General features: G+C 68.7%; 48 protein-coding genes, 1 tRNA gene and 1 riboswitch (1 of these 50 only partly in view). Of the genes, 31 read left to right on the forward strand and 18 right to left on the reverse strand.

Translation table 11 applies throughout. From position 1 onward, the window contains the following. Together G7A98_RS14685 and G7A98_RS14690 are read right to left on the reverse strand one after the other, a co-directional pair. Positions 1-77 (reverse strand) — tRNA-Met (locus tag G7A98_RS14685). A gap of 91 nt (positions 78-168) precedes the next feature. Next, a complete protein-coding gene (locus G7A98_RS14690; RefSeq protein ID WP_163650430.1) occupies positions 169-1,125 on the reverse strand; it encodes a choline ABC transporter substrate-binding protein in 957 nt (318 codons plus the stop codon). A gap of 214 nt (positions 1,126-1,339) precedes the next feature. Between G7A98_RS14690 and betI the strand changes: the two genes are divergently transcribed. The 4 genes from betI to G7A98_RS14710 all read left to right on the forward strand — a co-directional run bounded on the left by betI (position 1,340) and on the right by G7A98_RS14710 (position 7,827). Further along, on the forward strand, positions 1,340-1,939 hold the full coding sequence (gene betI, locus G7A98_RS14695; RefSeq protein WP_205596286.1) for a transcriptional regulator BetI: 600 nt from the start codon (positions 1,340-1,342) through the stop codon (positions 1,937-1,939). A gap of 48 nt (positions 1,940-1,987) precedes the next feature. Further along, on the forward strand, positions 1,988-3,457 hold the full coding sequence (gene betB, locus G7A98_RS14700; protein ID WP_163650431.1) for a betaine-aldehyde dehydrogenase: 1,470 nt from the start codon (positions 1,988-1,990) through the stop codon (positions 3,455-3,457). A 75-nt stretch (positions 3,458-3,532) separates the two neighbouring features. After that, the gene (gene betA, locus G7A98_RS14705) at positions 3,533-5,224 is read left to right on the forward strand and encodes a choline dehydrogenase (protein WP_163650432.1); all 1,692 of its coding nucleotides are present in this window, start codon (positions 3,533-3,535) and stop codon (positions 5,222-5,224) included. A 152-nt stretch (positions 5,225-5,376) separates the two neighbouring features. Next, a complete protein-coding gene (locus G7A98_RS14710; RefSeq protein ID WP_163650433.1) occupies positions 5,377-7,827 on the forward strand; it encodes an acyl-CoA dehydrogenase in 2,451 nt (816 codons plus the stop codon). A gap of 143 nt (positions 7,828-7,970) precedes the next feature. Here the strand turns inward: G7A98_RS14710 and G7A98_RS14715 are convergent, their stop codons facing one another. Further along, entirely contained in the window at positions 7,971-8,948 is a 978-nt protein-coding gene (locus tag G7A98_RS14715) for an NADPH:quinone reductase (RefSeq protein ID WP_163650434.1), read from the reverse strand. Positions 8,949-9,095: 147 nt separating this feature from the next. On the opposite strand from G7A98_RS14715, the gene kduD reads away from it, so the two are divergent. Beyond that, positions 9,096-9,854 carry a 2-dehydro-3-deoxy-D-gluconate 5-dehydrogenase KduD gene (gene kduD, locus G7A98_RS14720; protein ID WP_163650435.1) on the forward strand — a complete coding sequence of 253 codons (759 nt, stop codon included), beginning with the start codon at positions 9,096-9,098 and terminating at the stop codon, positions 9,852-9,854. An 18-nt stretch (positions 9,855-9,872) separates the two neighbouring features. Here the strand turns inward: kduD and G7A98_RS14725 are convergent, their stop codons facing one another. Then, positions 9,873-10,445 carry a hypothetical protein gene (locus tag G7A98_RS14725; RefSeq protein ID WP_163650436.1) on the reverse strand — a complete coding sequence of 191 codons (573 nt, stop codon included), beginning with the start codon at positions 10,443-10,445 and terminating at the stop codon, positions 9,873-9,875. Between the two features lie 91 nt (positions 10,446-10,536). Between G7A98_RS14725 and G7A98_RS14730 the strand changes: the two genes are divergently transcribed. The 5 genes from G7A98_RS14730 to G7A98_RS14750 all read left to right on the forward strand — a co-directional run bounded on the left by G7A98_RS14730 (position 10,537) and on the right by G7A98_RS14750 (position 16,881). Further along, positions 10,537-11,292 (forward strand): glycerophosphodiester phosphodiesterase family protein, encoded by a 756-nt coding sequence (locus G7A98_RS14730; protein ID WP_163650437.1) that lies wholly within the window; start codon positions 10,537-10,539, stop codon positions 11,290-11,292. Positions 11,293-11,374: 82 nt separating this feature from the next. Beyond that, positions 11,375-12,196 (forward strand): MotA/TolQ/ExbB proton channel family protein, encoded by an 822-nt coding sequence (locus G7A98_RS14735; RefSeq protein WP_163650438.1) that lies wholly within the window; start codon positions 11,375-11,377, stop codon positions 12,194-12,196. Beyond that, positions 12,189-12,830 (forward strand): OmpA family protein, encoded by a 642-nt coding sequence (locus G7A98_RS14740; protein ID WP_163650439.1) that lies wholly within the window; start codon positions 12,189-12,191, stop codon positions 12,828-12,830. Before G7A98_RS14735 ends, G7A98_RS14740 begins: the two co-directional genes overlap by 8 nt. A 200-nt stretch (positions 12,831-13,030) precedes the next feature. Further along, positions 13,031-13,224: riboswitch (cobalamin riboswitch) on the forward strand. A 142-nt stretch (positions 13,225-13,366) separates the two neighbouring features. Continuing rightward, on the forward strand, positions 13,367-15,172 hold the full coding sequence (locus tag G7A98_RS14745) for a TonB-dependent receptor (RefSeq protein ID WP_163650440.1): 1,806 nt from the start codon (positions 13,367-13,369) through the stop codon (positions 15,170-15,172). 98 nt (positions 15,173-15,270) lie between these two features. Then, entirely contained in the window at positions 15,271-16,881 is a 1,611-nt protein-coding gene (locus tag G7A98_RS14750; RefSeq protein WP_163650441.1) for a glucan biosynthesis protein D, read from the forward strand. Positions 16,882-16,913: 32 nt separating this feature from the next. Here the strand turns inward: G7A98_RS14750 and panP are convergent, their stop codons facing one another. Then, entirely contained in the window at positions 16,914-18,569 is a 1,656-nt protein-coding gene (gene panP / locus G7A98_RS14755; protein WP_163650442.1) for a pyridoxal-dependent aspartate 1-decarboxylase PanP, read from the reverse strand. Positions 18,570-18,749: 180 nt separating this feature from the next. Between panP and G7A98_RS14760 the strand changes: the two genes are divergently transcribed. From G7A98_RS14760 to cobO, 3 genes are read left to right on the forward strand one after another with little or no spacing between them, the layout of a single operon-like run. Beyond that, positions 18,750-19,826, forward strand: a complete 1,077-nt coding sequence (locus tag G7A98_RS14760; RefSeq protein WP_163650443.1) for a PA0069 family radical SAM protein — start codon at positions 18,750-18,752, stop codon at positions 19,824-19,826. A gap of 35 nt (positions 19,827-19,861) precedes the next feature. After that, the gene (locus tag G7A98_RS14765; protein ID WP_163650444.1) at positions 19,862-20,179 is read left to right on the forward strand and encodes a winged helix-turn-helix domain-containing protein; all 318 of its coding nucleotides are present in this window, start codon (positions 19,862-19,864) and stop codon (positions 20,177-20,179) included. A 58-nt stretch (positions 20,180-20,237) separates the two neighbouring features. Next, positions 20,238-20,837, forward strand: coding sequence for a cob(I)yrinic acid a,c-diamide adenosyltransferase (gene cobO, locus G7A98_RS14770; RefSeq protein WP_163650445.1), 600 nt, complete (start codon positions 20,238-20,240; stop codon positions 20,835-20,837). On the opposite strand, the gene G7A98_RS14775 is transcribed toward cobO, so the two are convergent. Then, complete coding sequence (locus tag G7A98_RS14775) at positions 20,831-21,703, reverse strand: cobalamin-binding protein (RefSeq protein ID WP_163650446.1); 873 nt, start codon at positions 21,701-21,703, stop codon at positions 20,831-20,833. The two genes, cobO and G7A98_RS14775, sit on opposite strands and share 7 nt — an antisense overlap. 48 nt (positions 21,704-21,751) lie before the next feature. On the opposite strand from G7A98_RS14775, the gene G7A98_RS14780 reads away from it, so the two are divergent. Continuing rightward, a complete protein-coding gene (locus G7A98_RS14780; RefSeq protein WP_163650447.1) occupies positions 21,752-22,525 on the forward strand; it encodes an SIMPL domain-containing protein in 774 nt (257 codons plus the stop codon). Between the two features lie 189 nt (positions 22,526-22,714). Here the strand turns inward: G7A98_RS14780 and serS are convergent, their stop codons facing one another. Further along, on the reverse strand, positions 22,715-23,995 hold the full coding sequence (serS, locus tag G7A98_RS14785; RefSeq protein ID WP_163650448.1) for a serine--tRNA ligase: 1,281 nt from the start codon (positions 23,993-23,995) through the stop codon (positions 22,715-22,717). A 188-nt stretch (positions 23,996-24,183) separates the two neighbouring features. Between serS and G7A98_RS14790 the strand changes: the two genes are divergently transcribed. The 3 genes from G7A98_RS14790 to G7A98_RS14800 all read left to right on the forward strand — a co-directional run bounded on the left by G7A98_RS14790 (position 24,184) and on the right by G7A98_RS14800 (position 29,670). Next, a complete protein-coding gene (locus G7A98_RS14790) occupies positions 24,184-27,306 on the forward strand; it encodes an FAD-binding and (Fe-S)-binding domain-containing protein (RefSeq protein ID WP_163650449.1) in 3,123 nt (1,040 codons plus the stop codon). Positions 27,307-27,364: 58 nt separating this feature from the next. Further along, positions 27,365-27,565, forward strand: a complete 201-nt coding sequence (locus G7A98_RS14795; protein ID WP_163650450.1) for a DUF2905 domain-containing protein — start codon at positions 27,365-27,367, stop codon at positions 27,563-27,565. Between the two features lie 266 nt (positions 27,566-27,831). Next, positions 27,832-29,670 (forward strand): sodium:proton antiporter, encoded by a 1,839-nt coding sequence (locus G7A98_RS14800; RefSeq protein ID WP_163650451.1) that lies wholly within the window; start codon positions 27,832-27,834, stop codon positions 29,668-29,670. 55 nt (positions 29,671-29,725) lie between these two features. Here the strand turns inward: G7A98_RS14800 and trpC are convergent, their stop codons facing one another. The 5 genes from trpC to G7A98_RS14825 all read right to left on the reverse strand — a co-directional run bounded on the left by trpC (position 29,726) and on the right by G7A98_RS14825 (position 35,097). Beyond that, a complete protein-coding gene (trpC, locus tag G7A98_RS14805) occupies positions 29,726-30,529 on the reverse strand; it encodes an indole-3-glycerol phosphate synthase TrpC (RefSeq protein WP_163650452.1) in 804 nt (267 codons plus the stop codon). Next, a complete protein-coding gene (gene trpD / locus G7A98_RS14810) occupies positions 30,526-31,563 on the reverse strand; it encodes an anthranilate phosphoribosyltransferase (RefSeq protein ID WP_163650453.1) in 1,038 nt (345 codons plus the stop codon). Before trpD ends, trpC begins: the two co-directional genes overlap by 4 nt. A 14-nt stretch (positions 31,564-31,577) precedes the next feature. Further along, a complete protein-coding gene (locus G7A98_RS14815) occupies positions 31,578-32,162 on the reverse strand; it encodes an aminodeoxychorismate/anthranilate synthase component II (protein WP_163650454.1) in 585 nt (194 codons plus the stop codon). Between the two features lie 546 nt (positions 32,163-32,708). Further along, on the reverse strand, positions 32,709-34,205 hold the full coding sequence (gene trpE, locus G7A98_RS14820; RefSeq protein WP_163650484.1) for an anthranilate synthase component I: 1,497 nt from the start codon (positions 34,203-34,205) through the stop codon (positions 32,709-32,711). A 226-nt stretch (positions 34,206-34,431) separates the two neighbouring features. Beyond that, positions 34,432-35,097, reverse strand: coding sequence for a phosphoglycolate phosphatase (locus tag G7A98_RS14825; protein WP_163650455.1), 666 nt, complete (start codon positions 35,095-35,097; stop codon positions 34,432-34,434). 226 nt (positions 35,098-35,323) lie between these two features. On the opposite strand from G7A98_RS14825, the gene G7A98_RS14830 reads away from it, so the two are divergent. Further along, complete coding sequence (locus tag G7A98_RS14830; protein ID WP_163650456.1) at positions 35,324-36,622, forward strand: NAD(P)/FAD-dependent oxidoreductase; 1,299 nt, start codon at positions 35,324-35,326, stop codon at positions 36,620-36,622. On the opposite strand, the gene G7A98_RS14835 is transcribed toward G7A98_RS14830, so the two are convergent. Both G7A98_RS14835 and rpe read right to left on the reverse strand, forming a co-directional pair. Beyond that, the gene (locus tag G7A98_RS14835) at positions 36,585-36,962 is read right to left on the reverse strand and encodes a GIY-YIG nuclease family protein (RefSeq protein WP_163650457.1); all 378 of its coding nucleotides are present in this window, start codon (positions 36,960-36,962) and stop codon (positions 36,585-36,587) included. The genes G7A98_RS14830 and G7A98_RS14835 overlap by 38 nt on opposite strands. Before the next feature lie 6 nt (positions 36,963-36,968). Beyond that, on the reverse strand, positions 36,969-37,667 hold the full coding sequence (gene rpe, locus G7A98_RS14840; protein WP_163650458.1) for a ribulose-phosphate 3-epimerase: 699 nt from the start codon (positions 37,665-37,667) through the stop codon (positions 36,969-36,971). A gap of 138 nt (positions 37,668-37,805) precedes the next feature. Between rpe and ggt the strand changes: the two genes are divergently transcribed. The 3 genes from ggt to G7A98_RS14855 all read left to right on the forward strand — a co-directional run bounded on the left by ggt (position 37,806) and on the right by G7A98_RS14855 (position 41,610). Next, positions 37,806-39,557: a gamma-glutamyltransferase gene (ggt, locus tag G7A98_RS14845; RefSeq protein WP_163650459.1), complete on the forward strand. Its 1,752-nt coding sequence runs from the start codon at positions 37,806-37,808 to the stop codon at positions 39,555-39,557. Positions 39,558-39,698: 141 nt separating this feature from the next. After that, on the forward strand, positions 39,699-40,868 hold the full coding sequence (locus tag G7A98_RS14850; protein WP_163650460.1) for an MFS transporter: 1,170 nt from the start codon (positions 39,699-39,701) through the stop codon (positions 40,866-40,868). Between the two features lie 121 nt (positions 40,869-40,989). After that, on the forward strand, positions 40,990-41,610 hold the full coding sequence (locus G7A98_RS14855) for a YajG family lipoprotein (protein WP_163650461.1): 621 nt from the start codon (positions 40,990-40,992) through the stop codon (positions 41,608-41,610). A 3-nt stretch (positions 41,611-41,613) separates the two neighbouring features. Here G7A98_RS14855 and G7A98_RS14860 read toward each other — a convergent pair whose 3' ends face one another. The 3 genes from G7A98_RS14860 to G7A98_RS14870 all read right to left on the reverse strand — a co-directional run bounded on the left by G7A98_RS14860 (position 41,614) and on the right by G7A98_RS14870 (position 43,456). Then, positions 41,614-42,267, reverse strand: coding sequence for a thiopurine S-methyltransferase (locus tag G7A98_RS14860; protein WP_163650462.1), 654 nt, complete (start codon positions 42,265-42,267; stop codon positions 41,614-41,616). A 22-nt stretch (positions 42,268-42,289) separates the two neighbouring features. After that, entirely contained in the window at positions 42,290-42,922 is a 633-nt protein-coding gene (locus G7A98_RS14865) for a TIGR04211 family SH3 domain-containing protein (protein WP_163650463.1), read from the reverse strand. 207 nt (positions 42,923-43,129) lie between these two features. Further along, complete coding sequence (locus tag G7A98_RS14870; RefSeq protein ID WP_163650464.1) at positions 43,130-43,456, reverse strand: DUF1820 family protein; 327 nt, start codon at positions 43,454-43,456, stop codon at positions 43,130-43,132. Positions 43,457-43,664: 208 nt separating this feature from the next. On the opposite strand from G7A98_RS14870, the gene miaB reads away from it, so the two are divergent. The 5 genes from miaB (at position 43,665) to lnt (ending at position 49,288) form a co-directional block, all read left to right on the forward strand. Then, entirely contained in the window at positions 43,665-45,014 is a 1,350-nt protein-coding gene (gene miaB, locus G7A98_RS14875) for a tRNA (N6-isopentenyl adenosine(37)-C2)-methylthiotransferase MiaB (RefSeq protein ID WP_163650465.1), read from the forward strand. 225 nt (positions 45,015-45,239) lie between these two features. Next, positions 45,240-46,328, forward strand: a complete 1,089-nt coding sequence (locus tag G7A98_RS14880) for a PhoH family protein (RefSeq protein ID WP_163650466.1) — start codon at positions 45,240-45,242, stop codon at positions 46,326-46,328. Continuing rightward, the gene (ybeY, locus tag G7A98_RS14885; RefSeq protein WP_163650467.1) at positions 46,325-46,858 is read left to right on the forward strand and encodes an rRNA maturation RNase YbeY; all 534 of its coding nucleotides are present in this window, start codon (positions 46,325-46,327) and stop codon (positions 46,856-46,858) included. Before G7A98_RS14880 ends, ybeY begins: the two co-directional genes overlap by 4 nt. Further along, positions 46,855-47,736, forward strand: a complete 882-nt coding sequence (locus tag G7A98_RS14890) for a transporter associated domain-containing protein (RefSeq protein WP_163650468.1) — start codon at positions 46,855-46,857, stop codon at positions 47,734-47,736. Before ybeY ends, G7A98_RS14890 begins: the two co-directional genes overlap by 4 nt. Before the next feature lie 67 nt (positions 47,737-47,803). Further along, entirely contained in the window at positions 47,804-49,288 is a 1,485-nt protein-coding gene (gene lnt, locus G7A98_RS14895) for an apolipoprotein N-acyltransferase (protein WP_163650469.1), read from the forward strand. 17 nt (positions 49,289-49,305) lie between these two features. Here lnt and G7A98_RS14900 read toward each other — a convergent pair whose 3' ends face one another. Further along, positions 49,306-49,839 (reverse strand): zinc ribbon-containing protein, encoded by a 534-nt coding sequence (locus tag G7A98_RS14900; RefSeq protein WP_163650470.1) that lies wholly within the window; start codon positions 49,837-49,839, stop codon positions 49,306-49,308. 255 nt (positions 49,840-50,094) lie between these two features. Here G7A98_RS14900 and leuS point away from each other — a divergent pair, with 255 nt between their 5' ends. From leuS to G7A98_RS14925, 5 genes are all read left to right on the forward strand, one after another. Continuing rightward, on the forward strand, positions 50,095-52,677 hold the full coding sequence (gene leuS, locus G7A98_RS14905) for a leucine--tRNA ligase (protein WP_163650471.1): 2,583 nt from the start codon (positions 50,095-50,097) through the stop codon (positions 52,675-52,677). A 26-nt stretch (positions 52,678-52,703) separates the two neighbouring features. Beyond that, a complete protein-coding gene (gene lptE, locus G7A98_RS14910; protein ID WP_163650472.1) occupies positions 52,704-53,210 on the forward strand; it encodes an LPS assembly lipoprotein LptE in 507 nt (168 codons plus the stop codon). Next, entirely contained in the window at positions 53,207-54,265 is a 1,059-nt protein-coding gene (gene holA / locus G7A98_RS14915; protein WP_163650473.1) for a DNA polymerase III subunit delta, read from the forward strand. Before lptE ends, holA begins: the two co-directional genes overlap by 4 nt. A 100-nt stretch (positions 54,266-54,365) precedes the next feature. Next, positions 54,366-55,772, forward strand: a complete 1,407-nt coding sequence (gene nhaC, locus G7A98_RS14920; RefSeq protein WP_163650474.1) for a Na+/H+ antiporter NhaC — start codon at positions 54,366-54,368, stop codon at positions 55,770-55,772. Positions 55,773-56,123: 351 nt separating this feature from the next. Further along, positions 56,124-56,733: the 5' portion of an ABC transporter permease gene (locus G7A98_RS14925; RefSeq protein ID WP_163650475.1), read on the forward strand. The gene runs 56 nt beyond the window's last position; only the first 610 of its 666 coding nucleotides appear in the window; its start codon is at positions 56,124-56,126; its stop codon lies off the right edge, out of view.

The following is a 56,733-nucleotide window of genomic DNA, read 5'->3' on the forward strand; positions in this document are numbered from 1 at the left end:
TGGTGGCTACGCCCTGATTCGAACAGGGGACCCCATCATTATGAGTGATGTGCTCTAACCAGCTGAGCTACGTAGCCATGTCGCCGACCGCGCCGAGGCTTGCAGCCCCGGTACAGCGGTTGCGAATTATGCACAGGGGCCGCCGTCTTGGCAACCCCTGCTCGCGGATTACTGCTTGATTCCCAGCGCCTTCTTCACGGCCGGCAGCCCCTCGCCGCCGTCGACGGTGGTCACGCCCTCGAGCCAGTCAGCCAGCACGTCGGGATGGGCCTGGAGCCACTCGCGGGCCGCGACGCGCGGCTTCTTGCCGTCGTCCATGATCGCGCCCATCACCTCGTTCTCCATCGCCAGGGTGAACGTCAGGTTCTTGAGCAGCCGGCCGGCGTTGGCGCAGTCGTCGACGTAACCGGCACGGGTGTTGGTGTAGACGGTCGCGCCACCATAGTTGGGGCCGAAGTAGTCATCCGCACCGGACAGGTAGGCCATGTCGAAGTTGGTGTTCATCGGGTGCGGCTCCCAGCCCAGGAACACCATCCACTGCTTGTCGCCCACCTTCGACTTGAGTTCGGCCAGCATGCCCGCCTCGGAAGAGTCGACGAGCTCCCAGTCGCCCAGGCCGAAGGCATCGTCGTCGATCATGTCCTGGATGATCATGTTGCCGTCGTTGCCGGCCTCGATCCCGTAGAGGCGCTTGCCGAACTGGTCGGCGTGCTTGTCGAGGTCGGCCACCGAGGTCACGCCGGCGTCGTAGACGTACTGCGGCACGGCCAGCGTGTACTTGGCGCCCTCGAGGTTGGCGCCGACCCGATCGACCTGCCCCTTGTCGATGTAGGGGTCGCTGATCGAGGCCATCGACGGCATCCAGTTGCCGAGGAAGACGTCGAAGTCGCCGTTCTTCAGGCCGGAGTAGGCGATCGGCACCGACACGGTGTCGCTGGTCACGTCATAGCCCAGCCCGTCGAGCACCTCGCTGGTCATCGCGGTGGTCGCGGTGATGTCGGTCCAGCCGACCTCGGCGAAGTGCACCGTCCGGCACTGTTCCGGCACCTCGGCGGCAGCGGCCAGGGGCGCCATCGATGCCAGCAGGCTGCCGGCGACCAGGGTCAGAGAGGATGTCTTGTGCATGGACGTTTCTCCTGCGGACGAAGTGGCGTGCCGCCTTGCGGCACATTGGATAACCATGAATTATGCGATAATCGGCTACGCATTCCACTATACAATAGTTTTTGTTGATTGAACGTTCAATAAAAACATTGCACACTATAGACCAATGAGACGTGGACGACCCGAGTCACGATTCAACGTCACCCCGTCTCGCGACAGGCAAAGGAGGAGGCTCGTGCCCAAGGTCGGAATGGAGCCCATACGCCGGCGGCAGTTGATCAACGCCACCATGCAGGCCATCGACGACGTCGGCCTGGCGGACGCCACCGTCGCGCGAATCGCCCGGCAGGCCGGCGTCTCGGCCGGCATCATCAGCCATTATTTCGGCGGCAAGGATGGCCTGCTGGAAGCCACCATGCGCCAGATCCTCTACGACCTGGGGGCCGCCGTGGCCACACGCCGCGGCCGCCTGCCGGAGGACACGCCGGCGGCCCACCTGCGCGCGATCATCGACGGCAACTTCGATCGCAGCCAGGTCAGCCAGTCGGTGATGAAGACCTGGCTGGCCTTCTGGGCCTCGAGCATGCACAAGCATGACCTCCAGCGGCTGCAGCGGGTCAACGACCGGCGACTCTACTCGAACCTGTGCAGCCAGTTCCGGCGCTGCCTGCCGCGCGCCGAGGCCCGCCGCGCCGCCCGCGGCCTGGCGGCGATGATCGACGGCCTGTGGCTGCGCGGCGCCCTGGCGCCCGAGGGGCTCGACGTCGACCGGGCCCGCCGGCTGGCCTACGACTACCTGGAAGAACAACTGGCGCGCGCCGACTGTCCCGCCTGAGGGCCAATCCGGCGGCGCGACCCACTCATTCTCTTTCGCGGAGGCAACATGGCCACACTCGAAACTCAGCCACTCTACATCGACGGGCGTCGCGTGGACGCCACCTCCGGTGAAACCTTCAACACCGTCAATCCCGCCAACGGCGAGGTACTGGCCCGCGTTCAGCAGGCATCAGGCGAGGATATCGACCGCGCCGTCGCCTCGGCGCGTCGGGGCCAGCAGGTGTGGGCGGCGATGACCGGCATGGAGCGCAGCCGCATCCTGCTGCGCGCCGTCGCCCTGCTGCGCGAACGCAACGACGAGCTGGCGAAGCTGGAAACCCTGGACACCGGCAAGCCGATCAGCGAGACCCAGGCGGTGGACATCGTCACCGGCGCCGACTCGCTGGAATACTACGCCGGGCTCGCCCCGGCCATCGAGGGCACGCAGATCCCGCTGCGCGAGGACTCCTTCGTCTATACGCGCCGCGAGCCGCTGGGCGTGATCGGGGCCATCGGCGCCTGGAACTACCCCATCCAGATCGCCTGCTGGAAGAGCGCCCCCGCCCTGGCCGCCGGCAACGCCGTGGTGTTCAAGCCCAGCGAGGTCACGCCGCTGACCACCCTGAAGCTGGCCGAGATCTTCACCGAGGCCGGCCTGCCCGACGGCGTGTTCAACGTGGTCCACGGCGACGGCCGCGTCGGCGAGCTGCTCACGCACCATGCCGACATCGACAAGGTCACCTTCACCGGCGAAGTCGGCACCGGCAAGAAGGTGATGTCCGCCGCGGCCGGCTCGACCCTCAAGGAAGTGACCATGGAACTGGGCGGCAAGTCGCCGCTGATCGTCTTCGACGACGCCGACCTGGACCGGGCCGCCGACGCCGCCATGATCGCCAACTTCTATTCCAGCGGCCAGGTCTGCACCAACGGCACCCGTGTCTTCGTGCACCGCTCGATCAAGAGCGCCTTCGAGGCCCGCATCAAGGAGCGCGTGGAGCGCATCCGTGCCGGCGACCCGCTCGACCCGAACGTCAACTTCGGCCCGCTGGTCAGCTTCGAGCACCTGGAGAAGGTCCAGGGCTACATCGACCTGGGCAAGCAGGAAGGCGCCCGCGTGCTGGTCGGCGGCGAACGCTGGAACCATGGCGGCTTCGCCGACGGCGCCTGGGCGGCCCCGACGGTGTTCACCGACTGCCGCGACGAGATGCGCATCGTCCGCGAGGAGATCTTCGGCCCGGTCATGTCGATTCTGGTCTTCGACGATGAGGACGAGGTCGTGCGGCGCGCCAACGACACCACCTACGGGCTCGCCGCCGGCCTGTTCAGCGAGAGCCTCAACCGCTCGCATCGCGTCATCCATCGCCTGCAGGCGGGGATCTGCTGGATCAACACCTGGGGCGACTCCCCGGCCGAGATGCCGGTGGGCGGCTACAAGCAGTCCGGCATCGGTCGCGAGAACGGGCTCTCCTCGCTCGACCAGTACACCCAGATCAAGTCGGTCCAGGTCGAGATGGGCCCCTTCCCGCCCGTCTTCTGAGCCCCCGGGCCGGCCCTCGCGCCGGCCCGCCGCCCCACCGCTTTTCGACCCCGAGTTCACGAAGGAGGGCCGCTCATGACGCAGGCTCGTGAATACGACTACATCATCATCGGCGCCGGCTCCGCCGGCAACGTCCTCGCCACGCGACTGACCGAGGACCCCGAGGTGCAGGTGCTGCTGCTGGAAGCCGGCGGCCCGGACTACCGTTTCGACTTTCGCACCCAGATGCCGGCGGCACTCGCCTATCCGCTGCAGGGCAAGCGCTACAACTGGGCGTTCGAGACCGACCCCGAACCCCACATGGACAACCGTCGCATGGAGTGCGGCCGCGGCAAGGGCCTGGGCGGCTCGTCGCTGATCAACGGCATGTGCTACATCCGTGGCAACGCCCTGGACTACGACAACTGGGCCAGGCGCGCGGGCCTCGAGGACTGGACCTACGCCGACTGCCTGCCCTACTTCAGGAAGGCCGAGACCCGCGACATCGGCGCCAACGACTACCACGGCGGCGACGGCCCGGTCAGCGTCACGACCCCGAAAGAGGGAAACAATCCCCTCTATCATGCCTTTATCGAGGCGGGCATCCAGGCCGGCTACCCGGCCACCGAGGACGTCAACGGCTACCAGCAGGAAGGCTTCGGCCCCATGGACCGTTTCGTCACGCCGAACGGTCGCCGCGCTTCCACCGCCCGGGGCTATCTGGACCAGGCCAAACAGCGCCCCAACCTGACCATCGAGACCCGCGCCACCACCGACGTGATCACCTTCGAGGGCCGGCGCGCCACGGGCGTGCGCTACGCGCGTGGCGGTCAGGTCCAGGAGGTCAAGGCGCGTCGCGAGGTGCTGCTGTGTGCCGGCGCCATCGCCTCGCCGCAGATCCTGCAGCGCTCCGGCATCGGCCCGCAGGACGTGCTCGACGAATTCGCCATCACCCCGGTGCAGGTCAACGACAACGTCGGCGCGCATCTTCAGGATCACCTGGAGATGTACATCCAGTACGAGTGCACGAAACCGATCTCCCTGTATCCGGCGCTGAAGTGGTACAACCAGCCCAAGATCGGCGCCGAGTGGCTGCTGTTCGGCACCGGCGTGGGCGCCAGCAACCAGTTCGAGGCCGCCGGCTTCATTCGCACCCGCGACGAGGAGGCGTGGCCCAACCTGCAGTATCACTTCCTGCCCATCGCCATCAGCTACAACGGCAAGAGTGCGGTGCAGGCCCACGGCTTCCAGGCCCACGTCGGCTCCATGCGCTCCGAGAGCGAGGGCCGGGTGCGCCTGACCTCGCTGGATCCTGCGGCCGCCCCCTCGATCCTGTTCAACTACATGTCCACCGAGAAGGACTGGCAGGAATTCCGCGACGCGATTCGCCTGACCCGCGAGATCATTGCCCAGCCGGCCATGGACGCCTACCGCGGCCGCGAGATCTCCCCGGGGCCGGACGTGCAGACCGACGCCGAGCTCGACGCCTTCGTGCGCCAGCATGCCGAGACCGCCTACCACCCCTGCGGGACCTGCCGCATGGGCGACGACGACGACAGCGTGGTCGACGGGGCCGGCCGTGTTCACGGCGTGGAGGCCCTGCGGGTGGTCGACGCCTCGCTGTTCCCGGTGATCCCCACCGGCAACCTCAACGCGCCGACGATCATGCTGGCCGAGAAGATGGCCGACAAGATCCGTGGCCGCGAGCCGCTGCCCAGAAGCGACGCCCCCTACTACGTCGCCGACGGCACACCGGCGCGGCAACGTGCGCCCGAGCGCCCGGCCTGATATCCCCGCTTTCCCCCTGTTTGCCCCGCGCCCGCGGGGCTTTTTTTTGGCATCGGGCTCCACCGCTCTGGTCAGGGTCGCGCAGATCCTCTAGGCTGACTGTATTCAAACGCACGTTCGAATCCTTTCACCGTCCGCTTCGGAGAATCTCGATGCTGTCATTGATGCTCATCGTGCTGGCCGTCATCGGCCTGGTCGAGGTCATGCGCCGCGAGGCCGGCGCCAAGGCGGCACTCGCCATCACCGGCATACCCGGCCTGCTGGGAGTCGTGCTCGGCGCCCCGGTCGCCGCTGTACTCCTGCTGCTGGCGACGCTGGCCATCGCCGCCGGCGGGCTGCCTGCACTGCGCCGGCGCTGGCTGACCCCGCGCCTGTTCACCCGCTTTCGCCGGGTGGCACCGCGCGTCTCGGATACCGAGCGCGTGGCCCTGGAAGCCGGCAGCGTGTCATGGGACGGCGAGCTGTTCACCGGCCGCCCCGACTGGCAACGCCTGCTGGCCTACCGTGACGATGGCCTGAGCGACGCCGAGCGCGCCTTCCTCGAGCATCAGTGCGCGGAGGTCGCCGGCCTGTGCAACGGCTGGGACGTGGCCCGCGAACGCGCCGACCTGCCCGAGGCGGCCTGGGACTACCTGAAGCGGGAACGCTTCTTCGGCATGATCATTCCCGAGGAGTACGGCGGCCTGGGGTTCTCCGCCAAGGCCCAGTCGGCGGTGCTGCAGAAGCTGGTGGTCAACGAGACGCTGATGATCTCGGTGGGCGTGCCCAACTCGCTCGGCCCGGGCGAACTGCTGCTCAAGTACGGCACCGACGAACAGAAGAACCATTACCTGCCGCGGCTGGCCGACGGCCGCGAGATCCCCTGCTTCGGCCTCACCGGGCCGCGGGCCGGCTCGGACGCCACCTCGCTGCCCGACGTCGGCGTGGTGGTCAGGCGCGAGGTCGACGGCGAATCGGTACTGGGCATCGAGCTGACCTTCGAGAAGCGCTGGATCACCCTGGCCCCGATCGCCACCGTGGTGGGCCTGGCGTTCCGGCTGTTCGACCCGGACCATCTGCTCGGCGAGGAAAGCGACCTGGGCATCACCTGTGCGCTGATTCCCCGCGACACGCCGGGCATGGAGATCGGCCGTCGCCACCACCCCATCGGCAGCCCCTTCATGAACGGGCCGATCGTCGGCCGCGATGTCTTCGTGCCGCTCGAGCGCATCATCGGCGGCCCGGCGATGGCCGGCCAGGGCTGGCGCATGCTGGTCGAGTGCCTGTCGGTGGGCCGCTGCATCACCCTGCCCTCCGGCGCCGCCGGGGTCGGCCGCTACGCCGCTGGCTGGTCCGGCGGCTTCACCCGCATCCGCCGCCAGTTCAACGTGCCGGTGGCCGAGATGGAGGGCGTGCAGGAGGCCCTGGCCCGCCTGACGGCACACGCCTACATCGCCCAGGCCGCGGTCTATCAGACCGCCAACCTGATCGATCACGGCGTCAAGCCGGCGGTGCCCTCGGCGATCCTCAAGAGCCAGCTGACCGAGTTCCAGCGGCGCATCCTCGCCGACGCCATGGACGTCCACGGCGGCAAGGCGGTGACGCTGGGACCGCGCAACTACCTGGGGCTCGCCTGGAGCGCCGTGCCGGTGTCGATCACCGTCGAGGGCGCCAACATCATGACCCGCAACCTGATGGTCTTCGGCCAGGGCGCCATCCGCTGTCACCCCTACGTGCTCGAGGAGCTCGCCGCCGCCGACAACGACGACCTCGACGCCTTCGACCGGGCCTTCTTCGGCCATGCCGGGCTGATCGTCGGCAACGCCGCCCGTGCCTTCACCCAGGCGCTGGGCCTCGGCGGGCCGCGGGTGCCCTTCGACGAGCTGGCCGCGCCCTATGCCCGCGAGGTCAGCCGGCTGTCCGCCGGCTTCGGGCTGTGCGCCGATGCCGCCATGGCCAGCCTGGGCTCGAGCCTCAAGAAGCGCGAGATGCTCTCGGCCCGGCTCGGCGACGTGCTCGCCAACCTCTACCTGCTGTCGATGCTGCTCAAGCAGTGGCACGACGGCACCAGCGTCGAGCACGAGGCGGCCCTGCTCCACTACAGCTGCCGCACCCTGCTCCACCGCACCGAGCAGGCCTTCGTCGAACTCTTCGACAACCTGCCCAGCCGCGCCCTGGGACGCAGCCTGTCGGCGATCGTCATGCCGCTCGGGCGGCGCTGGAAGACCCCCGAGGACACCCTCACCCGGGAAATCGCCCATGCCATCTCCACGGCCACACCGCTGCGCGACAAGCTGCTGGCCGGCACCTGGGACACCCGCAAGGAAGGCGACGTCGACAACCCCCTGGCCCGCTACAAAGCCCTGCTGGCCGACTACCCGCGGGCCGAGCCGCTGTATCGCACCCTCAACAAGGCCTATGCCGGTGGCGAGCTGCCCGCCGAGGCCCTGCATCCCGAGCAGCGCATCGACGCCGGGCTCGCCGCCGGGCTGATCGGCGAGGAGGACGCCGCCTTCCTGCACGCCTTCGAGGCCGAGGTGCTGGACATGCTCACCGTCGACGACTTCGCGTTCGATGCCTTCGCCGGTCGACCGGCGTCGGCGAGCCACCCCGACGTGGCATAGACGTCGCCACGCCGTGTGCGACACGCAAGCGCCCTGCCCGCCGGAACGGCGGGCAGGGCGCTTTTTCATGCCCCGGCGGCTGAAATCATCCCCGGAGGGGCGGAAGGAACCGGCACCGGCCTCGATCCCGGTGCCGGCCGACCTCAGGGCAGCAGGATGGTCGAGCCGGTGGTGCGGCGCGAGGCCAGGGCGTCCTGGGCCTCGCCCGCCTTGGCGAGCGGATAGCGCTGGCCGATATCCACCTTGACCTTGCCACTCTCGAGCATCTCGAACAGCTCGTGACACATCGTCTCGAAGCGCTCGCGGGTATCGGCGTAGCCGTTGAGGCTGGGCCGGGTCACGAACAGCGCTCCCTTCTGGTTGAGAATGCCGATGTTGACGCCTTCCACCGGCCCCGAGGCATTGCCGAAGCTGACCATCAGACCACGCTTCTGCAGGCAGTCCAGCGAGGTCTCCCAGGTGTCCTTGCCCACCGAGTCGTAGACCACCGGCACCATCTCGCCGTCGGTCAGCTCGCGCACCCGCTCGACCACGTTCTCGCGGGTATAGTCGATGGTCGCCCAGGCGCCGTTGTTCTTCGCCAGCTCGGCCTTCTCCGGCGAGCTGACGGTACCGATCAGCTTGACGCCCAGCGCCCGAGCCCACTGGCAGGCGATCGAGCCGACCCCGCCGGCCGCGGCGTGGAAGAGAATCGTCTCGCCCGCCTCGACCCGGTGGGTCTGGCGCAGCAGGTACTGCACGGTCAGGCCCTTGAGCATCGACGCCGCGGCGGTCTCGAAATCGATGCCGTCGGGCAGCACCACGACCTTCTCGGCGGGCAGCACGTGCTGTTCGGCATAGGCGCCCAGCGGCCCCTGGGCGTAGGCGATGCGATCGCCCGGCTTGAGGTGGGTCACACCCTCGCCCACGGCGTCCACCACGCCGGCCCCCTCGGTGCCCAGACCGGACGGCAGGCCCGGCGCCGGATAGAGCCCGGTGCGGAAGTAGATATCGATGAAGTTCAGGCCGATCGCCCGGTTGGCGACGCGCACCTCGCCCGGCCCGGGTGCGGCGGGGGCCACTTCGACGAGCTCGAGCACCTCGGGGCCACCGGTGCGGGAAAACTGGATACGTTTGGCCATGGCCGGCAATCCTTGTTCTGCTAACGGGGATCGGCTCACCTTACAAGCGTCCGCCGGTCAAGACCAGTCCCGCCGGCTCGGCAGGCACCGCCGCATCGCCTACGCTGGACACAGCCTGCCAACACGGATTGCCGACAAGGAGTCTTCATGTCCCTGACCCGTTTCTCGCTCGAAGGACGCACCGCCCTGGTCACCGGCTGCAACAAGGGGCTCGGCCGCGCCATGGCCGTCGCCCTGGCCGAGGCCGGCGCCGACATCGTGGGCGTCAACCGCAGCGACGACAGCGCCACCCGGGAAGCCATCGAAGCGCTGGGACGCCGCTACTGCAGCGTCACCGCCGCGCTCGGCGAGACGCCCCCGGCCGCCATCGTCGAGGACGCCCTCGCCAGGGCGGGGCAGGTCGACATCCTCGTCAACAACGCCGGCCTGATCCGCCGCGCCCCGGCCATCGAGTTCAGCGAGGCGGACTGGGACACGGTCATCGACGTCAATCTCAAGGCGGCCTTCTTCCTGGCCCAGCACGTCGCCCGTCACCTGATCGCGCGCGGGGTGCGCGGCAAGATCATCAACGTCGCCTCGCTGCTCTCCTTCCAGGGCGGCATTCGGGTACCGTCCTACACCGCCAGCAAGAGCGGCCTGCTCGGTCTCACCCGGCTGATGGCCAACGAGTGGGCCGCCCAGGGCATCAACGTCAACGCCATCGCCCCGGGCTACATGGCCACCGACAACACCCGGGCGCTGCGCGACGACCCGCAGCGCAACGCCGAGCTGCTGGCGCGCATTCCCGCCGAGCGCTGGGGAGAGCCGGAGGATATCGCCGGTGCCGCGGTCTTTCTCGCCTCGTCGGCCGCCGACTACGTCCACGGCCATGCGCTGGCGGTGGACGGCGGCTGGCTGGCGCGTTGAACACGGCCGCGGCCGGGATTACAGCTGCTCGGGAAACTGCTCCAGCCCGCGCACGAAACGCGCCTTGTAGCCGTCGAACAGCTCGCGGTCCTGCTTGAAGGACTGCACCACGGCATCGACGTCGAAACCCAGGCTCGCGGGCAGCGAGTCCGGGCCGGCGTCCGGGTGGCGGGGGGCCAGCCCGATGCGTTGCCCCTCCGCCCCGCTCAGCCAGCGCTCGATGCCGGCGCGGCGGAACATGGCCTCCTGATCGGCGTCGGCCGCGTTGACCCGCAGCGGTGCCCGCGTGGCCAGCTCCGCCACCAGGCGCTCGGCGGCGTTCTCGACCGTCGCATCGGGCAGGATGCCGAGCAGGGCCAGCTCCATGCTCTCGCCGCGGGCGTCGGATACCAGCAGCGCCAGTGCCGCCGGGCGGCCCTCGTCGTCGGTCAGTGCCAGGACGCGCGCCGCATCCTGACGCACCAGCACGCCCAGGGTGCCGGCGAAGCTCGCCAGCGGCACGAGGCCGGCGTCCCGGCCGTAGACCTCGGCACACAGGCGCGCCAGGCAGGCCTCGCGCTGCCGGGCATCGTTCACGTTCACGACTTTCATGGGGTCTCCATTCGCGAGATGATCGGCGGGGCAGACTAGCATACCGGCCATCGCCGCCCCACGCCTTTCCGGCCCCGCCCGAGGACTCCGCATGCTGCCCGCCCCGCCGCTCGACTCCCTCCCGCCCGTCATGGCCCATCGCGGCCTGTCGGCCCGTGCGCCGGAAAACACCCTGGCCGCCGTTCGCGCCGCCCATGCCGCCGGTTGCCGCTGGGTCGAGCTCGACGTGCAGCTGCTCGGCGACGGCACCCCGGTGATCTGGCACGACGCCCGCCTTAACCGCTGCAGCCATAGCCGCGGCCGTCTCGCCGACCTGGACCGGCAACGGGCGCGCCAGGTGGATGCCGGCAGCCGGTTCGCGCCCCGCTTTCGCGGCGAGCCCATGGCCTCACTGGAGGCCATGCTGGCGCTGGTCGAGACGCTGGGGCTGGGTCTCAACCTGGAATTCAAGCTCCACCGCGGACGCGACCCGGCCGCCCTGGTGGACACGGTGCTGCCGCTGGTCGAGCGCTGCCTGCCACCCTCGCGCTGGCTGGCGTCCTCCTTCGATCGGCGGGCACTGCACGCCCTGCGCCGGCACCGTCCCGATCCTCAGCGGCTGCGGCTGGGCATCATCGACAAGCGACTGCCGCGGCGCTGGCGGGAGGAAGTCCGCGAGCTCGGTGCCTTCAGCCTGCACCTGGACTGGCGACGCCTGCGCGAACCCCAGGCACGTGCCGTGGCGGCAAGCCCCTGCCGCCTGGTCGCCTACACGGTCAACCAGCCACGCATCGCCCGGCGCCTGTACGCCTGGGGCGCTGCCTCGCTGATCAGCGACGATCCGCCCGCCTTGATCGACATCAAGTGAACGCGGACTCGCGGCCCATCACCCTCAACTTTCCGGGGCCTGGGCCGATAGGGCGATAAACGATCGCCATCAAGGAGCCTCGATGAATCCCTCCACGCTGATCGGCATGGTGGCCAGCTGTCTGCTGCTGGCCAGCGTGCTGTTCCTCACGGCCGAGTCCCCCGACAGTTTCCTCAACCTGCCCGGTCTGGCCATCGTGCTCACCGGCACCATGGCGGCGATGTTCATCAGCTACCCCCTCAAGGAAGTGGTGCGCGTGGTACGCCTGGTGGGGCTGGTCTTTCGTCGCGAGGACAACCATCTCCGCGATGACATCCAGGAACTGGTGGACATGGCCCGGCTGTGGTTCAAGGGGGACGTGCGAGCCGTGGAACGCGCACTGGAAAAGACCCGCAACCCCTTCCTGCGCACCGGCATCCAGCTGGTCATCGCCAACACCAAGGAGCAGGAGATCCTCGACCTGCTGCGCTGGCGCATCGCCCGCCTCAAGGCCCGGGAACATGCCGAGGCACAGATCTTTCGCACCCTGGCGGCCTATGCCCCGGCCTTCGGCATGCTCGGCACCCTGGTCGGCCTGGTCAACATGCTCGAGGTCATGGATGGGGGCAGCCTGGCGGACATCGGCCCGCGCATGGCGGTGGCGCTGCTGACCACCTTCTACGGCATCCTGCTGGCCAACCTGGTCTTCAAGCCGATCGCAGTGAAGCTCGAACGCCGCACCGAAGAGCGCCTGATCGCCATGAACATGGTGCTCGAGGGCGTCTCGCTGATTTCACGGCGACGCCTGCCCTCCTTCATCGAGGAAACCCTGAATTCCTTCATGACCCATCACCCGGACGAGATTCGCGACGACGGCGAACCGGCGCACGCTATCGACCCCATGCAGGACGGCTCGCATGGGTGACGGACACGATCCCCTGCTGCCCGGGCAGGGCCCGGCATCGGGCGAGGACGGCGAAAGCTGGCTGTTGAGCTACCTCGACGTGCTGACGCTGCTCATCACGCTGTTCGTGCTGCTGCTGACGCTCACCGATCCCGCCACGGAGACGGCCCCCTCCTCCGCACCCGCGTCAGCCGTCACCGGCCCGGCCCACGCCTCGGGAGCCCAGCCCGACCTCACCGGCCTGCTGCCACGGCTCGATGGCGTCAGCGTCTCGCGCAGCGATGCCGGGCTCAACCTGCGCATTCAGGACCACCTGCTGTTCGCCAGCGGGCAGGCCGACCTGACCGCCCCCGGCACCGGTGTCCTCCACCGCCTGCTGCCGCTTCTCGAGCGCACCCGGGGGACCATCTCCGTGGAAGGACACACCGACGATATCCCCATCCACACGCGGCGCTTCCCTTCCAACTGGGAGCTCTCCAGCGCCCGCGCCAGCGCCGTGCTGCGTTATCTGCAGGATCAGGGCATCGCCGCCGACCGACTGCGTGCCATCGGCTATGCCGACACCCGCCCGCTGCGCCCCAACGACTCGCGCCGCGACCGTGCCGCCAATCGTCGCGTGGAACTGGTCGTTCACGAGCGACACGCCGGCCCGTGACCCCCGAGCAGGCGGCCCCGGCTTTTTTATCGGTTCATGACACTGGTTAACTGCAGGAACACGGATTCGGTGCCATGTTTAGGGTGTTGAGCACGGAAACGCCCAACGGGGACAGCAGGGACGCGATGCGCATGCCCGGTCAGGGATGACCGGGCTCTCGCCGTGCCGCGTTGACTTGCCCTCCCCGGCCCCGCAGAATTTGCCACCGTCGAGACCCGGGTGCTCGGGAAGCGGGTGAGACCCCCGCACTGCCCCCGCAACGGTGTTCGCGTCGATCGAGGTCGGGCTCAAGCGCCGACCACTGCCGCCAGGCGGGAAGGTGACCTCGATCCGTGGCCGTGAACCACGGCCCAGCGCGTCAGTCCGGAGACCGGCCTGCGTCTCTTCACTGGCTGATGCGGAGGGCCTCGCCAGTGGCGACATCAACCGGCACGCCGCGGCGGGCCGGCAGGCCGGCCATGCGTGTCGTGCCGTCGTCACCCTTATCTGTCCTCCTCATCGCGATCGACCGTCACGACGCGCTTGAGGATCTTTCCATGCCGTTTCGCAAGACCCCGCTGTGGCTCGCCATCGGTGTCACGGTGGCTCCCCTGAGCCAGGCCGACCAGCGCCTGGACACCCTGCAGGTCACCGCCAATCGCCTGCCCCAGACACGTGCCGACGTGCTCGCCAGCACCACTATCATCGACCGCGACGAGATCGAGCGCCTGCAGCCGAACTCCGTGACCGAGCTGCTCCAGGGCCGGGCCGGGGTCGAGCTGGCCCGCAACGGCGCCCGCGGCAACCAGACCAGCCTGTTCCTGCGCGGGACCAATTCCGACCATGCCCTGGTGCTGGTCGACGGGGCGCGCATCGCCTCGGCCACCGACGGCTCGATCAACTGGGAGTTCCTGCCGGTAGCGGCCATCCAGCGCATCGAGATCGTGCGCGGCCCGCGCGCCGCCGCCTACGGGGCCGATGCCATCGGCGGCGTGATCAACATCATCACCCGCCAGGCCGAGACCGGCGGCGAGCACGCGACCCTGGAGCTGCGCGCTGGCGGCGAGCATACTCGGCGCGAGACCGCCTGGTTCAGCGCGACACAGAAGGACACCCGGCTGTCGGCCTTGATCGACCACCAGAGCACCGACGGCTTCTCGGCCCGCGCCGACGGCGGTGACGACGACGGCTTCGACCAGCGCACCGGCAAGCTGGCAATGAGTCACGCCTTCGGCGAGCGAGCCGACCTGGACGTCTCGCTGCTGCGCACCCGCAACGACTACGACTACGACGACTGCGGCTATCCCCCCAGCCAGGACTGCCGAGGCGAGGGCGACCAGCAGGTCCTCTCCGCCTCGCTGACCACGCACAACCGACCGGGCTGGGATACCGAACTGGCCGTCGCCCGGGTCACAGAGAGCCGCGAGCGCTTCATCGACGGCCGTTCATCCGGCGAGACATCGACCCGGCGCAACGAGGCCTCGCTGACCAACCGCCTGTCGGGCGACTGGGGGGAGACCGCGCTCGGCGCCGACGTCCGCGATGCCTCGCTCGACTCGCCGCTGACCTACGCCGAGGACGGCCGCCGCAACTGGGGCGTGTTCGCCAACTGGCACCAGCGCCTGGCCCGCCATCGGCTCTCGGCCGGGATCCGTCACGACGACGACAACCGCTTCGGCGGCGCCACCACCGGCAGCCTCGCCTATGCCTATGCGCTGACCGACGCCCAGCAGATCGGCGCCAGCTACGCCACCGCCTACAAGGCGCCCAGCCTGCTCGACCTCTACGGCCCCTATGGCGCCAACCCCGACCTCGATGCCGAGACCTCGCATACCGGCGAGCTGTTCTGGCGCCTCGACCGCGAGACCTGGGGCCTGTCGGCGACCGCCTTCGACACCCGCATCGACGACCTGATCGACTACGATCCGGCCACCTTCATTCCCTACAATGTCGGCAAGGCCCGCATCCGTGGCGTCGAACTGGCGGGCGACTGGCAGTACGGCGGCTTCACCCTGCACGCCGCCCTGACGCACCAGAACCCCGAGAACCGCGAGACGGGCGAGCGCCTGAAGCGCCGCGCGCGCACCTTCGGCCGCCTCGACGCCGACTACGCGACCGGGGACTGGTCGTTCGGCGCCACCCTGCGCAGCGCCGGCGATCGCCGTGACACGAACGCCGTCACCTTTGCCGACACCACCACCGCCGGCTACGCCGTGATGGACCTGCGCACCACCTGGCGGCTCACGCCCCGCATCGCGCTGTCCGCCAAGCTCGACAATGCGCTGGATCGCGACTATCAGCTCGTCGACGGCTACAACACCCAGGGTCGCTACCTGGAAGGCGGCATCACCCTGCGCCTGTAATGCGGCGGCCGTCATGCGCCCCGGCATGGATTGCCGGGGTCCGGCGGGATTCCTATAGTGAACGTCGATGACGCCTCATCGACTATCAGGGACGACTCATGCATCGACGCGATTTCCTCAAGGCCGCCGGCGCGCTGGGCGGGGCCTTCCTGCCGCTTTCCCGGGTACTGGCGGCGGCGTCCGACGCCGCCCCCGCCGGCACGGGCCAGGGTAGTGCCTTCGACTACGCCTGGCTCAAGGGGCTGGCACGCCACCTCGCCGACCAGCCGCCGCAGGCCGGCGAGACGACCCTGCCCCCCGAGCTGCAGGGCCTGACCTGGGACCAGTACCAGGCGATCCGCTTTCGCAAGGACCACGCCCTGTGGGCCGACGACGCGCAGGCCCGCTATCGTGCCGAGCTGTTTCACCTGGGGCTGTACTTCAAGAAACCGGTCAAGATGCATGAAGTGGTCGACGGTCGGGCGCACGAGATCGCCTACGATCCGGCGATGTTCGACTACGGCGATTCGGGCATCGACGGCGAGGCCCTGCCGAGCGACCTCGGCTTCGCCGGCTTTCGCCTGCTGCATGACGACGACTGGCAGCACGACCGGGTGGCGTTTCTCGGCGCCAGCTACTTCCGCGCCGTCAGCCGCACCCTGCAGTACGGCATGTCGGCCCGCGGCCTGGCGGTCGACACGGGCCTGCCCCGTCCCGAGGAGTTTCCCGACTTCACCCGCTTCTGGCTGGAACGGCCCGCCGCCGGCAGCAACGAGCTGACGGTCTACGCCCTGCTGGAATCACCCAGCATCACCGGGGCCTACCGCTTCGTCATCCGCATCGTCGAGGATGTCACCATGGACGTCGATGCCGCCCTCTATCCGCGTCAGCCGATCGAACGGCTGGGCATCGCGCCGCTGACCAGCATGTACCTGGTCGGCGAGAACGATCGCCAGGCGGACTGGGACTGGCGACCCGAGATCCACGACTCCGACGGCCTGGCGATGCACACCGGTGCCGGCGAGTGGCTGTGGCGACCGCTGGTCAATCCGCCGCACCTGCGCTTCAACGCCTACAGCGACCAGAATCCCAGGGGGTTCGGGCTGCTGCAACGGGATCGCGACTTCGACCACTACCAGGACGACGGCGTGTACTACGATCGGCGCCCCTCGGTGTGGGTCGAACCCCGCGGCGACTGGGGCAAGGGCTCGGTGCAGCTGGTCGAGATCCCCACCCTCGACGAGACCTTCGACAACATCGTCGCCTTCTGGAACCCCGACGCGCCCGTGCAGCCAGGCCAGGAGCTGCTCTACGCCTACCGCCTCTACTGGTGCAACACGCTGCCGTCGCAGCCCGAGCTGGCCCGCTGCGTGGCGACCCGCACCGGGCTCGGCGGCGTGATCGGCCAGAAGCGCGAGTACTTCAGCCGGCGCTTCGTGATCGACTTCCGGGGCGGGCCCTTCCCCTTCGATGCCGACCAGGACGTCAACGTCGTGCCGGTCATCGAGCACAGCGCCGGACGCGTGGAAATCACCTCGGCGCGGCCGCTGCATGCCATCGACGGCTACCGCGCCATGTTCGACCTGGTGCCCCCGGAAACCACCGACCCCATCAACCTGCGCGTCTATCTCAAGGCCGGCGACCAGCCGCTGACCGAGACCTGGCTCTATCAGTGGACGCCGCCCCCCGTCGACGAGCGCGCGCTGCACAACCCCGGGCACCTGTCGTGAGCCATCACGCTGGTCGCCACCCGCCGGCACGCTCACATCCGGCGGCGATGGGTGTCCAGTAGAGCCTTAAGGTTGGCGAAGTCGGCGCTTTCCAGGTGCTCCGCGGCGATCTGGCGTTGCTCCTCGATGAGCTCTCGCAGCACCTGGTCGGTGGTCAGGGGATTGGCCAGCACCACCCGGAAGACGGTGATGGCCTGGCGATCGTGGCTCGCCGGGGTCAGCCGGGTGCGCGACACGAAGGACTTGCCCCGCTCGCGCTGGCGCTTCTGGATGGACTGCGTCATGCGATTCAGCAGGTCGTTGATCCACCGGCGCTGCGCCTCGTCGGCGTCGTGCAACCGCGCCTGAACCCCGGCAGGCGCCCAGCGATAGGTGAGGATGTTGAGTTCCGGCTCGGTGATCAGCTCGAAATCCTCGAGCGCCGCGATCCGGTCGGCGAAGCGTCGCGCCAGTTCGATGCCATTGTCGATCAGCATCGCATAGCCCTGACGACCGATGACCTTCAGGGCCGACTGCACCAGCATCGCCATGCCGGGACGGGAGCCTTCCAGGGTGGTGCTGCCCAGATCCTTGGAGCCCTGCCGAATGATGTACTGGGCATGGTGCTCGATGCTGGCGAGGGCCGACGGCTCGCGGAACAGCACCATGCCCGCCCCCATCGGCACATAGAGCTGCTTGTGGGCGTCGATGGTGACGGAATCGGCGCGCTCGATGCCGGCCAGACGCGGCCGGTAGCGTTCCGAGAACAGTGTCGGACCGCCCCAGGCGGCATCCACGTGGAAGTGAATCCCCTGCTCCGCGGCGATATCGGCCAGGCTGTCCAGCGGGTCGATGTTGCCGGTCTCGGTCGTGCCGGCGATCCCCACCAGCGCGAAGGGCCGTATCCGCTGCCGCTGGAGCCGCTCAATCGTGGCGACCAGGGCATCGGGCCGGATGCGGTTGCGGGCGTCCGTCTCGACGGCCACCATCTGATCACGCCCGATGCCCAGCACATCGGCGGCCTTGGAGAGCGAGTAGTGGCCACGCTCCGAGACCAGCACCGCGGCGCCGTCACAGTCATGGTGACGCAGGGCCGCGAACACCCCGCTGCGGCCGATGCCCGGGAACTCGCCGTCGGGACCGAAGGCCCGGTTGCGGGCGACCCACAGCGCGGTGATATTGGCGATGGTGCCCCCGGAGCAGAAGGCGCCGAGGCGTTCGTCGCTGTGGTGCAGCCAACGGTCATAGAAGGCGTCGGACTGGGCGTAGATCAGCCGATGCAGCATGCCCAGCACCTGGCGCTCCAGCGGCGTGAAGGCCTTGGAGGTCTCGGTCTTCACCAGGTTCTGGTTCAGCGCGATCATGATCTTCGACAGCGGGATCATGAAATAGGGCAACGCCGACGTCATGTGGCCGACGAAGCTGGGCGAGGCGGTATGCACGGATTGCGCGACCACCTTGTCGAGCAGGAACCGGGTCTGGTCGGAGACGAAGACCGGCGCCTCGGGGATGCGGGTATCGTGGAAGTCCCGTTCGATCCTGACCAGGTCGTGCTCTTCCGCGACGATATGCTCCTGCAGGAAGCCGGCGAGATTCGCCGAAATATCCCTGTCCAGACGGTTCAGCGTCGCCCCGGACGCCTCGGGGACGGTGAAGATCCTCAGCAGATTGTCCCAGCTGCTTTCGGCGACCTTTGCTTGCTTGCCCATGGAACCCTGTTGCCTTTGGGGAATGAAAGGGCGGAGCACCGAAGGGGGCCTGAGCCGACCGGTACATCGCCGCGCACACGAGTATTGTAACGCGACAGCCCCATCTCGAGCGCGTTGAACCGGCTGCAGGGTATCGCCATCGCCACTATACTGTATGCAAATGCAGTACAGGAGATCGGCATGGCGACGCCTCCCCGGAATACCGTGGTCCGCAAGGGGCGCGGCGCGACCTGCGATCCGGCCAATCGCTTCTCGCCCACCCACAGCGAGGCCGTGGACGACGGCTGGTGGCAGGAGGCCGTGCCCGAGCGGATCGCCACCACGGTACGCGACGAGCCGGCGAAGAGCGCGCTGTCATGGAACCGCTCGCCGGACCTGCCCTTTGATCGCTCGCTCAATCCCTATCGCGGCTGCGAGCACGGCTGCATCTACTGCTACGCCCGCCCCAGCCACGCCTACTGGGACCTGTCGCCGGGAATCGACTTCGAGACCCGGTTGATCGCCCGCAGCGGCCTCGTCGAACGCCTTCGCGACGAGCTGTGCCGGCCCGGCTACGTCTGCCGCCCCATCAACCTGTCGGGCAACACCGACTGCTACCAGCCGCTGGAGGCGCAGCGGGGTACCACGCGTGACGTGCTCGAGCTGCTGCTGGAATCTCGCCATCCGGTGACCCTGGTGACCAAGAGCGCGCTGATCCTGCGCGACCGCGAGCTGCTCGCGGCGATGGCCGAGCACCGTCTGGTGCGGGTGTTCGTCAGCCTGACCAGCCTCGACGACGACCTCAAGCGGACCCTGGAGCCGCGCACCGCCTCGCCGGCGGCACGACTCAGGGTGATGCGCGAGCTGAGCGCCGCGGGGGTGCCGATCGGGGCGCTGATCTCGCCGCTGATCCCGGGGCTCAACGACCACGAGCTGGAACGCCTGCTGGAAGCCGTCGCCGACGCCGGTGCCCGCAGCGCCGCCTGGATGCTGCTGCGCCTGCCCCACGAGGTGGCACCACTGTTCGAGGACTGGCTGGCCAGCCACTATCCCGAGCGCGCCGCCAGGGTGATGAGCCTGCTCCGTCAGTGTCGCGGCGGCGCCGACCACGACGCCCGCTTCGGGCGGCGCCTGCGTGGCGAGGGTGTCTTCGCCGACCTGCTGGCCCAGCGCTTCCGCCGGGCCAGCCGGCGCCTCGGCCTGGACGGACACGCCGCGATGGGCCTCGACACGTCGGCGTTTCGCCCGCCCCATCGCCAGGGCGACCTGTTCGGGTAACATGGGCAGCGGCCAACGACGACCCGGAGATGCCCATGACCGTCAGCAAGACCCGCAGCAGTTTCTATCGCCGGCTCTACGTCGCCTACCTGATCGACAGCGGGCTCGCCGACAGCGTGCCGGCACTGACCCGGGCCACCGGCATGCCCCGCCGCACGGCGCAGGACACCCTGGCGGCCCTCGCCGACCTGGATATCGTCTGCGACTTCGAGCAGGCGCCCGGCGAGCGCCACCGCACCGGCCGCCACGTGATCCGTGACTGGGGGCCGATCGACCCCGGCTGGGTCGCGCAACACCACGACCACCTGCGCCGCGTGCTCGGCTATCCCGAGCCGTCGACTGACGCCGGCTGACGCGAAACCGCGGCTCGCGTAGGCTTGCCCCGACCCATCCATCGTGTACTGAGGCCCCATGACCGATCGCGACACCCGCCATCGCAACTCGATGCAGAAACTCAAGACCCACGTCGACGAGCGCATCGCCGCCGCCAATGAACAACGCGGCCTGCTGCTGGTTTTCACCGGCAACGGCAAGGGCAAGACCACCGCCGCCTGGGGCACCGTCACCCGGGCGCTGGGCTACGGCTACCGGGTCGGCGTGGTGCAGTTCATCAAGGGTCAGTGGGAATGCGGCGAGCGCGAACGGCTGGCCGAGGATCCCAACCTGGAGGTGGCGATCATGGCCACCGGCTTCACCTGGGAGACCCAGAACCGCGAGAGCGACACCCGCGCCTGTCGCGAAGTCTGGCAGCAGGCAGAGCGCCTGCTGCGCGACCCCGACGTCTACCTGGTGGTCCTCGACGAGATCACCTACATGCTCAAGTTCGGCTATCTGGACATCGCCACGGTGGAACGTGCCCTGCGGGAGCGCCCCGCGGAGCAGACGGTGATCGTCACCGGCCGCAATGCCCATCGCGAACTGATCGACATGGCCGACACGGTCACCGAGATGCGCGACGTCAAGCACGCCTTCGACGCCGGCATCCAGGCCCGCCGCGGCATCGACTACTGAGCGGTGGCGGCCTCGGCCAGCACCCTGCAGACCTGCGCCATGCCCTCGAGCAGGCGCGGCCCGGGGCGGCTGATTTCGTCGGGGTCGAGGGTATAGAGATGGCCGTCGCGCACCGCCGGCAGCGTCGTCCAGCGCTGCCAGGCGGCCTGCCAGGCATCGTCGTCGCCGGCCGCGAGAATCACCGTCGGCCGCGCGGCCAGCAGGGCCTCGCGGCTGACCTGCGGCACCAGTACCGGCGAATCGGCGAACAGCGGCTGCCCGCCGCAGGCGCGGATCACCTGGGTGATGATCTGCCCGTCCCCGAGCGTGGTCAGGGGCGCGGACGCCACTTGGTAGAAGACCCGCGGCGGCCGGGCGAAGTGCTGGCGCAACTCGGCCAGGCGCGCCGCGAAACGCTCGGCCCGCGCCTCGCCCCGGTCCGCGCGCCCGGTCAGCCGACCCAGCTCGCGCAGCTCCTCGGGAATATCCGAGAGGTGACGCGGCTCGCTGGCGTAGACGGGAATGCCCAGCCCGCGCAGGCGTGCGGTCACGGCATGCGGCGTGCCGCTCAGCCAGCTCACCACCAGATCGGGCCGCCGGCTCAGGATCGCTTCCAGCGAAATACCCTGATAGCTGCCGACCCGCGGCAGGGCCTGCGCCGCGGGCGGATAGTCGCTGCCCGCGATCACGCCGCTCAGGGCCTCGCCGGCGCCCACCGCATAGAGCAGCTCCACGGCGTGGGGCGCCAGGGCGACGATGCGTGTCGCCGGCGCTTCGAGCGTCACCGGCTCGCCCCGGGCGTCCGTCACGCTGATGGCGGCCTCGGCCGAGCCGAGCCGACACAGCGCGAACAGCACCAGCAGACAAGTGAACCGTGCAAACCGCATGATGGCGTATCCTTGTGCGCCCCCGACACTCATTCGACAGGAGGTTCCATGCCCCCGCTTTCCTGGCTGCGCATCACGGCGGCCGCCGCCCTGATCGGCACTGCCGTCGCCGCTCACGCCCAGACACCGACCCGCGACGACGGCCTGAGCGTCGAGGCCCGCGCCACGCTCAACGTGGCGCCGGACACGGCGACCCTCGACGCCCGCCTGTGGGAACGCACGCCGGCCGTGCCCCGCAGCACCGCGCAATCAACCGACCCCGAGGCACTCGCCGAGGCTCGGCAGCGCCTGGAGGCACGCATCGCCGAGGTGATCCGCACGCTGGAGGTCAAGGGCGTTTCCAGCCGGGCCATTCAGGCCGGCTCGCTGAGCGTGCACCCCGACTATTTGCCGGCAGCGAGCCGGGACGGCGACGCCGAACCCCGGGTCCGCACCCAGCTCGAACGGCCGATCACGATCCACCTGGACACGCTGTCGCGGCTGCCCATCGTGCTGGACATCCTCACCGGGGCCGGCGTCGACGCCCTCGACGGCGTCACCTACGACCTCGCCGATCGTGACGCCGCCGCCGACCAGGCCCTGCAGCGTGCCATCGACAAGGCGCGTCACAAGGCGCAGCTGATGGCGCAGCGCCTGGGCATCGCGCTGGGGCCGGTGGTGCGCGTCGCGGAAACCACCGCCCCCGACGTGCAGCCCCGCACCCTGGCGATGCGGGCCGAGGCGGCACAGGCCAAGGGTGGCAGCGAATACCGCGCGGGCGAGATCGAGATCGATGCCGGGGTGGCGGTCACCTGGGCGATCGCCGGCCCCGACGGCGAGTGACGCCATTGCCCGACAGCAAGCTTAGAGCACGTTCCAAACTTTCAGCATAATGGGCGCCGGGGGACAAGGCGAAGCGAGGGTCCTTTGCCATGGATGGCAAAGGTAGCGCCCAGGGAAGGGTTTATAGCGCCCTCGCAAAGCCTTGCCGCCGGAAAAGCCCATGCCGTCTAGTGATTGTGAAAGAAGCTTTTAATCAGTATTGATGACCTCGAGCCCGCCCAGGTAGCCGCGCAGAACGTCCGGAACCCGGATCGAGCCGTCGGCCTGCTGGTTGTTCTCGAGCACCGCCAGCAGGCAGCGCCCCACGGCCAGGCCGGAGCCATTCAGGGTATGCAGCAGCTGCGGCTTCTTGTGCTCCGGACGGCGGAAGCGGGCCTGCATGCGCCTCGCCTGGAAGTCCTCGCAGTTGGAAACCGACGATATCTCGCGGTAGGTCTGCTGGCTGGGCAGCCAGACCTCGAGGTCGTAGGTCTTGGCGGCGCCGAAGCCCATGTCGCCGGCGCACAGGGTGACCACCCGATACGGCAGCTCCAGCGCCTGCAGGATCGCCTCGGCATGGCCGCGCATCTCCTCCAGAGCGTCGTAGCTGGTCTCGGGGTCGACCATCTGCACCATCTCGACCTTGTCGAACTGGTGCTGGCGGATCATGCCGCGGGTGTCCTTGCCGTAGGCGCCCGCCTCGCTGCGGAAGCACGGCGTGTGCGCGGTCAGCCGCACCGGCAGCTCGCGGGCCTCGAAGATGTGGTCGCGGGCGAAGTTGGTCAGCGGCACCTCGGCGGTGGGAATCAGGTAATAGTCGCTCTCCCCCTCGAGGCGGAACAGGTCCTCGCCGAACTTGGGCAGCTGGCCGGTCCCGGTCAGCGAGTCGCGGTTGACGATGTAGGGGACATAGCACTCCTCGTAGCCATGCTCGAGGGTCTGGCGGTCGAGCATGAACTGCACGAGCGCCCGGTGCAGCCGCGCGATCGGCCCGCGCATCACCGCGAAGCGCGAGCCGGTCAGCTTGGCGGCCATCTCGAAATCCAGATAGCCGTGCCGGGCCCCTAGGTCGACGTGATCCTGAACCGGGAAGTCGAACGTCGGCGGCGTGCCCCAGCGATGCAGCTCGACGTTGTCGGCCTCGTCGTTGCCTTCCGGCACGCTCGCGTGGGGCAGGTTGGGCAGGCTCGCCAGCAGGGCGTCCAGCTCGGCGTGGACCTCGGCGAGGCGCGACTTGGCGGCATCCAGCCGGTCCCCCAGGTCGCTGACCTCGTCGAGCAGCGGCTGGATGTCCTCGCCGGCCGCCTTGGCCTTGCCGATCGCCTTGGAGCGCGTGTTGCGCTCGTTCTGGAGCTGTTCGGTTTCGGTCTGCAGCGTGCGGCGCTGGCTCTCCAGCGCCTCGAACTGCGCGGTATCCAGCGTGAAGCCTCGCTTGGCCAAGCGTTGCGCCACGTCTTCGAGGTCACTGCGAAGCAGTTTGGGATCGAGCATGGGTGCCTTTTCCGTTGACGAATCCAGTCATGATAGAGGGCGAACCCGCCGCGGCGGGTCCGGCAAGGGCTGACATTGTAAGGAAAAGCGCTCCCCGCCGCGACCGGCACGCGGATGCGGACAGGGGCGATCTCGGGTAAGGTAGAATACTCTCCCGACTCCTTCGCATCCCCGACCCGACGACCAACATGATCGCACGACTGGACCCCGCTTCCCGGACCGGTGCGCGTTACGTGGCCTTCCTCGACGCCCTGCGCGAGGCCGGCTTCACCGGCGACATCGCGCCGGACTACGCCGACCGCACCGTGCTCGCCACCGACAACTCGATCTACCAGCGCCTGCCCCAGGCGGTGCTCTACCCGCGCGACGCCGAGGATCTCGAACGCATCGCCCGGCTCGCCGCGCGCGAGGAGTTCCACGAGATCGTCCTCGCCCCGCGCGGCGGCGGCACCGGCACCAACGGTCAGTCGCTCACCGACGGGCTGGTCATCGACGTCTCGAAGCACATGAACCGCATCCTCGAGATCGACGTCGCCAATCGCCGCGTCCGCGTGCAGGCCGGCGTGGTCAAGGACCAGCTCAACGCCGCCCTCAAGCCCCACGGCTTGTTCTTCGCGCCGGAGCTGTCCACCTCCAACCGGGCGACGATCGGCGGCATGATCTCCACCGATGCCAGCGGCCAGGGCAGCTGCGAGTACGGCAAGACCCGCGATCACGTGCTCGCCCTGAACGTGGTGCTGCGGGGCGGCGAGCGCCTGGAGAGCCAGCCGGTGGACGACGCGGAGCTCGCGGCGCTGTGCGAGCGCGACGGCATCGTCGGCGACGTGCACCGCACCGCCCGCGAGATCATCGACACCCGGCGCGAGGCAATCGCCGCCACCTTTCCGCCGCTCAACCGCTGCCTGACCGGCTATGACCTGGCGCACCTGCGCACCAAGGACGGCCGCTTCGACCTCAACAGCGTGCTGTGCGGCTCGGAGGGCTCCCTCGCCCTTCTCGCCGAAGCGACCCTCAACGTGCTGCCGATTCCGGCCCACTCGACACTGGTCAATGTCCGTTACGCCGGCTTCATGGACGCCCTGCGCGACGCCAAGGCACTGATGGCCGCCTCGGCGGCCCCCACCTCGATCGAGACCGTCGACGACCGGGTGCTGCTGCTGGCCATGCAGGACTTCGTCTGGGACAGCGTCGCCGAGTTCTTTCCCACCGGCGAGGCCGGCGCGCCGGCGGTGCGCGGCATCAACCTGATCGAGTTCAACGACGACGACCCCGCACGCCTGGCCGCGCGGGTCGCCGACTTCTGCGCGCACCTCGAGGCCGACGCCAGCGTCGAGCGCCTGGGTTATACCCTCGCCGAGGGCCGCGAGCAGATCGGGCGCGTCTATGCCATGCGCAAGCGCTCGGTGGGCCTGCTGGGCAACGTGCAGGGCGAGAAGCGCCCGATCCCGTTCGTCGAGGACACCGCGGTGCCCCCCGAGCACCTGGCCGACTACATCGCCGAGTTCCGTGACCTGCTCGACGGCCACGGCCTGAGCTACGGCATGTTCGGCCACGTCGACGCCGGGGTGCTCCACGTGCGCCCGGCGATCGACATGAAGGATCCCGAGCAGGCCGCGCTGATCCGGCCGATCTCCGACGCCGTAGCGGCACTGACCCGCAAGTACCACGGCCTGCTGTGGGGCGAGCACGGCAAGGGCGTGCGCTCGGAATATGCGCCGAAATTCTTCGGCGATCTCTACCCCAGTCTGCAGCGCCTCAAGGGCGCCTTCGACCCGCACAACCAGCTCAACCCCGGCAAGATCGCCACCCCGCTGGCCGAGCCGGCGAGCGGTGAACGCATCGCCGTGCAGTCGGTCGACCCGGGCCTGCTGCGCATCGACGGCGTGCCGACCCGCGGCGAGCACGACCGCCAGATCGACGAGCGCGTCTGGCAGGCCCACGGCGAGGCGGTGTACTGCAACGGCAACGGCGCCTGCTACAACTACGACCCCGATGACGCCATGTGCCCGTCGTGGAAGGCGACGCGCGATCGCGTCCACTCGCCCAAGGGGCGCGCCAGCCTGATGCGTGAATGGCTGCGCCTGCAGGGCAACGCCGGGGTCGACGTGCTGGACGAGTCACGCCGCACGCGCCACGAAGGCGCCTGGGGCTTCGTGCGCGGCTTCCCGAAGCGCCTCGCCAACACCCTGGCGGCGCGGCGCGGCGAGCCGGACGTGTCCCATCAGGTCTACGACGCCATGGCCGGCTGCCTGGCCTGCAAGTCCTGCGCCGGGCAGTGCCCGGTGAAGGTCAGCGTGCCCACCTTCCGTTCGCAGTTCCTGGAGATCTACCACGGCCGCTACCTGCGGCCGGTGCGCGACTACCTGATCGGCGGGCTGGAGTTCCTCGTGCCCTACCTGCGCCCGGTGGCGCCGCTCTACAACGCCCTGCTCGACACCCGCCTGGTGGATCGCCTGCTGGCCGGACCGATCGGCATGGTCGACAGCCCGCGGCTGTCGCGGGCGAACCTCGCCAGGCAGCTCAAGGCCTGGGGCATCGCCGAGGCCACGCCGACCACGCTGGGCCGGCTCACCGAGGCTCAGAAGGCGCGCAGCGTGGTCCTCGTCCAGGACGCCTTCACCAGCCACTTCGAGGCCAAGCTGGTGATGGACATCGTCGAGCTGCTCGGCCGGCTCGACATCCGCGTGTTCGTCGCGCCCTTCGCGCCCAACGGCAAGCCGCTGCACGTCCAGGGCTTCCTGGGTGCCTTCGCGCGCACCGCCGAGAAGCAGGCCCGGCGCCTGTCGACGCTCGCCGAGTTCGGCGTGCCGCTGGTGGGCATCGACCCGGCGATGACGCTCACCTACCGCCAGGAGTACGTCAAGGCGCTGGGCGCCGCGGCCGTCCCCGAGGTCAAGCTGCTTCAGGAGTGGCTGCTCGACCTGCCCGACGCGGCACTGCCCGAGCCCGTCATCCACGACGACCCCGGCTTCCGGCTGCTGACCCACTGTACCGAGGCCACCAATGCCCCGGGCAGCCCCAAAGCCTGGCAACGGCTGTTCGCCCGCTTCGGCCTGCAGCTCGAACCGCTGGCCACCGGCTGCTGCGGCATGTCCGGCACCTACGGTCACGAGGCCCGCAACCGCGAGACCTCGGAAGCCGTCTACGACCTCTCCTGGCGCGCACGGGTCGAGGACCCGGCCAACGCCGGACGCCTGCTGGCCACCGGCTACTCCTGCCGCAGCCAGGCCCGGCGCCTGTCGGATACGGCGCTGCCGCATCCGCTGCAGGGCTTGCTGATCACCCTCAAGCGCCAGCATCATCCGGCATGAGACACCGGCGGGGCCGCTCGGCCCCGTCGCTTCACGACACGCCGTAGCGGAGGTCGCCATGTCACGGACCCTGATCCTGATCGGCCTGGGCATCGTCGTCGCCGGACTGCTCTGGCCGTGGCTGTCGAAGCTGCCGCTGGGTCGCCTGCCCGGGGACCTGCTGATCCGGCGCGAACACGTCACCCTCTACATTCCCGTGACCACCATGGTGCTGATCAGCGCGATCCTGTCGCTGCTGGTCTGGCTCTTTCATCGCTAACCCTGTCGCCAATGCAGGACAAGCGCAGTTGGCTCGGGCCAGGGGCGCCGGGGACAGCTCGAAGAGGGGGTCCTGCGCCATGGATGGCGCAGGTAGCGCCCATGGAGGGATTCACAGCGCCCCCTCGCAGAGCTGTCGACGGATCAGACCCTGGCGACGACACGAACTACGCTAGCCTTGGTTGTCACCGCCGCGCGATTGCGCCCTGCCCGGCGGCCGGTTAGGCTGCGCGCTCGTTCTGCTCGCCACACCGGGGAACCGTCATCATGCAGCATCCCGCCCTCGTGCTGACCGGCATCGGCCTGCTGGCGCTCGCCTGCCAGTGGCTCGCCTGGCGCCTGCGCCTGCCGGCCATACTGCCCCTGCTGATCGGCGGCATCGCCGCGGGCCCGGTCACCGGCCTGCTCGAGCCCGATGCCCTGCTTGGCGAGCTGCTGTTTCCGCTGGTCTCGCTGGCGGTCGCGGTGATCCTCTTCGAGGGCAGCCTGACGCTGGACTTCAAGGACCTGCGCGGCCACGGCCACACGGTACGCCGACTGGTGATGTGGGGCGCGCTGGTCACCGCGGTGATCGGCGCACTGGCCGCGCACGGGATTCTCGGCCTCGACTGGCCGATGGCCAGCGTGCTGGGCGCGGTGCTGGTGGTCACGGGGCCGACCGTGGTCCTGCCCCTGCTGCAGACGCTGCGCGCCCGCACCCACCTGACGCAGATCCTGCGCTGGGAGGGCATCCTGATCGACCCGGTGGGCGCGATCGGCGCCGTGCTGGTCTACGAGTTCGTGGCCCTGGGACTCGCCCAGGGCGCGATCACCCACACCCTGGTGCTGTTCGGCAAGACGCTGTTCATCGGCTTCGGCCTGGGCATGATCGGCGGCTACCTGTGGGGGCTGGTGCTGCGCCATCACTGGCTGCCCCAGCGGCTGCACAGCTTCGGCACGCTGATGACCATGCTCGGGCTGTTCACGGTCTCCAACCAGCTCTTCCACGAATCGGGGCTGCTCACCGTGACGGTGATGGGCGTGTGGCTGGCCAACATGCGCGCCGTGCCCACCCAGCAGATCATCGAGTTCAAGGAGACGCTCTCGGTGCTGCTGATCTCGGGGCTGTTCATCCTGCTGGCCGCGCGGCTGACCACCGACCAGCTGGCCTCGCTGTCGTGGTCGGCGTGGGGCTACCTGATCGTGCTGGTGTGGGTCGCCCGCCCGCTGGCGGTCTGGCTGTGCACCCTGGGCAGCGGCCTGCACTGGCGCGAGAAGGCGCTGCTGGCATGGCTGTCCCCCCGCGGCATCGTCGCCGCCGCGGTGGCCTCGCTGTTCGCCATCAAGCTCGAGGACGCCGGGGTCGCCGACGCCGACCGGCTGGTACCGATCACCTTCCTGGTGATCATCAGCACCGTGGTGGTGCAGAGCCTGCTGTCGCGGCCGATCGCCCGGTTGCTCGGGGTCAGCGAACCACCGCCCTCGGGCTTTCTGATCCTCGGCGCCAATCCCCTGGCCCGCGCCGTGGCCCGCGCGCTGACCGATGCCGGCTTCGCGGTGCGCCTGGCCGACACCAACTGGGACGCCGTGCAGGAGGCCCGCATGGCCGGCCTGCCGGTCTACTACGGCAATCCGCTGTCGGAGCACGCCGCCCAGCACCTGGAGCTGACCGGCATCGGCCACCTGCTGCCGCTGTCGCCCTACCGGGAACTCAACAACCTGGCGGCCCTGCACTTCGAGCACCTGCTCGGCCACGGCCGGGTCTTCCGCCTGGCCGAGCACGATGACGCCGGCGCCCACCGCCACCGCGAACAGGCACTGGCCCATCTGCCGCTGCTGTTCGCCGACGACGCCACCTACGCGCGGCTGTCCAGCCTGATCGCCGGCGGCGCCGAGCTGCGCAGTGCCCGGCTCAGCGAGTCCTTCACCATCGACGACTATCGCGCGATCCATGACGATCGCCTGCTGCCGCTGTTCTGCATCGGCCAGGGCGGTCGCCTGCGTGTCGCCAGCGACCGCCAGCCTCTCGCGCCCCGGGCGGGCGAGACGCTGATCAGCCTGATCTTCCCCGACTCACCGGAATACGCCCCGGAACGGGACGACCGGCGCTCGGCGCAGCGCGCCTGAAACGCCGCGGCCGCCCACGAGGGGCGGCCGACAGCAGGCGCCAGGGTGGCGCGGCTCAGAAGAACAGCCGGCGCAGCGCGGCGCCGGGGTCAGCCTCGCGCATGAAGGCCTCGCCCACCAGGAAACCGTTGACCCCGTGCTCGCGCATGTGCTCCACGTCGCCCCGGGTGTGAATGCCCGACTCGGTGACCACGGTCACGCCCTCGGGCACCCGCGACAGCAGCTGGAAGGTCGTGTCGAGGCTGGTCTCGAAGGTGCGCAGGTCGCGATTGTTGATGCCCACCAGCGCCAGGTCCAGGGTCAGCGCCCGTTCCAGTTCCAGGGCGTCGTGCACCTCGACCAGCACGTCCATGCCCAGCGCCTGCGCCTGCTGGTGCAGGTCCTTGAGTTGCGCATCGTCGAGCGCCGCCACGATCAGCAGGATGCAGTCGGCGCCGATCGCCCGCGCCTCGCTGACCTGGTAGCCGTTGACGATGAAGTCCTTGCGGATCACCGGCAGCGAGCAGGCCGCGCGGGCCGACTGCAGGTACGCCTCACAGCCCTGGAAGTAGTCGGCATCGGTCAGCACCGACAGGCAGCTGGCGCCGGCCTCGGCATAGGCGCGGGCGATGGCCTCCGGGTCGAACGCCTCGCGGATCACGCCCTTGGAGGGCGAGGCCTTCTTGACCTCGGCGATGACCGCCGGGTCGCCGTCGTCGATGGCGCGCTGCAGCGCGGCGGTGAAGCCGCGCGGCGCCGACTGGCCCGCGGCCTGTTCGAGCAGGGTCGCTTCGCTGACCCGGGCGCGCCGTTCGGCGATCTCCTCTTCCTTGCGGGCCAGGATTCGCGCCAGGATGGTCGGCAGGTTGGACGGACTCATGACACCTCCCCGCCCTGGTCGGCGAACACGCGTGTGAAGTTGGCCAGTTCCCGCATCTTCTCCAGCGCCAGGCCGCTGCCCATGGCATCCTGGGCCATGGCCACCCCCTCGGCGATGCTGTCGGCGATGTCGCCGGCGTAGAGGGCCGCCCCGGCGTTGAGCGCGACGATGTCCGCCGCCTCGCCCTCGCCGGCGAGCGCCTCGCGGACCAGCCGCAGGCTGTCCTCCGCGGTCACCACCTTGAGCGGCCCCAGCGACTGGCGTTCGATGCCGAAGTCCTCGGGGGCGATGGTGTACTCGTGGATCTCGCCGTCACGCAGCTCGGCCACCCGGGTCGGCGCCGCCAGCGAGATCTCGTCGAGCCCGTCCTCGGCATGCACGACCAGCACGTGGCGGCTGCCCAGGCGCTTGACCGCCTCGGCCATCAGCGGCACCAGCTCGGGCTGGTAGACGCCCAGCAACTGGTGCAGGGCGCCCGCCGGGTTGGTCAACGGCCCCAGGATGTTGAAGACCGTGCGCACCCCCATCTCGCGACGCGGGCCGATGGCATGGCGCATCGCCGGATGGTGCATGGGCGCGAACATGAAGCCCACGCCCACCTCCTCGATGCAGCGCGCCACCTCGACCGGCCGCAGGTCGATCTTGATGCCCGCCACGTCGAACAGGTCGGCGCTGCCCGAGGAGGAGGAGACGCTGCGGTTGCCGTGCTTGGCGACATGGCCGCCGGCCGCCGCCACCACGAAGCTCGATGCCGTCGACACGTTGAACAGGTTGGCGCCGTCGCCGCCGGTGCCGACGATATCCACCACGTCCGGCAGGCCGACCGGCACCGGCAGCATCAGCTCGCGCATGACCTGGGCGGCGGCCGCCAGCTCGTCGACCGTTTCCCCCTTCATCGACAGGCCGATCAGGAAGCCGCCGACCTGGGCGTCCGTCGCCTCGCCGGTCATGATCAGGTTCATCACCGCGTGGGTCTCGGTGTAGCTCAGATGGCGCCCGCGCATCACCGCGTCGATGGCTTCTCGCATCTGCATGTTGTGTTCCCCCTTCAGGCGCCGCGTTGCAAAAAGTTCGCCAGCAGCTCGTGGCCCTGGCGCGTCAGGATGGATTCCGGATGAAACTGGACCCCCTCGATATCCAGCGTCTTGTGGCGCAGCCCCATGATCAGCCCGGGGGTGACGTCGTCCTCGTCGACCCGGGCGGTCACCGTCAGGCACTCGGGCAGCCCCTCGTCGGCGACCACCAGCGAATGGTAGCGGGTCACCTCCAGCGGATCGGCCAGGCCGGCGAACACGCCCTCGCCGCGGTGGCGCACCCGCGAGGTCTTGCCGTGCATGACCTGCGGCGCGCGCACCACCGACCCACCGAACACCTGCCCGATGGCCTGATGCCCCAGGCAGATGCCCAGGATCGGCAGCTTGCCGGCGAAATGCCGGATGACCTCCATCGAGATCCCCGCCTCATCCGGCGTGCAGGGGCCGGGGGAGATCACGATATGCGTCGGCGCCAGGGCCTCGATCTCGGCCAGGGTGATGGCATCGTTGCGATGCGTCCGGACCTCGGCGCCCAGTTCGGCGAGATACTGCACCACATTGAAGGTAAAGCTGTCGTAGTTATCGATCATCAAGATCATTTGGGCTGCAAGCTCCTGATTTCATTGATTCACTGTGGTGAGATCGGCCTATCTTGCCCGCCCGCGTACTCACAACGCCCAAATCAACCCGCTTGTCGAGACGGCAGACACAAAAACGCCGCCCGGGAGGCGGCGTTGATACTCGGACACACGACGACCGCCTCTTACTGGCCGAGGCGCCAAGCGTTGCCGTGGGTCGTGATCGCGAGAGTGTTCATGGCGGTTATAGTGTGGCGGCGGGCGGTTGCTGTCAAGCCGGCCCCCGCCCGGCGCAAGGCTATCGCCGCCGGCTTCGACGAGGGCGCCGGGGGCAGGCTGGGGAGGAGATCCGATGCCAGGGCCGAAAAGAGTTCCCTTCAATGTCGGCATTTCCGCCATCCATGGCGGTCAGATGGCATCGGTAGCGCCCAGGAAGGGTCTACAGCGCCTTCTCGCAGGACTGCCGTCGGTTCAGCCCGAGTCATGTTTCAGCTACCTGCAATCGCACTGCCGCCCGGGAGGCCAGGAGGCCGGGAGGCCGGGAGGCCGGGAGGCGGGGCCGGCGGTTCATGACAGGTTGTCGAGGCCGCGCTCGGCCATGGCCACGGCGCGGAACAGCGCCCGCCCCTTGTTGAGGGTCTCCTGCCATTCGCTGTCCGGGTCCGAGTCGGCGACGATGCCGGCGCCGGCCTGGATGTGCAGCTCGCCGTCCTTGATCACCGCGGTGCGAATGGCGATCGCGGTGTCCATGTTGCCGTGCCAGGACAGGTAGCCCACCGCCCCCGAGTAGACGCCGCGCTTGACCGGCTCGAGCTCGTCGATGATCTCCAGCGCGCGGATCTTCGGCGCACCGGAGAGCGTGCCCGCCGGGAAGGTCGCGCGCAGCACGTCCATGGCGGTCATGCCCGGCTTCAGCCGTCCGGTGACCTGGGAGACGATGTGCATGACGTGGGAGTAGCGCTCCACGGCCATGTTGTCGGTGACCGTCACCGAGCCGGTCTCGCTGATGCGGCCCACGTCGTTGCGCCCCAGGTCGATCAGCATGACATGCTCGGCGATCTCCTTGGGATCGGCCAGCAGGTCGGCCTCGAGCGCGCGATCCTCCTCCTCGTTGCGCCCGCGCTTGCGGGTGCCGGCGATCGGCCGCACCGTGACCTCGCCCTCCTCGAGGCGGGTGAGGATCTCCGGCGAGGAGCCCACCACGTGATGGTCGCCGAGGTTGAAGAAGAACATGTAGGGCGACGGGTTGAGGCTGCGCAGCGCGCGGTAGAGATCCAGCGGCGGCGCCTGGTAGGGAATCGACATGCGCTGCGAGGGCACGCACTGCATGATGTCGCCGGCCTTGATGTATTCCTTGATGGTTTCCACCGCGGCCTTGAAGCCTTCCTCGGTGAAGCCCGAGGTGAAGTCGCCCTCTTCCACCGCCGCCCGGCCGGTCCCCGGGCTGACGGTGTTGAGGGTCGCGCTGCGCAGGCGGACCTCGAGCGACTCGAGGTGCTGGCTGGCGCGTTCGTGGGCACCTTCCCGGCTCGGATCGACATGGGTCCACAGGGTCAGGCGGCCGGACAGGTTGTCGAACACCACCAGATCGTCGCAGACCATCAGCAGGATGTCGGGCACGCCGATCGGGTCAGGCTTGGTCGCCACCTTGGCGCCGTTCAGACGCGGCTCGATGTAGCGGATGGTGTCGTAGCCGAAATAGCCGACCAGCCCGCCGTCGAAACGCGGCTGATCATCGAGCCGTGGTACCCGGAAGCGTGCCTGGAACTGCTCGATCCAGGCCAGCGGGTCGGCCACCTCGCTCGCCCCGAGGCAGTCGTCATCGACGATGTGGCGCACCTCGTGGCCCCGCACCTCGATGCGCTCGCGCGACGGCAGGCCGATGATCGAGTAGCGGCCCCACTTCTCGCCGCCCTGCACCGACTCGAGCAGGAAGGTCCAGGGCGCGTCCGCGAGCTTGAGGTAGGTGGACAGCGGGGTATCGAGGTCGGCCAGCACCTCGCGGGTGACCGGGATACGGTTGTGGCCGGCGGCGGCCAGCTCGGCAAAGCGTTGCGGGGTCATCATTCTCGTCGATTCCTTGGAACGAAGGGGACGGCGTCAGGGCGAACGGAAGGAGCTGCGGTCGCGCTTCACCATCGCCAGCCGCGGGAGCGCATGGACGGGACGCGCCGGGGCGTGAACGTTCCCCGCAAGGGCAGACGAGACTTCAACATGATCGGGATCCGTTGATTGCGGAATCTTATTGACAGGGCGCCATTGATAGCCTTTGGCATGGCGCCTCGCCACCCTAAACGAGTTCCGCCAGCGATTCAACTTCCCCATCGGGGCCCGCCAGCGACACCGGCTCGCCATGATTGTAGCCATACGGCACGGCGAGGGTACGAAATCCGGCACGCCGGCCGGCCTCCACGTCGTGGCGCGAATCGCCGACCATCAGCGCGGCCTCGGGCGCCACGCCCAGCCGTTCGGCGACATGCGTCAGTGGCAGCGGATCGGGCTTCTTGCGCGGCAGGGAATCGCCGCCGACGGCCATCGCGAAGTACGCCTGCAGCGACAACGCCGAGAGGATCGGCGCGATGAAGGCCTCGGGCTTGTTGGTGACCAGCGCCAGCGTGAATCCCCGGGCCGTCAGGGCCGTCAGTGCCTCGCGCACGCCGGGGTAGACACGCGTCCGGGCACAGGGCGTCGCCGCGTAATGATGCAGGAAGCGCTCATGCGCGCCCTCCTGATCCGCGGCCTCGCCCGCACCGTCCCCGGCATGCGCCAGCGCCCGCTCGACCAGCCGGCGCGAGCCGTTGCCGACCCAGTCCCGGACCTTCGCCTCGCCGGCCGGCGGCAGCCCCAGGTCGGCGAGCATCGCATCGACGGCGGCGGCGAGATCCGGCACGGAATCGATCAGGGTGCCATCCAGGTCGAAGGCAATCAGCTGGATCCCCTGCAGGTGTGGCGACATGATTTCTCTCCTTTGCTGGCGGTTCCTGTCGGCAGGCTCTGTCACGAAAGTAATATTACGAATAAAGTATCCCCAAGCGGCGACAGAATGTAGGATTTTTTTGTTAACAAGCTTATAATAAGCATTATTAAAAACCCGCAGGAGTGCGCACCCGGTCTCCCGAGTCGTTCTCCTGACCCGGGCGACCCGATTTTCTCGCTTGACATACCCATCTACAGGAGCACCCATGACCAAACCACGCATCGTGGTTGTCGGCGGCGGCGCAGGCGGACTGGAGCTGGTGACCCGGCTGGGCCACCGCCTCGGCAAGCGCCGGAAGGCGGACGTCGTCCTCGTCGACCGCAATCCCACCCACATCTGGAAACCCCTGCTGCACGAGGTGGCCACCGGCGTTCTCGACTCGGGACTCGACGAGGTCTCCTACCAGGGCCATTCCAAGGCCCACGGCTACCGCTTCCAGCGCGGCACCCTGAGCGACCTGGATCGCGAGGCGCGCACCATCACCCTGGCGCCGATCCTCGATGAGGACGACAGCGTGGTCCTGCCGGCCCGCCAGATCGAGTACGACTACCTGGTGTTCGCCCTGGGCAGCGTCTCCAACGACTTCGGCACGCCCGGGGTCGCCGAGCACTGCCACTTCCTCGACAGCCCGCAGCAGGCCGAGACCTTTCGCCAGGCCATGCTCACCACCTTCATGCGCTACAGCGACCCGGAGCGGCGCACCCATCCCAAGCTGTCGGTGGGGCTCGTCGGCGCCGGGGCGACCGGCGTGGAACTCGCCGCGGAGCTCTTCGATGCCTCCAAGATGCTGCACAGCTACGGGTTCACGGCACTCGACAGCGGCAAGCTCGACGTCCACCTGATCGAGGCCGCCCCGCGCATCCTCCCCGCCCTGCCGGAGCGCTTCGGTCGCACGGTCCATCGCGAACTGGAAAAGCTCGGCGTGCACATCCACGTCGACACCCGGGTCACCTGCGCCGACGAATCGGGTTTCGTCACCGCCGACGGCGAACGCATCCAGACCGCGCTCAACGTCTGGGCGGCCGGCATCCGCGCCCCGGCCTTCCTCTCCGAGCTGGGCCTGAGCACCGAGCGCAATCACCAGATCCGGGTGAACGCGACCCTGCAGAGCGTCGACGACCCGCACATCTTCGCGCTGGGCGACTGCGCCTCCTGCCCCCAGCCGGACGACAAGCGCGTCCCGCCGCGTGCCCAGGCCGCCCACCAGCAGGCCAGCCGTCTCTACCGCAACCTGCTGGCGACCCTCGACGGCAAGCCGCTCAAGGACTTCGTGTTCCGCGACCGCGGCTCGCTGATCTCGCTGGCCCACTTCGACGCCGTGGGCAGCCTGATGCGCGGCGCCTCGGCCCGCAGCCTGTTCGTCGAGGGCCGGCTGGCCAAGCTGTTCTACGCCTCGCTCTACCGCATGCACCAGATGGCCATCCACGGCATGGTCAAGACCGGCATGACGGTGGTCGTCGACGGCCTCAATCGCTTCCTGCGTCCCAAGATGAAGCTCCACTGAGCCCCGCGGAACGCGGCTCGCCGCTTCCGCACGCCTCGCGCCTGGCCGCCAGCCAGGCGCGCTTGGCCGGAGCACGCTGGCGCTTGAGCCAGGCCTCGAGCCGCAGCGCCTCGGCATGACTCCCCACCGTCTGTCGATACACCAGCCTGAGCGGCCCCTTGCCGCGCAGCGCCCGTGCACCGCGCCGACCGCCGCGCTGATGTTCGCGGAAACGCCGCTCGACATCGGTCGAGATCCCGGTATACAGCGCCCCCGCAGCGGTCTCGACGACGTACAGGGACCAGCATGGCGCCGCCCCTCGCTCCTCATCGCCATGCGCGAGCGCCTCGGCGTCGTCCATCGCCGCTCAGGCCCGGGCGAGCTGGTCGCGGAGTGCGCGAATCACGCCGTCATAGCGGTGCGGCTCGTCGGCATTGCGTGCCTTGAAGATCGCCGATCCGGCGACGAAGGTGTCGGCCCCGGCCCGGGCGATCTCGGCGATGTTGTCGACCTTGACGCCGCCGTCGATCTCCAGGCGAATCGGCCGGCCGCTGGCGTCGATGCGCCGGCGTGCCTCGCGCAGCTTGTCGAGCGTGCCGGGAATGAACGACTGACCGCCGAAGCCGGGGTTGACGCTCATCAGCAGCACCATGTCGAGCTTGTCCATCACGTAGTCGAGGTAGTGCAGCGGCGTGGCCGGGTTGAACACCAGCCCGGCCTTGCAGCCGCCGTCGCGGATCAGCTGCAGCGAGCGGTCGATGTGCGCGGAGGCCTCGGGATGGAAGGTGATGTAGGTGGCCCCGGCGTCGATGAACTGGCGGATCAGATCATCCACCGGACTGACCATCAGGTGGGCGTCGATGGGCGCGGTCACGCCGTGCCGGCGCAGCGCCTCGCAGACCATCGGGCCGATGGTCAGGTTGGGGACGTAGTGGTTGTCCATGACATCGAAGTGGACGATGTCGGCACCGGACGCCAGCACGTCATCCACCTCCTGGCCCAGGCGGGCGAAGTCGGCGGAGAGGATCGAGGGCGCGATCTGGAAATCGGGGTTCGGGTCGGACATGGCTCTTCAATCGGGTTCGCAAAAACCGCCATTCTACCCCACAACGCGCCGCATCGGGGGCGCCGGGTTTGCAGGTTCCGGGATCGGCGTCGATAGTGAAACCGACCCATCCATTCGAACCGCCAGGGAGACCGCCCGATGCCGATCGTCCACCCCCGCCCGCGCCGAGCGTGGCGACGCACCTTTCGCCTGCTGATCGCCACCACCCTGGTGATCAGCGTGCCGCTGGCCTTCGCCGACTCGCGCGCGATCCTCGAGGGCGAACGCTTCCATCCCGAGGTCGGCACCCACGGCATGGTGGCCACCAGCCACTTCCTCGCCTCGCAGGTCGCCCACGACGTGCTCGCCGACGGCGGCAACGCGGTGGATGCCGCGGTGACCGCGGGCTTCGCCCTGGCGGTGACCCAGCCGCGCTCCGGCAACATCGGCGGCGGGGGCTTCATGCTGATCTCCGACGAGAAGAGCGGCAAGGTGATCGCCATCGACTATCGCGAGAAGGCGCCTTCCGCCGCCTACGAGACGATGTTCCAGAACGACGCGGGCGAGGCGGTGCCCAGGCTGTCGCGCTTCACCCACAATGCCTCCGGCGTGCCCGGCACGGTGGCCGGGCTGGCGCTGGCGCTCGACAAGTACGGCACCCTGAGTCTCGCCGAGGCCCTGGCGCCGGCCATCGATCTGGCCGAGAACGGCTTCCCGCTGCCGCAGCGCTTCGTCGACGGTGTCGAGCAGGCCCGCGAGCGGCTCGAGAAGTGGCCGGCAACCCGCGCCAAGTTCTTCAAGCCCGACGGCAGCGGCTATGACGTCGGCGACATCTACCGCCAGCCGGATCTTGCCGCCACCCTCAAGCGCATCGCCGACAAGGGTCCGCGCGAGTTCTACGAGGGGGAAACGGCCCGGCTGATCGCCGCCGAGATGCAGGATCACGACGGCCTGATGACCCGCGAGGATCTTGCCGCCTACCAGCCGACGATCCGCGAGCCCAGCCACGGCACCTACCGCGGCTACGACATCTACGCCATGAGCCCGCCCTCCTCCGGCGGCGTGCACATCGTGCAGATGCTCAACATCCTCGAGGGCTACGACATCGCCGAGATGGGCTTCAACTCGGCCGACACCATCCACGTCATGGCCGAGGCGATGAAGCGCGCCTACGCCGACCGCTCGAAGTACCTGGGCGACACCGACTTCGTCGACGTGCCGCTCGAGGGGCTGACCTCCAAGGCCTACGCCGACGAGCTGCGCGCCGAGATCCCGCTCGACCAGGCCACGCCCAGCACCGAGATCGCCCCCGGCAAGCCGCTGCCCTACGAGTCCAACGAGACCACCCATTTCTCGATCGCCGACGACAACGGCCTGGCGGTCTCCAACACCTACACCATCAACTTCAGCTACGGCTCGGGAATCGTGGTCGAGGGCGCGGGCTTTCTGCTCAACAACGAGATGGACGACTTCTCGGCCAAGCCCGGCGTGCCCAATGCCTACGGCCTGATCGGCGGCGAAGCCAACAAGGTCGAACCCAACAAGCGCATGCTGTCGTCGATGACCCCGACCATCGTCAAGAAGGACGGCCACAACGTCCTGATCACCGGCAGCCCCGGCGGCTCGCGGATCATCACCACCACGCTGCAGGTGCTGATGAACGTCATCGATCACGACATGAACGTCCAGACCGCCGTCAGCGTGCCGCGCATCCATCATCAGTGGCTGCCCGACGAGATTCGCATCGAACAGGGCATCAGCCCCGACACCATCGCCCTGCTCGAGGCGATGGGCCACACCGTCAGCCAGCAGGACGCCATGGGCGCCGCGCAGTCGATCCTGATCGACGACGGCACCTTCTACGGCGGCGCCGACCCCCGGCGCTCGACCTCCTCGGCGATGGGCCTGTAACCCCGGCCCTTCCCCGCACCGCCCCGGCACCGTCCGGGGCGTCTTTCTCCGGCATTCGCCCCGGCACGACCAAGGTGCCATCGACAGCCCGCCGAGGGCATGGGCCAATCGGCCCCTGCGCCGCTCTGCACGGAGACCTCCATGCCCATCGTCGTGATCGCCATCGCCGAGCTGTTCGGCACCGCCCTGTGGTTCACCCCCAACGCGGTGATCGAGTCCCTGCAGGCGGCCTGGGCATTGTCGCCCGCCGACCTGGGCTGGCTGACCGGCGCCGTGCAGGGCGGCTTTTTGCTGGGCACGCTGGGCATCGGCCTGAGCGGGCTCGCCGACCGGGTCGATGCCAGCCGACTGTTTCTCGGCGCCTGCCTGCTGGGCGCCGCCAGCAACGCCCTGCTGCCCCTTGCCGGCGGCCTGTGGCCGGCGACCGGCCTGCGCCTGTTGACCGGCATGGCCCTGGCCGGCATCTACCCCGTCGGCATGAAGCTGATGGTCGGCTGGGCGCCCGAACGGGCCGGGCTGGCGCTCTCCTGGCTGGTGGGCATGCTGGTGCTGGGCACGGCCCTGCCCCACGCCCTGCGCGGGCTGAGCCTGCTGGGTCGCATCGACCTGCCCTGGGCCAGCGCGGTGTGGGCCGCCTCGCTGCTGGCCCTGGTCGCCGGCGCCATGATCCTGATCCTGGGCGAACCCGACGCCATGCGCGCCGGGCGACGCGCCCCCCGCGGCCAGGGTGTCGCGCTCGACGTCAGCGTGTTCCGGATCCCCGGCTACCGCCGCGCCGCCGGCGGCTACTTCGGCCACATGTGGGAGCTGTACACGCTGTGGGCGCTGATCCCGCTGCTGCTGGCTCGCGCCGTGCCCGGCACCGATGCCGTCACGCTGGCCCTGGGCAGCTTCGCGCTGATCGCCATCGGCGGCCCCGCCTGCTGGCTGGGCGGGTGGCTCAGCCAGCGCCACGGCAGCCGCCGCGTCGCCGCACTGGGGCTGGCCGGATCGGCCCTCTGCGCCCTGCTCTACCCCTGGCTGGCCGGCCTTCCACCAGCCTGGCAGGTCGCCTTCCTCGGGCTGTGGAGCGCCCTGGCGGTCATCGACTCGCCGCATTTCTCGGCGCTCTCGGCCCGCGCCTGCCCGCCGTCCCGGCTGGGTACCGGCCTGACGCTGCAGAACGCCATCGGCTTCGGTATCTCGGTACTCTCGCTGCTGGCGCTGATGCCGCTGTGGCCACGGCTGGGCCCCTGGCTGGGCTGGCTGCTGCTGCCGGGCCCGGTAATCGGGCTGTGGCTGATCAGCCGCAGTACACCCGCATCACGCTAGGCCGCCCACCGGAAACAGGCCGGTCAGGCCGTCAGCGCCTGAATCCCCGGCGTGCGTCGCGTTATACTGCGCCGAGGGGCCGCGCCGGGCGGCTGCAGAGGACAAGCCGGGAGGAAGGACAATGGCATTTCGCGTCAAGGCATCGGGTTTCAAGACACCGGGCTTCAAGACACTGGGCGGGCTCGCGCTGATGGCGGGTCTCTTGGCAGGCTGCGCGCAGAGCCCGCAATACCTGAATGTCGAGCCGCAGGTGACCACCGCCGTGCCTCGCGCCGGCAGCGGCCAGGCGGTGACCCTGGCCACCGTGGACGGACGCGACAGCGACGTTCTGGGCACCCGCAGTGGCAAGCGCATGGCCACCGACACCATCACGGTCCCCGCCCACACGCTGATGCCCCGGTTGCAGCAGCAGGCGCAGCAGGCCCTGCAGCGCATGGGCTTCGCGCCCACCGAGGCCACCGCCGAAGGGCGGCCCAGCCTGACCCTGACGCTGGCCCAGCTGAGCTACGAGAAGGCCGACGCCAAGCCCCTGCTCGACAAGGCCCGGCTGATCGCCCGCGTCCAGGCCGTGGCGCGCAACGGCGGCACCACCTACACCGGGGTGTACACCGCCAAGCGCGAACAGACCTACGCCTTGAAGCCGGACACCCGGGAGAACAACCAGATGGTCAGCGAGCTGCTGACCAATGCGCTCAACCGCGCCTTCAGCGATCCCGCGATCGGTGAACTGCTGGCACGCTGACCCTCACCCGTCGCCGGGTGCGTCCCGGTGGGGGCCGCGGCGCACCAGGGTCCAGATCTCCTCGGCGAAGCCCCGCTCGTCCGGCGGCAGCACCGCCTGCCGGGCCAGTTCGAAATTGGGCGAAAAAAGCCGCTCGACCTCGTCGGCGGCCACCGAGAACGGCGGCCCCTTGTCCGGCCCGTCCTGGCGCGTCAGGCTGATCAGCAGCCCTCGGGCGCCGGGCGGCAGCAGCTGGGCCAGGTGGAAGGCATAGCGCTGGCGCGTGGCCTCGGGCAGCGCGATCAGCGCGGCACGGTCGTAGAAGGCTTCGACCTCGAGCGCCTGATCGATATGAAAGTGGAAGAAGTCGCCGCACCACAGCTCCACAAGCCCCTGACGACAGACCTCGAAGACGCCGTGGCGGTAGCGCGAGACATCGCCGCTGCCCTCGGCGACGAACTGCGCCACGGCCTCCTCGGCCAGCTCGATCCCCAGCACCGGATGCCCGCGCTCGGCCAGCCAGCGCATGTCCAGGCTCTTGCCGCACAGCGGCACCAGTACCTTGCTGTCGCCGGCCACCGAGAGCGTCGGCCAGTAGTGCGCCAGCGCCGGATGTACCGCGTCGCGGTGGAAGCCGATCCGCCCCTCCCGCCAGCGATTGCGCCATTCGTTGTTCATGCAGGTCTCCCCGGATTGCAGCTCAGAACCAGCGGTCACGCTTCTTGCGCCGCCGCGGCAGATGCGGCACCAGCAGGCCGGCCAGCAGCCCTGCGCCGGCCACGCCCCCGCCGTACAGGAAGTAGCGCATCAGCAGGTCCTGCTCCTGGGTGTCGAGCCGCGCCTTGAGGCGACGCAGGGTCGCCTCGGCCTGGGTCAGCTGCTGATTCAGGGTCGTGTTGCGCTGGCTCAGGTCCTCGATGCGCTGCTCGCGGGTCTCGAGCGTCTCGGTCATGCTCGCGGTGCGCGCCTGCCAGGTCTGGTTGATGCCATCGAGCTTGTCGCTGAGCGTGGCGACCTTCTCCTTGAGCGCCGGCACGCGCTGGCGCAGGCTGCGCTCGCTCTGCAGCTGGTCGGAGCGGATCCACACCTCGTCGCCGCTTTCGGCGCGTACCCGGGTGTAATCGCCCTGGGTCTCGAGCACCGTGACCGGCGCCCCGGCGGTCAGTGTGCCGACGATACGGTAACCGTCCGTCGGGCCGCTGCGCACATAGGCGCTGAGATCATCGGCCACCCAGCGCGTCGCGTCCGGCGTCTGGGCCAGGGCCGGCGACACGGCGCCGACCGCACTCAGGCCCCAGACGAGGCCTATCAGCAGGGTTTTGAACTTGAACATGTCTCGACGTTGTCTCGTGGCTGTCGGGAGGCTCGAAAAAAATGCTGGCTCGACGCGAGGTTGCGATATCGCCGGGGACATCCATGCCCCGGCACGAGGGCGTGTCACCGATCATCCACACTTTCTGTGGATAAGCCTTGGGAAAACCCGGTGACCGTGTCACGCGATCGTCCGAGTCGTCGGCCAGGGCAACAGATCGGTCAATTTTTAATCATCCCGCGGCGGCAAGGTGAAGGGACGCGGAAACTCCGCCACCTTGCCTTCCGCCTTCACGGCCTTGGCCGTGCCCTCTCGCTCGACTTCATCGATGCGCACGATGGCGTTCATCGGGATGTAACTGCGGCTGACCCCCTCGAAGGTCCGGCGCAGCTTGTCGGTGGACGGGTCGACGACCAGCTTCGAGGCATCCTCGAAGACGAAGGTCTCGACCTCGATGAACCCCCACAGGTCACTCTGGTAGATATCCCGGGCATACAGCTCCCAGATTTCCCCCTGGTTGTGGAAGACCACCCGGTAGATGGATTTTGCCGCCATGTCTCTCCCGTTTCTAGCATTCCCGTCTGTCACGTCGGCCCGGGGCCGTGCCCGGAGAATACCACAGAGCCGGGACGCCCCGGCACGCGGACTGGCCAAGTCAGCCCCGGGGTCCGTATAATCGGCGCCTTCCGATCCCGGCCGATCCGGCCGCTGCACTCACCCCCATTTCACGGACATGTCGGGCGCCCGGCGCCGACGCGACTCTATGGCGAAGAAACTCTTCATCAAGACCCATGGCTGCCAGATGAACGAGTACGATTCCGCCCGCATGGCGGATCTGCTCGGCGAATCGCACCAGATGGAGCTGACCGACGACGAGCGGGAGGCCGATGTCATCCTGCTCAACACCTGCTCGATCCGCGAGAAGGCCCAGGAAAAGGTCTTTCACCAGCTGGGCCGCTGGAAGAAGCTCAAGGAGCGCAATCCCGACCTGGTGATCGGTGTCGGCGGCTGCGTGGCCAGCCAGGAGGGCGAGGCCCTGCGCAAGCGCGCGCCCTACGTCGACATGGTGTTCGGCCCCCAGACCCTGCACCGCGTTCCCAACATGCTCGAGCAGCGCGGCAAGAGCGCCGAGCCGATCTCGGTGGTCGACGTGACCTTCCCCGAGGTCGAGAAGTTCGACCATCTGCCCAAGCCCAGCTCCGACGGCGCCACCGCCTTCGTCTCGATCATGGAAGGCTGCTCGAAGTACTGCACCTTCTGCGTGGTTCCCTATACCCGCGGCGAGGAGATTTCGCGTCCGTTCGAGGCGGTCATGGACGAGGTCATCCACCTCGCCGAACAGGGCGTGCGCGAGATCAACCTGCTCGGCCAGAACGTCAACGCCTACCGGGGGCGCAACAGCCTCGGCGACGAGATCGACCTCGCCGAGCTGATTGCCTGCGTGGCCGCCGTCGAGGGTATCGACCGCATCCGCTTCACCACCTCCCACCCGGTGGAATTCTCCGACAGCCTGATCGAGGCCTACGGCGAGATCCCCGAACTCGTCAGCCACCTGCACCTGCCGGTCCAGGCCGGCTCGGATCGCATCCTCGCGGCGATGAAGCGCGGCCACACGGTCGAGGAGTACGTCGCCAAGCTCGAGCGCATCCGCGAGCTGCGCCCCGACATCAGCTTCTCGTCGGACTTCATCATCGGCTTCCCCGGCGAGACCGAGGCCGACTTCGCGGCGACCATGGACCTGATCGGTCGCATCGGCTTCGACGTCTCGTTCAGCTTCGTGTACTCGGCGCGCCCCGGCACCCCCGCGGCCCAGCTCGAGGACGACACCCCCGAGGCGGTCAAGAAGCAGCGCCTGGCGATTCTCCAGGAGCGCATCAACCAGAACGCCATGCAGATCAGCCGGCGCATGGTCGGCAGCACGCAGCGCATCCTGGTCACCGGCTTCTCGCCGAAGGACCCGGGCCAGCTCTCCGGACGCACCGAGAACAACCGCGTGGTCAACTTCCGCGCGCCCAATCCCACCGAGCTGATCGGCGCCTTCGTCGATGTCGAGATCACCGAGGCCCTGCCCAACTCGCTGCGCGGCGAGCTGGCCTCGCCGGAGTGTTTCTGACCCCTCTCCTCGGGCGGGGGCGATTCATGGTCTCGCGAGCTCAGGACAGACAAGGCGAAACCGTGAAAAGACGCGCAGTCCAGCTCGCTGAATGAGCCGTCTGATCACGGTTTCAACGCCATATGGCCAACGCGCCGCAGATCATGGACGTCCACGCACATTGCCCCGGCCCGCTCCGGGGCAGTAAGCTGACCCTCTCACCCATCACGCACGGATTTCCTGTTCTTGAGCCAACAAAGCACTCCGGCAAATCGCGTCATCACCCTGACCCTGGAACCCAACGACCCGATGCGTCTGGCCAATCTCTGCGGCCAGCGCGACGAGCATCTCAAGCTGGTCGAGTCGCGGCTGGGGGTCACGCTGCGCAACCGCGGCAACACCTTCCAGCTCGCCGGGCCCGGCCCGCGGGTCAAGGCCGCCGCCAATGTCGTCGAGCACCTCTACCGGGAAACCGAATCCAGCCAGCTCGAGCCCGATACCGTCCACCTGTTCCTGCAGGAATCCGGGGTCGAGGCCCTCGAGGAAGAGGAAGGCGGCGATGACAACGCCGAGGTGGTGATCCGCACGCCGCGCAGCCTGATCAAGCCGCGCGGCCTCAACCAGCAGAGCTACGTCGCCAGCATCCGTGCCCACGACATCAACTTCGGCATCGGCCCGGCGGGCACCGGCAAGACCTACCTGGCCGTGGCCGCCGCCGTCGAGGCGCTCAACCAGCAGGAAGTCCGTCGCATCCTGCTGGTCCGCCCCGCCGTCGAGGCCGGCGAGAAGCTCGGTTTCCTGCCCGGCGACCTGGCGCAGAAGATCGACCCCTACCTGCGCCCGCTGTATGACGCCCTCTACGAGATGATCGGCTTCGAGCAGGTCGCCAAGCTCATCGAGCGCCAGGTGATCGAGATCGCGCCGCTGGCCTACATGCGCGGCCGGACCCTCAACAACGCCTTCATCATCCTCGACGAGAGCCAGAACACCACCCGCGAGCAGATGAAGATGTTCCTGACCCGCATCGGCTTCGGCTCCACGGCGGTGATCACCGGCGACATCACCCAGGTCGACCTGCCCCGCGGCCAGAAGTCCGGGCTGATCCATGTCACCCGGATCCTGCAGGATGTGTCCGGCATCGGCATGACCCACTTCGACGCCAAGGACGTGGTACGCCACCCGCTGGTGCAGCGCATCATCGAGGCCTACGACGTCTTCGAGGCCGAGCAGGAGGCCGAGGAGCGCGCCCGGCGCGAGGCCCGCGAACAGGCGCGCCAGGAGGCCCGGGACAGCGAGGCCGCTGCAGGCGGCAGCACCGCGGGAGGCGACGCATGAGCCGCCTGCCGCCGCCGGTCATCGACCGGCAGGTGGCGGTCCGCGCCGACGGCCTGCCCGAGGCGGATCAGCTGCAGGCCTGGACCGCCGCGGCGCTCGCGCACCATCGCCGCCACCACGACCTTGACGCACCCCACGAGCCGCCGGAATTGACCGTGCGCTTCGTCGAGGAGGCCGAGAGCCAGGCCCTCAACCGCGACTATCGCGGCAAGGATCGCCCGACCAACGTGCTGTCGTTCCCCTTCGAGGCCCCTGCCGGCCTCGACCTGCCGCTGCTCGGCGACCTGGTGATCTGCCACGACGTGGTCGAGCGCGAGGCCCGCGACCAGGGCAAGGCGCTCGAGCACCATTACGCGCACATGGTGGTGCACGGCACCTTGCATTTGCTCGGCCACGATCATATAGATGAAGCCGAGGCGGAGGAGATGGAGGCGCTCGAGCGCCGCATCCTCGCCGACTTCGCGATTCCCGACCCCTACGCGCTCGACGCCGACGAGTGCCGCAGCGAGGACACGAGACCCGACGCATGAGCGAAGACCGATCGAGCAGCCAGGGCGGCAAGTCCTGGCTCGAGAAGTTGTTCAGCGCCTTTTCCAGCGATGCCGACGAGCCCAGTTCCCGCGACGAACTGCTGGTGTTTCTCCGTGAGGCCGCCGCCCGCCTGCGCCTCGACCAGGATGCCCTGACGATCATCGAGGGCGCCTTCCAGATCAGCGACCAGCAGACCCGGGAAGTGATGATCCCGCGCTCTCAGGTCACCGCCATCGGCATCGACCAGCCCCCGGAAGACTACCTGCCGGTGATCTTCGAGACCGGCCACTCCCGCTACCCGGTGGTCGGCGAGAACCTCGACGAGGTGCTCGGCATCCTGCTGGTCAAGGACCTGCTGCCGCTGCTGCAGGTCAACGACAGCGAGCGCATGCGCCTGGCCCTGCGCGAGGTGCTGCGCCCGGCGATGTTCATCCCCGAGTCCAAGCGCCTCAACAGCCTGCTCAAGGAATTCCGCGACACCCACAACCACATGGCGGTGGTGGTGGACGAGTACGGCGGCACCGCGGGCATCATCACCATCGAGGACATCCTCGAGCAGATCGTCGGCGACATCGAGGACGAGCACGACACCGACGAGGAAGACGACATCCGCGACATGGGTGACGGCTCCTTCGCGATCCGCGCCCTGACGCCCATCGACGACTTCAACGACCGCTTCGACACCACGTTTTCCGACGACGAGTTCGACACCGTCGGCGGCCTGGTCATGCAGTGCTTCGGCTACCTGCCTCGGCGCGGCGAGCATGCCGACCTGGGCGGCTGGCGCTTCACCGTACTCGGCGCCGACAACCGGCGCATTCGCCTGCTGCAGGCCGAACCCCTCGCGCTGCTCGCCGACGAGCCGGTCGAGGGCTGACCCCGGCACGCTTCGAGATCCTCGCCGGGTCTGGTATAAGGGGCACCGTTCCGACAAGGAGTGCCCCATGCCAACCGAACAACGCCCGTGGATGGGCCTTCTCGCCGCGCTGCTGGCCGGCGTGCTCACCACTCTCACCTTCGCGCCCTTTCATCTCTGGTGGCTCGGCCCGGTCGCCGTGGGCCTGGTCTATGTGGGCTTTCACGACCTGACGCCCCGGCAGGCCGCGCTGCGCGGCTGGTGCTACGGGTTCGGCCTATTCGCCTCGGGCACCTCGTGGATCTACGTCTCGATTCACGACTACGGCTATACCGGCGTGGCGCTGGCCGTGTTCCTCACCGCCCTGTTCGCCGTGACCTTGGCGCTGTTCTACGCCGTCCCCTTCTGGCTCTACCGCCACGTAACCGGACGCCGCCTGGCCTGCCTGAGCTTCGCCGGGCTGTGGGTCGCCAGCGAGGTGCTGCGCACCTACCTGTTCACCGGCTTTCCCTGGTTGCTGCTGGGCAGCGCTCACGTCGACTCGCCGCTGGCGGCGCTGGCCCCGGTCGGCGGCGTCTTCCTGCTGTCGCTGATCACCGCCCTGACTGGCACGCTGGGCGTGGAGCTGCTGCGTCGGCGCTGGTGGACCCTGGCACCGCTCGTCGCGCTGTGGGGCGTGCCGCTGCTGCTGCCCACCCAGTGGACGACGAGCTCCGGCCAGCCGGTGACGGTCGCACTGCTGCAGGGCAACCTGCCGCAGCTGATGAAGTGGAGCGCCGAGGGACAGCGCAACGCCGCCAACACCTATGCGCGGCTGACCCGTGAGGTGGCCGACGACGCCGACCTGGTCGTCTGGCCGGAAACCGCCCTGCCGATGTTCGAGCGCCAGGCCCGTCCCTTCCTCGAACGCCTGCAGGCGACGCTGCCGCCGGACAGCGCCCTGCTGACCGGCATCGTCGAGCGCGACGACGGCGGCTACTACAACGCGGTGATCGGGTTGGGGAACACTCAGGGGGGCTATCGCAAGGAGCATCTGGTGCCGTTCGGCGAATACCTGCCACTGGAAGGCCTGCTGCGCGGCATCATCGCCTTCTTCGACCTGCCCATGTCGGACTTCTCGGCCGGCGCCAGCGACCAGCCGCCCCTGCACGCCGCCGGGCTCGCCATCGGCACGGCGATCTGCTACGAGATCATCTATCCGGACCTGGTCGCCCGCCGCGCCCGCGATGCCGATGTACTGCTCACGGTGTCCAACGACACCTGGTTCGGCGGTTCGATCGGCCCGCTCCAGCATGTGCAGATGGCGCGCCTGCGGGCGCTGGAGAACGGCCGCTACGTACTGCGCGCCACCAGCAACGGCGTGACTGCGATCATCGACCCGCGGGGCCGGATCGTGTCACGGGCACCCCAGTTCGAGACCACCACGGTCACCGGCACGGTACAGGCGATGCAGGGCGAGACGCCCTTCACCCGCACCGGCAGCTGGCCCGCCTGGCTGCTGGCCGCCCTGCTGTGGCTGCCCGGGCTCAAGCGCCCGGGCCGCCGGCGAGCCACTGCCGCCCGCTCGTCATGACGGCCGCCTCCGCGGCCTCAGGAAGCCGCGGAGGGCGTCTCGTCGCTGGGCGAACGCGTGAAGTAGCGGTGCCCGCAGGCGTGGCAGGGCTCCAGGCGGGTGACCGAGTCCAGCACCACCGTTTCGCCGCAGTGCACGCAGGCCATGCGCCCGGGCGCGGCCAGTTCCCCCGCGACGTAATCGGCCCGGGCCGCCTCGAGATCGTCCTCGAAGCGTTCGCGTTCCACCACGCTGCGATCGGCGATGGAGAACAGCGCATCGGTCACCTTGCGTGACAGCACGTCCAGATCGATCCCCAGCCAGCTGGCCACACCGGCACCGCCGGCCGCCAGATAGCGGCGCAGGTCCTTGAGGTCGCGCTCCACCCAGGCACGCAGCAGGGCCATCTCGTCCTTGGTGAACGTCTCGACCTCGGCCTCGAACTCCACCGCCTCGTCGAGCTCCTTCTGCAGCGTGTCCCAGGACAGGTCATCGGCGCCGTCGCGCAACCGCTCGAGCACACGCTCGTAGGCGGCATTCAGGCGGCGGTCGTGCTGCTGGTCGTCACTCATAGTGCTGTTTCTCCTCGCTGGGTATCGACGCCGGGGCGGGGCGGCAGCCGGCGGGGCTGCCCGGCCGGCCCCTACCTGCCACGTCACGTCTAGGGTATCCTTGGGCCACCACGACGATTTTCACACCTGCCCCTGTACCTTTCCAATACAGTGTACGGCAGGGTGTTGTCTCCGGCACGCGTCACGCTCCCCGGCCGGGTCGAGCCGAGCGCGCCGATGAACCGAAGCCCCAACGCAAGGTGCACCGCGCAGACGATGGACACTCAGTATCAGCCTCACGCCACCGAGTCAGCCGCCCAGCAGTACTGGGAAAAGAATGAATGCTTCAAGGCCGTGGAAGACGCCAACCGCGAAAAATTCTACTGCCTGTCGATGTTCCCCTATCCCAGCGGCAAGCTGCACATGGGGCATGTGCGCAACTACACCATCGGTGACGTGGTCTCGCGCTACCAGCGCATGCAGGGCAGGAACGTCCTGCAGCCCATGGGCTGGGATGCCTTCGGCATGCCGGCGGAAAATGCCGCCATCAAGAACCGTGTGCCGCCGGGTGACTGGACCTACCAGAACATCGACTACATGCGCAGCCAGCTCAAGGCGCTGGGCTTCGCCTATGACTGGGGCCGCGAGTTCGCCACCTGCGACGTCGAATACTACCGCTGGGAGCAGTGGTTCTTCACCAAGCTGGTGGAGAAGGGCCTGGTCTACAAGAAGATGTCCACCGTCAACTGGGACCCGGTCGACAACACCGTGCTGGCCAACGAGCAGGTGATCGACGGTCGCGGCTGGCGCAGCGGTGCCCTGGTCGAGCGCAAGGAGATCCCGCTGTGGTTCTTGAAGATCACCGACTACGCCGAGGAACTGCTGGCCGATCTCGAACACGTCGACTGGCCCGACCAGGTCAAGACCATGCAGCGCAACTGGATCGGCAAGTCGCGCGGCGTGGAACTGACCTTCGACGTGGCCGGTCGTGACGAGCCGCTGGAGGTCTACACCACGCGCCCCGACACCCTGATGGGCGTGACCTACGTGGCGGTGGCCGCCGGGCATCCGTTGGCCCGCCAGGCCGCCGAGGGCGATCCGGACATGACCGCCTTCCTCGAAGAGTGTGCCCGCGGCGGCACCTCCGAAGCCGACCTGGCGACCATGGAAAAGCGTGGTCGCGACACCGGCTACAAGGCGATCCACCCGCTGACCGGCCGCGAAGTGCCCGTCTATGTCGCCAATTTCGTGCTCATGGAGTACGGCACCGGCGCCGTGATGGCGGTGCCCGGCCACGACCAGCGCGACTGGGAGTTCGCCACCAAGTACGGCCTGCCCATCGAAGCGGTGATCGCCGATGCCGATGGCAACGCGCCGGACCTTTCCGTCGCGGCCTATACCGAACACGGCCGGCTGATCAACTCCGGCGAGTTCGACGGACTCGACTTCGACGCCGCCTTCCAGGCGATCGCCGACCGGCTCCAGGCCGAGGGCCGTGGCGAGGTCAGGATTAACTTCCGCCTGCGTGACTGGGGCGTGGCCCGCCAGCGCTACTGGGGCGCACCGATCCCCATCAAGTACGGCCCCGAGGGCGAGACGGTGCCGCTCACCGACGACGAGCTGCCGGTCGCCCTGCCCATGGAAGTGGAGGTCGACGCCACCGGCTCGCCGCTCAAGAAGATGCCGGCCTTCTATGACCTGGGCGACGGCTGGACCCGCGAGACCGACACCTTCGACACCTTCATGGAGTCGAGCTGGTACTACGCGCGCTTCGCCTGCGCCGACAACCCCGAAGCGATGCTCGACGAGCGTGCCGACTACTGGCTGCCGGTGGATCTCTACATCGGCGGCATCGAGCACGCCATCCTGCACCTGCTCTACGCGCGCTTCTTCCACAAGCTGATGCGCGACTTCGGCCTGGTGAAGAGCGATGAACCCTTCCAGCGCCTGCTCACACAGGGCATGGTGATCGCCGAGACCTTCTACCGCGAGACACCGGACGGCGGCAAGGACTGGTTCAACCCCGCCGATGTCGACGTGCAGCGCGACGACAAGGGTCGCCCGGTCAGCGCCGTCTACCGTGGCGACGGCCAGCCGGTGGCGATGGGCGGCATCGAGAAGATGTCCAAGTCGAAGAACAACGGCGTCGACCCGCAGGCGATGATCGACCGCTTCGGGGCCGATACCGTACGGCTGTTCATGATGTTCGCCGCGCCGCCCGAGCAGTCGCTGGAGTGGTCCGACGCCGGCGTCGAAGGTGCCCACCGCTTCCTCAAGCGTCTCTGGAAGCTGGTCGCCGATCACGTCAACGCCGGTACCCCGGCGGCACTCGACGTCGCCGCACTCGACGACGCCCAGAAGGCCCTGCGTCGCAAGACCCACGAGACCATCGCCAAGGCCAGCGACGACATCGGCCGGCGCACCACCTTCAACACCGCGATCGCCGCGGTGATGGAGCTGACCAATGCGCTGGGCCGCTTCCAGAACGAAACCAGTGCCGACAGCCCGCAGGGCCTGGCGGTCACCCGCGAGGCCGTGGAAGCCTGCGTGCTGCTGCTCGCGCCGATCACACCGCACGCCTGCCACGCACTCTGGAAGTCGCTGGGTCATGACGAGCCGGCAATCGATGCCCGCTGGCCCGCCGTCGACGAGAGCGCCCTGGTCAAGGACAGCGTCGAGCTGGCCGTGCAGGTCAACGGCAAGCTGCGCGCCCGCATCGAGGTCGCCCCCGACGCCGCCAAGGACGCCGTCGAGGCCGAGGCCATGGCCAGCGAGAACGTCCAGCGCCATATCGAGGGCAAGACGGTACGCAAGGTGATCGTCGTCCCCGGCAAGCTGGTCAACATCGTCGCCAATTGACAGCGTACGGTCGCTAGGAGGCCTGAATGAAGCGTCGCACCTTCCTGAATCGCGCCCTGCGTACGAGCGCGGCGCTCGTGGCGGCCGGCACGCTGGCCGGCTGCGGGTTCCAGCTGCGTGGCCGGGGCAATAGCCTGGCCGGGCTCGACAGCCTGGCCCTGGATACCCCGCCGGGGCCGCTTGCCGATGCGGTGCGACAGGCGCTGCAGGGTGCCGGCGTGGCAGTGCGCGATCAGGCTCCCTGGCGCCTCAACCTGGGGGACGAGCAGCTCAAGGAAATCGAGCTGACGGCCAACAACGCCGGCAGCCGGACCCTCGAGCTGCAGCTCGGCGTGCCCTTCTCGGTCCAGCGCCAGCGCGACGACGCCTATCGCATCGAGCGCCAGACCCTGACGGTGTCGACCACCTACGAGGCGGGCACCAGCGACCTGCTGGCGCGCGATGATCGCCGCGAGCAGGCCGTGCAGTCGCTGCGCCAGGAAGCGGCACGCCGCCTGATCGATCGCCTGCAGAGCCTCGCCGACGCGCCATGAAGGTCTTTCCCGACAAGCTGCCCGAGGCGCTGGCCAAACGCCTGCCGCCGGTGATCATCGTCGCCGGCGACGAGCCATTGCTGCACCGCGATGCCTGCGACACGGTGCGCCGGGTCGCCCGCGAGCAGGGCATCGAGGAGCGCGAGGTTCTGCACGTCGAGAACGGCTTCCAGTGGGGGCGGCTTACCGAATCCGCCGCCAGCCTGTCGCTGTTCGCCACCAGCAAGCTGATCGAGTTGCGTCTGGGCGACCAGGCGCCCGGCCAGGAAGGTGGCAAGACGCTGGAGGCCTATGCCGCCCAGGCCAAGGGCAGCGACAATATCCTGCTGGTCACCGCGGGCCGGCTCGACCGGCGCCAGCAACAAAGCAAGTGGTTCAAGGCGCTCGATGCGCTGGGGCTGTTCGTGCCGGTATGGCCGGTGGACCACTCGCGCCTGGGCTTCTGGCTGCGCGATCGCGCCACCCTGCACGGCCTGCAGCTCGACATGGACGCCGCCCGGCTGCTCGGCGAACGCACCGAAGGCAACCTGCTGGCCGCCGATCAGGAACTACAGAAGCTCGCCCTGCTGTACCCGCCCGGCGCCCGGCTGGATGCCGGCGCCATCGCCGGCGGTGTCGAGGACAATGCCCGTTACGACGTCTTCACGCTGACCGACGCCTGCCTGCGTGGCGAACGCGAACGCGCGGTGCGCATCATCGCCGGCCTGCGCGGCGAGGGCATCGAGGCACCGGTCGTGCTGTGGGCGCTGACCCGCGAGATGCGCACCCTGCTCTCCCTGCAGCAGCATCTCGACCAGGGCCAGAGCCTCGAGCACGCCTGCAAGGCGCAGCGGCCGATGATTCCCGAGAAGCGCCGTCCCAACTACCAGCAGGCGCTGCAGCGCCTGCCCCATCGCCGGCTGCACAAGCTGCTGCTGTTCGCCCAGCGCATAGACCAGGCGATCAAGGGCGGCCTGCCGCTGCCCGTCTGGGACGCGCTCAATGACCTCGCCCTGACACTCGCCGGGGGGCGCGGTCTACTCGCCGAACTGCCCCAGGCTTATCGCCGTGCCTGACCCACGTTCCTGAACCGAACACGCCTTCGGCGTTACCCCTGCCCGCCGGACCTCGCGCCCGGCGGGCTTTCCACTTTCACCATTGCCCTGAACCCTGTCCATGTCCGAATCCCGACGAACCGTTCCCTTTCTTGCCGCCCTACTGCCCTTCGCCGTGATGATCGCCACGATGATGACGACGATCCTCATCTTCGACGGCAGCCCCCATCTTCCCCTGCTCATCGGCGCCGTGGTCGCCGGGCTGGTCGCCTGGCGTTACGGCCATGGCTGGAAGGACATCGAAGGCTACATCTACGAAGGCATCACCAAGGTCCTGCCGGCGGTGGTCATCCTGATGCTGGTGGGGCTGCTGATCAGCGCCTGGGTCGCCGGCGGCGTGGTCGGCACCATGGTCTACTATGGCCTGGAGTACCTATCCCCGGGCGCCTTCCTGCCCACACTGATGCTGCTGTGCGCCGTCAGCACGCTGATGATGGGCAGCTCCTGGTCGACCATCGGCACCCTGGGCGTGGCCGGCATGGCCGCCGGCACCAGCATGGGGCTGTCGCCGGCGGCGCTGGCCGGGGCCATCGTCTCCGGCGCGTTCTTCGGCGACAAGATGTCGCCGCTGTCCGATACCACCATCCTCGCCTCGGGCATCGCCGGCACGGATATCTTCGCCCACATCCGCCACATGCTGTACACCACGGTGCCCGGGCTGATCATCGCCCTGGTGGTGTTCGCGGCCATGGCCGGCGGCCATCAGGGCGCCGAGCTCGACCAGGCCATCGCCGCCGTGATCGGCAGCCTGCAGGCCAACAGCGTGATCTCGCCCTGGCTGTTCCTGATTCCACTGGCGGTTCCGGCACTAGCGCTCGCCCGCGTACCGGCCGTCCCCACCCTGATCGTCGGCATCGTGCTGGGCAGCCTGGCCTACCTGTTCGTGCAGGGCGGCGACGTGGCCTCGCTGTTCAACCTGCTGCAGAGCGGCTATGTGGCCCACACCGGCAATGCCGGCGTCGACAAGCTGCTCAGCCAGGGGGGGCTGGATGCGATGATGTACACCATCTCGCTGGCGATCATCGCCATGATCTTCGGCGGCATCATGGAACGCACCGGCATGCTCAATGCCCTGGTCGGCGGCGTCGTCGCGCTGGCCCGAAGCGGTCGTGCCCTGTGCGCGGTCACCGTCGGCTCCTCCTTCCTGACCAACGTGGTCACCGCCGAGCAGTACATCTCGATCATCATTCCGGGCCGGCTGTATGCCGGGGCCTTCCGTGACAAGGGGCTGCACCCCAAGAACCTGTCCCGCGCGCTGGAGGACGGCGGTACCGTCACCTCGGCGCTGGTTCCCTGGAGCACCGACGCGATCTTCGTCTACAGTGCGCTGGGCGTCAGCGCCTGGAGCTACGCCCCCTACGCGGTGCTCAACTACAGCGTGCCGCTGATCTCCATCGCCATGGCGCTGGCCGGCTTTGCCATCGTGTCCAGCCGCTCCTCGGAAGCCACATCACCGCAGGCCGACTGACCCTCCCCTTGCCCCCGTGCCGAGACGGGGGCTTTTCGTCCCGCCCCTCCCTGTCCCTGCCCCTGCACCGGTGAAAGCCGTCGCGCCCTGCCCTGCCTGACCTGTCCTTTCAACGCCATCGAGGCTGTCGCCCAAGGAAAAGCGCACCACAACGGCGAATCACGATCATCAATAATCTGAATTTTGATTACTCATCCATTAACAGAAAAAATCGCTATACCCCTCTGTTAAGCTAACGCGGTTTCGACGCAAAGCCGGGTTATCATCCCTGCTGGACGCTTTTCGGCAGCATCGGCGACCGCCGCCGGTGCCGGCCATCCATGACGTCCACGCGAATGGAGGAGACATCGCTTGGAACTGTTTCGCTACGTTCTCGACAACGCCGGGCTGCTGGGGCAACTGACCCTGGAGCACATCAGCCTGGTCGGCGTTGCCGTGGGAATCGCCACCCTGACCGGGGTGCCCATCGGCATCGCCATCACCAAGAACGAACGCCTGGCCAGGGGCGTGCTGTATCTGGCCTCGATCATCGTCACGATCCCCTCGATCGCGCTGTTCGGGGTCATGATTCCGCTGCTATCGATCTTCGGTTACGGCATCGGCTACGTGCCGGCGGTGATCGCCGTGCTGCTCTACTCGCAGCTACCGATCATTCGCAATACCTACACCGCGATCAACAACGTCAATCCCGCGCTGCGCGAGGCCGCCCGCGGCATCGGCATGAGCCAGAACCAGCGGCTGCGCATGGTGGAAATTCCGCTGGCGGTACCGGTAATCATGGCCGGCGTGCGCACCGCCGTGGTGCTGAACATCGGCGTGATGGCCATCGCCGCCTACATCGGCGCCGGCGGCCTGGGCACGCTGATCAGCCGCGGTATCTCGCAGTCCGATCCGCGCCAGCTGATCGTCGGCGCGGTGGCCGTGAGCCTGCTGGCCATCATCGTCGACTACGCCCTGCTGG

The organism is Modicisalibacter sp. 'Wilcox', assembly GCF_010993675.1.
GTDB lineage: Bacteria > Pseudomonadota > Gammaproteobacteria > Pseudomonadales > Halomonadaceae > Modicisalibacter > Modicisalibacter tunisiensis.

What these genes read in the sequence shown, in the direction of transcription:
- G7A98_RS14890 (WP_163650468.1), top strand. Translation starts at nt 46,855, where the DNA reads ATGAGCGAAGACCGATCGAGCAGCCAGGGCGGCAAGTCCTGGCTCGAG.
- G7A98_RS14795 (WP_163650450.1), top strand. Translation starts at nt 27,365, where the DNA reads ATGTCACGGACCCTGATCCTGATCGGCCTGGGCATCGTCGTCGCCGGA.
- lptE (WP_163650472.1), top strand. Translation starts at nt 52,704, where the DNA reads ATGAAGCGTCGCACCTTCCTGAATCGCGCCCTGCGTACGAGCGCGGCG.
- G7A98_RS14745 (WP_163650440.1), top strand. Translation starts at nt 13,367, where the DNA reads ATGCCGTTTCGCAAGACCCCGCTGTGGCTCGCCATCGGTGTCACGGTG.
- G7A98_RS14740 (WP_163650439.1), top strand. Translation starts at nt 12,189, where the DNA reads ATGGGTGACGGACACGATCCCCTGCTGCCCGGGCAGGGCCCGGCATCG.
- G7A98_RS14725 (WP_163650436.1), bottom strand. Translation starts at nt 10,445, where the DNA reads ATGAAAGTCGTGAACGTGAACGATGCCCGGCAGCGCGAGGCCTGCCTG.
- G7A98_RS14780 (WP_163650447.1), top strand. Translation starts at nt 21,752, where the DNA reads ATGCCCCCGCTTTCCTGGCTGCGCATCACGGCGGCCGCCGCCCTGATC.
- trpE (WP_163650484.1), bottom strand. Translation starts at nt 34,205, where the DNA reads ATGACCCCGCAACGCTTTGCCGAGCTGGCCGCCGCCGGCCACAACCGT.
- G7A98_RS14715 (WP_163650434.1), bottom strand. Translation starts at nt 8,948, where the DNA reads ATGGCCAAACGTATCCAGTTTTCCCGCACCGGTGGCCCCGAGGTGCTC.
- G7A98_RS14730 (WP_163650437.1), top strand. Translation starts at nt 10,537, where the DNA reads ATGCTGCCCGCCCCGCCGCTCGACTCCCTCCCGCCCGTCATGGCCCAT.
- G7A98_RS14850 (WP_163650460.1), top strand. Translation starts at nt 39,699, where the DNA reads ATGCCCATCGTCGTGATCGCCATCGCCGAGCTGTTCGGCACCGCCCTG.
- ggt (WP_163650459.1), top strand. Translation starts at nt 37,806, where the DNA reads ATGCCGATCGTCCACCCCCGCCCGCGCCGAGCGTGGCGACGCACCTTT.
- G7A98_RS14735 (WP_163650438.1), top strand. Translation starts at nt 11,375, where the DNA reads ATGAATCCCTCCACGCTGATCGGCATGGTGGCCAGCTGTCTGCTGCTG.
- lnt (WP_163650469.1), top strand. Translation starts at nt 47,804, where the DNA reads ATGCCAACCGAACAACGCCCGTGGATGGGCCTTCTCGCCGCGCTGCTG.
- G7A98_RS14825 (WP_163650455.1), bottom strand. Translation starts at nt 35,097, where the DNA reads ATGTCGCCACACCTGCAGGGGATCCAGCTGATTGCCTTCGACCTGGAT.
- ybeY (WP_163650467.1), top strand. Translation starts at nt 46,325, where the DNA reads ATGAGCCGCCTGCCGCCGCCGGTCATCGACCGGCAGGTGGCGGTCCGC.
- G7A98_RS14790 (WP_163650449.1), top strand. Translation starts at nt 24,184, where the DNA reads ATGATCGCACGACTGGACCCCGCTTCCCGGACCGGTGCGCGTTACGTG.
- trpD (WP_163650453.1), bottom strand. Translation starts at nt 31,563, where the DNA reads ATGCAGATGCGAGAAGCCATCGACGCGGTGATGCGCGGGCGCCATCTG.
- rpe (WP_163650458.1), bottom strand. Translation starts at nt 37,667, where the DNA reads ATGTCCGACCCGAACCCCGATTTCCAGATCGCGCCCTCGATCCTCTCC.
- G7A98_RS14860 (WP_163650462.1), bottom strand. Translation starts at nt 42,267, where the DNA reads ATGAACAACGAATGGCGCAATCGCTGGCGGGAGGGGCGGATCGGCTTC.
- kduD (WP_163650435.1), top strand. Translation starts at nt 9,096, where the DNA reads ATGTCCCTGACCCGTTTCTCGCTCGAAGGACGCACCGCCCTGGTCACC.
- G7A98_RS14750 (WP_163650441.1), top strand. Translation starts at nt 15,271, where the DNA reads ATGCATCGACGCGATTTCCTCAAGGCCGCCGGCGCGCTGGGCGGGGCC.
- G7A98_RS14855 (WP_163650461.1), top strand. Translation starts at nt 40,990, where the DNA reads ATGGCATTTCGCGTCAAGGCATCGGGTTTCAAGACACCGGGCTTCAAG.
- G7A98_RS14900 (WP_163650470.1), bottom strand. Translation starts at nt 49,839, where the DNA reads ATGAGTGACGACCAGCAGCACGACCGCCGCCTGAATGCCGCCTACGAG.
- G7A98_RS14865 (WP_163650463.1), bottom strand. Translation starts at nt 42,922, where the DNA reads ATGTTCAAGTTCAAAACCCTGCTGATAGGCCTCGTCTGGGGCCTGAGT.
- G7A98_RS14690 (WP_163650430.1), bottom strand. Translation starts at nt 1,125, where the DNA reads ATGCACAAGACATCCTCTCTGACCCTGGTCGCCGGCAGCCTGCTGGCA.
- G7A98_RS14765 (WP_163650444.1), top strand. Translation starts at nt 19,862, where the DNA reads ATGACCGTCAGCAAGACCCGCAGCAGTTTCTATCGCCGGCTCTACGTC.
- leuS (WP_163650471.1), top strand. Translation starts at nt 50,095, where the DNA reads ATGGACACTCAGTATCAGCCTCACGCCACCGAGTCAGCCGCCCAGCAG.
- betA (WP_163650432.1), top strand. Translation starts at nt 3,533, where the DNA reads ATGACGCAGGCTCGTGAATACGACTACATCATCATCGGCGCCGGCTCC.
- G7A98_RS14760 (WP_163650443.1), top strand. Translation starts at nt 18,750, where the DNA reads ATGGCGACGCCTCCCCGGAATACCGTGGTCCGCAAGGGGCGCGGCGCG.
- miaB (WP_163650465.1), top strand. Translation starts at nt 43,665, where the DNA reads ATGGCGAAGAAACTCTTCATCAAGACCCATGGCTGCCAGATGAACGAG.
- G7A98_RS14815 (WP_163650454.1), bottom strand. Translation starts at nt 32,162, where the DNA reads ATGATCTTGATGATCGATAACTACGACAGCTTTACCTTCAATGTGGTG.
- G7A98_RS14775 (WP_163650446.1), bottom strand. Translation starts at nt 21,703, where the DNA reads ATGCGGTTTGCACGGTTCACTTGTCTGCTGGTGCTGTTCGCGCTGTGT.
- G7A98_RS14800 (WP_163650451.1), top strand. Translation starts at nt 27,832, where the DNA reads ATGCAGCATCCCGCCCTCGTGCTGACCGGCATCGGCCTGCTGGCGCTC.
- trpC (WP_163650452.1), bottom strand. Translation starts at nt 30,529, where the DNA reads ATGAGTCCGTCCAACCTGCCGACCATCCTGGCGCGAATCCTGGCCCGC.
- G7A98_RS14830 (WP_163650456.1), top strand. Translation starts at nt 35,324, where the DNA reads ATGACCAAACCACGCATCGTGGTTGTCGGCGGCGGCGCAGGCGGACTG.
- cobO (WP_163650445.1), top strand. Translation starts at nt 20,238, where the DNA reads ATGACCGATCGCGACACCCGCCATCGCAACTCGATGCAGAAACTCAAG.
- holA (WP_163650473.1), top strand. Translation starts at nt 53,207, where the DNA reads ATGAAGGTCTTTCCCGACAAGCTGCCCGAGGCGCTGGCCAAACGCCTG.
- serS (WP_163650448.1), bottom strand. Translation starts at nt 23,995, where the DNA reads ATGCTCGATCCCAAACTGCTTCGCAGTGACCTCGAAGACGTGGCGCAA.
- nhaC (WP_163650474.1), top strand. Translation starts at nt 54,366, where the DNA reads ATGTCCGAATCCCGACGAACCGTTCCCTTTCTTGCCGCCCTACTGCCC.
- betB (WP_163650431.1), top strand. Translation starts at nt 1,988, where the DNA reads ATGGCCACACTCGAAACTCAGCCACTCTACATCGACGGGCGTCGCGTG.
- G7A98_RS14710 (WP_163650433.1), top strand. Translation starts at nt 5,377, where the DNA reads ATGCTGTCATTGATGCTCATCGTGCTGGCCGTCATCGGCCTGGTCGAG.
- panP (WP_163650442.1), bottom strand. Translation starts at nt 18,569, where the DNA reads ATGGGCAAGCAAGCAAAGGTCGCCGAAAGCAGCTGGGACAATCTGCTG.
- G7A98_RS14835 (WP_163650457.1), bottom strand. Translation starts at nt 36,962, where the DNA reads ATGGACGACGCCGAGGCGCTCGCGCATGGCGATGAGGAGCGAGGGGCG.
- G7A98_RS14870 (WP_163650464.1), bottom strand. Translation starts at nt 43,456, where the DNA reads ATGGCGGCAAAATCCATCTACCGGGTGGTCTTCCACAACCAGGGGGAA.